This window comes from Neorhizobium sp. 2083 (assembly GCF_031455615.1).
Taxonomy (GTDB): Bacteria; Pseudomonadota; Alphaproteobacteria; order Rhizobiales; family Rhizobiaceae; genus Neorhizobium.
On the sequence record NZ_JAVDTC010000001.1, the window covers coordinates 54,017 to 111,687 of the forward strand.

Genomic DNA, 57,671 nt, shown 5'->3' on the forward strand with positions numbered 1-57,671 from the left:
GGCGAGATCGGCTCCCCTCACAGTCGAGCGGACGCGGGCCGCGAACTCCTTCAGCACCTCGTCGCCGGCATCATGACCGTAGGTATCGTTGACCGATTTGAAGCGGTCGATATCGGTGATGCAGACGGACAGCGGCCGCGAGCGTGCGGCAGCGCGGTTGAACAGCACCTTGAGGTGATTGTCGAGATAACGCCGGTTGTTGAGGCCGGTCAGGCCGTCGGTAACGGCAAGCTCGATCGTCTGGCGCACACTCATGCGCAGTCGGTCGTTGTAGCGCTTGCGCTTGATCTGGGTCAGCACGCGGGCCACCAGTTCGTTCGGGTCGATCGGCCGGACGATATAGTCGTTGACACCGAGGTCAAGCGCCCGGACGATCAGGTCGTCGGCGCCCATTTCGGTGACCAGCAGCAGCGGCAGGAAGCGGGTGCGCTCCAGCGAACGAAGCTGCGAGCACAGCCTCAACGGATCGTAGTCGTCGAAATTGGCATTGACGATCACCAGATCGACCGGGTTCTCCGCCGCTTCGAAAAGGGCCGCCTGCGGATCGGACATGGCGATGACGCCGGCGACCGGCTTCAGCGCCTTGATGATACGCTCCTGCGAGCTTGCGCGGCCATCCACGAGCAGAACCTGGGCCATCTCGTCGCGGCCGTCGGCGCCTTTCAGCATGTCTTCCAGCGCGATATTGTTGGCGGTATCGGCGCGAATGCGCAGCTCGTCGCTCAGCGTCTTCAGCCGCACCAGGCTTTTCACGCGCGAAATCAGCTGCAGGTCGTTGACCGGCTTGGTCAGGAAATCGTCGGCGCCGGCCTTCAATCCGCGGACGCGATCGGACGGCTGGTCGAGCGCGGTGACCATGACGACGGGGATATGGGCGGTGCGCGGATTGGCCTTCAGCCGCTCGCAGACTTCGAAACCGTCGATTCCGGGCATCATGATATCGAGCAGGATCAGGTCGACATGGGTGCTGTCGCAGATCGAAAGCGCCTTGTAGCCGTCGTCGGCCGTCAGGACGTCGAAATATTCGGCCAGAAGCCTGGCTTCAAGCAGCTTCACGTTTGCCGGAATATCGTCGACTACCAGTATGCGCGCCGTCATGAAGTCCGTCCCGTTCTCATGCGTCGCCGAGATATGTCTTTATCGTCTCGATGAATTTCGGCACCGAGATGGGTTTCGAGACATAGGCTTCGCAACCACCCTGGCGGATGCGCTCCTCGTCGCCCTTCATGGCAAAGGCGGTCACCGCGATCACCGGAATGACATGCAATTCATCGTCTTCCTTCAGCCATTTGGTGACTTCCAGACCCGAAACCTCGGGCAGCTGGATATCCATCAAAATCAGGTCGGGGCGATGTTTGCGTGCAAGATCAAGCGCTTCCATACCGTTGCGGGTCTGGATGGTATCGTATCCCGATGCTTCGATCAGGTCGCGGAAGAGCTTCATGTTCAGCTCGTTGTCCTCGACGATCATGACCCGTTTGGGCATGGCGATCCGTTCCTTAAATCCCGGCTTGCATGAGTGCCTTCAGTATATAAGCTCCCGGAACGGCCGATTCCACAGAGCGCCTATCAGGCACGGTAGAGCCATTTGGTTGAAAAAGAGGTAACTCGGCAGACAATGCGGCGCGATCCCGACAATACTCGAAACAGCGGAACCCAGGCGGAAGAGACGGCCGGCGCCATTCTCGGATGGCTCGCCAATGAGCCGGACATGCTTGGCCGTTTCCTCGCACTTTCGGGCGTCCAGCCCAACCAGCTGCGCAACGCGGTAAACGATCCGGGCTTTCTCGCCGGCATGATCGATTTCCTGATGGGTCATGAACCGACGCTGCTGGCCTTCTGCGAGGCGACGGGCACAAAGCCGGAAACCGTGGCGGCCGCCTGGCACCACTATTCGGGACCCGGGCCCGATTCCGGCGACTATTGAGATGACCGAGATTCTCGACCTTTCCCATGTGCGACTCGGCGACCGGCCGCTCGTCGTCTGCGACGTCGACGACGTGGTGCTGCATTTCGCGGCCCCTTTCCAGGATTTTTTGCGCGGCGAAGGCCATGAGCTGCTGCCGCGCTCCTTCCGGCTCACCGGCAATATCGTCTCCACCGAGACCCATATCGCACTCGAGCCGACGGAAGTGCGCCGGCTGATCGAGGCTTTCTTCGAGGCTCAGGAGAACTGGCAAATCCCCACCGACCTCGTCGTCCAGACACTCGAAACGCTGTCGAAGGATGCCGATGTCGTGTTCCTCACCGCCATGCCGCCGCGCTACCGGGAGCACCGCCGCCGGCTTCTCGACCGGATCGGCCTCACCTTCCCGATGATCGCCAGCGAGGAGCCGAAGGGACCGATCATGCAGCGCCTGCATGCCGGGCGCCCCCTGCCCACCGTCTTCATCGACGACATGGCGCATAACCTTCATTCGGTGCGGGATCATCTCGCCGAATGCCTCCTCCTCCACATGATGCCCGACTCGCCGCTGCATCTGCTGGCGCCGAAACCCGCCGAAGGCATCGCCCGGGCAACGGACTGGGCCCATGCCGCCGAGCTGATCCGCGGCCATATCCGGCCCGAAGCGGCCTGACATCTAAAGTTCCAGCCGCATCAGCGGCCGTCCGTCCTTGCGGCGCTCCACCACGTCGAAGCCCGCCGCATCGAAGATCGCCGTCGAGCCGATGCACAGCGTCACCGATTTCGACTGCTTCACATGATCGATCGGACAGGCATCGACGAACCGCGCTCCCATATGCCGAGCATATTCAACTGCGCCGGACAGCAGGCGGTGGCTCAGTCCCCTGCCCCTGAGCTTCGGCTTCAGGAAAAAACAGCTGACCGCCCAGACCGTGGGATCGGCCGCATCGGCCTGCTCCAAGGGGCGCGAAACGGTGCGCGGAGAGTTGAATTGTGGCACGTCGTGGCGCGGCCCGACCTGCACCCACGCGACCGGCTCGCCCTCCGAATAAGCCAGAATGCCGGGCGGCGGACCGGCGGTTATACGGCTGTGAATATGGTCCTTGCGCTCCTGCGGCAGCATCTTTGTGCGAACCGCATGCGGCAGACGCAATGCGACGCACCAACAGTGATAAAAGGCACCCTGAGGACCGAAAAGCATTTCGAAATCCTCCCAACGCTCCGCCGTCACAGGCTCGAAACGAAGATCGATATCCACGCCAAACCTCTACGCTCTCCCTTGTGACTCACGAGCTTAGGCCTTAACGTCGCCGCGTTCAATCTTTGTTCTCCGCCATGACGCCTACGCCTGACAAGACACCCGGCTTCTGTCGCGACTGCCTTGCGGAGCAGAAGGCGGAAGTGCGCCGTTGCCGCGCCTGCGGCAGCCCGCGCCTCGTCTATCACAAGGAGCTCTATGGCCTGACGCTGGCGCATATCGATTGCGACGCCTTCTATGCGACGATCGAAAAACGCGACAATCCGGATCTTGCCGCCAAGCCGGTCATCATCGGCGGCGGCAAACGCGGCGTCGTCTCGACCGCTTGTTATATCGCCCGCATCAATGGCGTGCGTTCGGCCATGCCGATGTTCAAGGCGCTCGAACTCTGCCCGGACGCGATCGTGATCCCGCCGAACATGGAGAAATATGTGGGCGTCGGGCGGCAGGTGCGCGCCATGATGCACGATCTGACGCCGCTGGTGCAGCCGCTGTCGATCGACGAGGCCTTTCTCGAACTCGCCGGCACCGAGCGGCTGCACCACGCCCCGCCGGCGCGCATCCTCGCGAAATTCGCCAAGCGAGTGCAGGACGAGATCGGCATCAGCATTTCGGTCGGCCTCTCCTATTGCAAATTCCTCGCCAAGGTCGCCTCCGACCTGCAGAAGCCGCGCGGCTTTTCGGTGATCGGGCAGGAAGAGGCGCTGGAATTCCTGGCGGCCCGGCCGGTCACCACGATCTGGGGCGTCGGCAAGGCGTTCAACGCAACGCTGGAGGCGGACGGCATCCGCACCATCGGCCAGCTCCAGACAATGCAGGAAGCCGACCTGATGCGCCGCTACGGCACGATGGGCCAGCGGCTCTATCGCCTCTCGCGCGGCATCGACGACCGCGAGGTGCATCCGAACGAGGCGGCGAAAAGCGTTTCGGCCGAGACCACCTTCTTCGACGACATTTCGCGCTATGACGACCTCGTGCCGATCCTGCGCCGGCTTTCGGAAAAGGTCTCGGCGCGGCTGAAGAAGCACGGTATTGCCGGACAGACCGTCGTCCTCAAGCTGAAGACCGCCGACTTCAAGAGCCGGACCCGCAACAAGCGGCTGGAGGACCCGACCCAGCTGGCCGACCGCATTTTCAGGACCGGCCTGTCGCTGATGGAGCGCGAGACCGACGGCACCAAATTCCGCCTGCTCGGCATCGGCGTTACCGATCTCGGCGATCCGACGCTTGCCGATCCACCCGATCTCGTTGACCACCAGGCCGGCCGCCGGGCGGCTGCGGAGGCGGCGATGGACAAGCTGCGCGACAAGTTCGGCAAGGCCGCGGTCGAGACCGGATATACTTTCGGCAGCCGCCGCCGGGATCAATGAAATGTGATCCGTTATTAACCATGACGTTAAAACTACTCGCGTCACGGATAACCTTCCTTAAACCTCATGCGCTAATATGAGCGTCTTGTATTGCGTATGGGGTCGGTCATGTTGCGTCGCCTGGTATTCGGGTTAAGTCTTTTGTCTGCGACCATGCTGTCGCCTGCGGCTTTTGCGGAAGGTGCCCGCACGCTGCAGATCATCGTTTCCAAGGACAAGCAGTCGCTCACCGTCTATGACGGCGAAACGGTCGTCACCACATCGAAGGTTTCGACCGGCAAGGAAGGCCATTCGACCCCGAGCGGCATCTTTTCGATCCTCGAAAAGCAGAAATATCACGAATCCAACCTCTATTCGAACGCGCCCATGCCGTGGATGCAGCGCCTGACCTGGTCGGGTATCGCGCTGCACGAATCCAACAGCGTGCCGAACTATCCGGCCTCGCATGGCTGCGTGCGCATGCCTGGCGCCTTCGCCAAATCGCTCTTCCAGATGACCGAGCGCGGCGCGCATGTGCTGATCACCGATGCGCCGGTCATGCCGCAGCGGATCGAGAGCGCCAGCCTGTTCCTGCCGCGAAAGCCGCTGCCGACCGGGCCGCTGCTGTCCGATGTGCAGCTCAGAACCTCGTCGATCGTCAGCAGCTCCAAGCCGGTCGAAGTGGCGATGAATGTCGTCCCGAACAATCCTTCGATCGTCCATCCGACCACCGATGCCTCGCCGACGGTGACCAAGCCGGCCGCGGCGACGGCCGAGGACGCCGCACCGCTTCGCATCCTCATCACCCGGCGCGGCGACCGCGAAACGCTGATGGATGCGCAGATTCTGCTGCAGCAGCTCGGTTTCGACACCGGCGGTGGCGACGGGTTCGCGGGCCCGATGACCCGCAGCGCGATTGCCGGCTTCAAGCGCTGGAAGAACCTTTCGCCCAAGGGCGCGCTGGTGACGCCGGAATTCCTCGAGGCGCTTTATGAGACCGCAGGCCAGCCGCGCCCGCCGATGGGCCAGATCATGGTGCGCCAGAACTTCCAGCCTATTTTCGAAGCGCCGGTCGGCATCAAGAACCCGGAAGTGGCGCTTGGCACGCATTTCTTCAGCGTCGACAAGGTCGAACGCAATGAGGAGACGGCCGAATGGCATGCCGTCACCGTGCCGAACGGGCTGAGCGCCGCGGTGAAGCAGCGGCTCGGAATCACGGTCGCCGACGACCCCTACGCGCCCGGCGCCGCCGCAAGGGCGCTTGCCCGCATCGAGATCCCGGCCGAGATTCGCGACCGGATCGAGACGCTGATCAGCGACGGCTCGTCTCTTACGATCAACGACCAGGGGATCGGCCCCGATACCGGCAACGGCACGGATTTCATCACCATCACCCAGCCTGTGCAGCGGGTCGCGGAAGCCCAGGCCTCCGTCGACAAGTCGTCGATCGTCAAGCCGCAGCCCGTCAGCCAGCGGCGGACGGACGCCAAGCCGCGCGCCTACGGTCTCTACTGAGAACCGTCAGACCAGTTCGACATCGAGAACGCCCGGCGCGGTCCTGAGCGCCGCGGCGATTTCCGGCGAGATGCGGTATTTTTCCGTCAGCTCCACCTCGATCTCCCGCTTGCCGTCATCCTTGATGACCACGAAGGAGACAAGCCCGTCTCCCCTTGCATTCAGATGCCGCGCGACCGTGCGCAGCGGGCCTGAATCGCGCACGAAGACGCGCAATGCCTTCTGCATCTGCACCGACTTTTCCTCGAGCGACTGCGCGGTCTGGATGCGCAAACCGATGCCTTCCGGCCGCTCTTCCGCCTGCACGGTGATGACCAGCGACTTGCCGGGTTCGAGCAGGTCCCGATATTGGGCCAGCCCTTCCGAGAACAGCACCGCCTCGAACTGAGCGGTCGCATCCGAGAAGGTGACGATGCCCATCTTGTTGCCGGTGCGGGTCTTGCGCTCCTGGCGGCCGGTCACCGTTCCGGCCAGCCGGCCGGCGGTGGCGCCCTGTTTCACGGCGGCGGAAAAATCCGCGAAATTCTGGACGCGCATCTTGGCGAGCACGTTCGTATAGGCGTCGAGCGGATGGGCGGAGAGATAGAAGCCGAGCACCTGGTATTCGCGCATCAGCTTTTCGGACGGCATCCACGGGGTAAACGGCGGGAAGATCAGCGTTTCCGGCCCGGAGGCCGAGGACGAGCCGAACATGTCGTGCTGGCCGCTGACCTTTTCCCCTTGCGCGCGCTGCGCATAACCGATGATGCGGTCGAGGCCGCCGCTCAGCTCGGCGCGGTCGCGGCCGAAACAATCGAAGGCGCCCGCCGAAATCAGGCTTTCCATGACGCGGCGATTGACCTGCTTGGGATCGATCCGGAGGCAGAAATCCTCGATGCTCGCGAACGGCACGTCGCCGCGCACGTCCGTGATGTGATCGACCGCCGATTCGCCGACACCCTTGATGGCGGCCAGCGCATAATAAATCTTGTTGTCGCCGGTCTCGAAATGCCGGAACGATGTCTGCACCGACGGCGGAATGACGGCGATGCCGAGCCGGCCCGCATCCTGCCGGAAATCGTTCAGCTTCTCGCTGTTCGACATATCGTAGGTCATCGACGCGGCGAGGAACTCGACCGGGTAATGCGCCTTCATGAAGGCCGTCTGGTAGGAGACGATGGCGTAGGCCGCGGCGTGCGATTTGTTGAAGCCATAATTGGCGAACTTGGCGAGCAGTTCGAAGATATTGTTGGCCTGCGGCTTGGAGACGCCGTTCTTGATGGCGCCGGAGACAAAGCGCTCGCTCTGCTGGTCCATCTCCGCCTTGATCTTCTTGCCCATGGCGCGGCGCAGCAGGTCGGCCTCGCCGAGCGAATAGCCCGAGAGCACCTGGGCGATCTGCATGACCTGCTCCTGGTAGACGATAACCCCCTGGGTTTCCTTGAGCAGATGGTCGATCATCGGATGGATCGACTCGATCTCCTCCTCGCCGTGCTTGCGGGCGTTGTAGGTCGGGATGTTCTCCATCGGGCCCGGACGATAAAGGGCGACCAGCGCGATAATGTCCTCGATGCAGTCCGGCCGCATGCCGATCAGCGCCTTGCGCATGCCGGCACTTTCCACCTGGAACACGCCGACCGTCTCGCCGCGCGAGAGCATTTCGTAGGTCTTCTGATCGTCGAGCGGGATCTTGGCCAGATCGACCTCGATGCCGCGCTTGCGGCAGAAATCGACCGCGGTCTTCAGCACCGTCAGCGTCTTCAGGCCGAGGAAGTCGAACTTCACCAGGCCCGCCTGCTCTACCCATTTCATGTTGAACTGGGTGACCGGCATGTCGGAGCGCGGGTCCCGGTACATCGGCACCAGCTTCGAGAGCGGCCGGTCGCCGATCACGATGCCGGCGGCGTGGGTCGAGGCGTGGCGGTAAAGGCCCTCGATCTTCTGGGCGATATCCAGCAGGCGGGCGACGACCGGCTCCTTGTCGGCCTCCTCCTGCAGCTTCGGTTCTTCCTCGATCGCCTTCGACAGCGGGGTCGGATTGGCCGGGTTGTTGGGCACCAGCTTGCAGATCTTGTCGACCTGGCCATAGGGCATTTCGAGCACGCGGCCGACGTCGCGCAGTGCTGCGCGCGCCTGGAGCGAACCGAAGGTGATGATCTGCGCCACCTGTTCGCGGCCGTATTTCTGCTGCACGTAGCGGATCACCTCTTCGCGGCGATCCTGGCAGAAGTCGATGTCGAAGTCGGGCATCGAGACGCGGTCAGGATTGAGGAAACGTTCGAACAGCAGCGAGAAACGCAGCGGATCGACGTCGGTAATGGTCAGCGCGTAGGCGACCAGCGAGCCCGCGCCCGAGCCACGGCCCGGGCCGACCGGGATGCCCTGCTGCTTGGCCCATTTGATGAAATCGGCAACGATCAGGAAGTAGCCCGGGAACTTCATCTTCTCGATGACGCTGAGCTCGAAATCGAGCCGCTCGCGGTAATCCTGCTCGGTATAGCCGCGCGTCATGCCGAGCGTCGCGATGCGCTCTTCGAGACCTTCGACCGATTGGCGGCGCAACTCGGCGGCCTCGGCCCGCTCCGCCTCCGCGGCGTCGTCGGTCGCGCCGGTGAAGCGCGGCAGGATCGGATTGCGGGTCTTCAGGACGAAGGAGCAGCGCCGGGCGATCTCCACCGTGTTTTCGAGCGCCTCCGGAAGATCGGAAAACAGCTTCGCCATCTCGGCCCGGCTTTTCAGATAATGGTCCGGCGTCAAGCGGAAGCGGCTGTCGTCCGAGACGATCGCGTTATGGGCTACAGCCATCAGCGCGTCATGGGCATCGTAATCCGCCTTCGACGGAAAGAACGCCTCGTTCGTCGCCACCAGCGGCAGGTCGTGGTCGTAGGCCAGCGTCACCATTTTCTGCTCGTGACGCCGGTCATAGGCGCCGTGGCGCTGCAGTTCGACATAAAGCCGGTCGCCGAAGATTTCCCTCAGCTTCAGGAGCCTTGCCTCGGCAAGCGTCGCATTGCCTTCCTTCAGGACCATGTCGACCGGACCGGTGCTCGCCCCGGTCAGCGCGATCAGGCCTTCGGTACCGCCCTCTTCCAGCCAGGAACGGCAGATATGGGTCGTCTGGTGCCCCTCTCCGCCGAGATAAGCGCGGCTTATCAGGTCCACCAGCCGTTCGTAACCGATAGCATTCGCCGCCAGCACCACGATAGCCGGCAGCTTTGCCATTTGCTGGTGATTGTTACGCCGCTCGTCGGATTGGTCTTCCATATCGATCGAGAGCTGGCAGCCGATGATCGGTTGCAGGCCGTCGCCGATCGCCTTCTGGGCGAATTCCAGCGCAACGAAGAGATTGTTGGTGTCGGTTATCGCGATCGCGGGCTGATTGTCCGCGATCGCCTTCGAGAGGATCTTCTTGAGCGGCAAAGCGCCTTCAAGAAGCGAAAAGGCGGAATGGACGCGAAGGTGAACGAATTGAGGGCTGCTCCCCAGCTCTTCCGATCCCGATTTTACGTCCACTATGTCTGCCATGCCTGCGCCTTACCCGTTTGATGAAGCGGGAACCATCTCATGAATCAGGCTATTGTCCGGCGCAGGGCCTTCAGAGTCCAGTTCGGATTTCCCTCCTCAACGCCTTTCGGCCGAGGGACTGATCCGATCCGGGATCACATGGCCATCATGATCATGGAAAGGCTCGCCACGAAGGTGGCAATCGAAGCGAATGCGGCAATGTCACGAAGCAGGTCAGTCATCGTCGTCTCCCGTGTTCTCTTATGTTTTTAGTTTGTTCTCATTTTGTTTGAGAGTCAACAAAAGAACAGACCGGAAACAAACATATCGCGATATCCTCCCTCGCCTGGTAAACAGGATGTTAATTTGGGAATTTCGACGCATGCCGACACATCCGGACTTGGATAACCAATCCGGGCTTTGCCTGTTCGGACGGGGCGCTGAAAGCTGCCTCGTAAGTTAATTTATAGGTGACACCTCTCAGCGCCCCGTTCGGCGGTTGATATCCGCGACTTCGGTCCCTCTGCCGTGGCCTTTCCGGACGGTGTTCGTATGACCCATGGCGCCCGTCCGAATCCTCGGGTTTAACCCGAGGACTTATCGGCAAGGCTTCCATGGCTCTCCGCCGGCTTCTCCGATGGGATCGGTCGGACTTATAAAAATCCGGCAAAACCATCCGGTCGACCACCCTGTGTGCCGCACAGGCACGCCCGGCGCGCTGTTTCGGGCATCAAGAGACGAAGGCTCGGTCCGTTTGCCTCCATCTCTCCCCGTGTCGCCGGAGGGAGACCATTTTCCGCGAACCCGGATCATGAGGACTTACGTCGTTTCCCCATGACCCGCGCCGGTTCCGCCTCGCCGCAACGCCTTGCGGTGTATCCGCGACGGAACGGGGGGATTATAGGCACGGGTCGGGAATGCGGGGATGAGGGAGGACGTGAATTGGGGCAAGCCGCTGAAAAGGTTGCGGGGGGCGTTTGATACCGTCCCCGCGGAAGGGCTTGCCCCTCGCCTTGGCCCCTCATCCGCCTGCCGGCACCTTCTCCCCGTTTTGACGGGGAGAAGAGAGACGCAGCGCCGGTCTGCCTCGATCACCGGCTGCGGGCGGGATATGTCCTGCTCGTCCAGAACGGGTTACGAACATCGGGAGCGAAGCGCCCGGGCCTTTACATCTCGACGACCTTGCCGCCCTCGATCGTGACGCGACGGTCCATGCGGGCGGCGAGATCGTGATTGTGGGTGGCGATCAGCGCGGCAAGGCCCGACTGACGCACCAGGGCCTCCAGCGCGTCGAACACGTAGGAGGCGGTCTTCGGGTCGAGATTGCCGGTCGGTTCGTCGGCGAGGAGGACGCGCGGGGCGTTGGCGACGGCGCGGGCGATCGCCACGCGCTGCTGCTCGCCGCCGGAGAGTTCCGAGGGGCGGTGTTCGGCGCGGTGGCCGATGCGCATATATTCCAGAAGCTGGCCGGCGCGCTCCTTCGCCTCCGCCTTGGACAGGCCGGCGATCAGCTGCGGCATCATGATGTTCTCGACCGCGGAAAACTCCGGCAGGAGATGATGGAACTGGTAGACGAAACCGATCTGATTGCGGCGCATCGCGGTCCGTTCGGAATCGGGAAGGCCGTTGCAGGCATGTCCGCTCAGAAAGACTTCGCCGGCGTCGGGATGTTCGAGCAGGCCGGCGAGATGCAGGAGGGTCGATTTGCCGGTGCCGGAGGGGGCGACCAGCGCGACGATCTCGCCGCTCCTCAACTCGAAATCGGCCCCCTTCAGGATCGAAAGCGTGGTCTCGCCCTGGCCATAGTGACGTTCGACGCCAGAGAGCTGCAAGACGGTTTTGCGTGCCATGAAGTATGCCAAGTCCTATTCGTACCGAAGGGCCTGGACAGGATCGAGCCGGGAGGCCCGCCATGCCGGGAAGATAGTCGCGATGAAGGAGAGGACGAGTGCCATCATGACCACCGAGAAGGTCTCGCCAAAGCTCATCTCCGCCGGCAGTTGGCTGAGGAAATAGAGCTCCGGATCGAAAAGGATGGTGCCCGAAACCCAGGAGAAGAACTGGCGGATCGATTCGACATTGAGACAGACAACCACGCCGAGCAGCACGCCCGCGAACGTTCCGACGATGCCGATCGCAGCCCCGGTCATGAAGAAGATGCGCATGATCGCGCCCGACCCGGCGCCCATGGTGCGCAGGATGGCGATATCGCTGCCCTTGTCCTTCACCAGCATGATCAGGCCCGAGATGATGTTGAGCGCCGCCACCAGCACGATTAGCGTCAGGATCATGAACATGACGTTGCGCTCCACCTGAAGCGCCGAGAAGAAGGTCTGGTTGCGCTGGCGCCAGTCGGTGATGAAGATCTGCCTTCCGGCCGCAGCTTCGACCTGCGGACGCAGCGCGTCGACATTGTCGGGATTGTCGATGAACAGCTCGATCGACTGGACGAGGCCTTCGGCATTGAAATAGAGCTGCGATTCCTCGAGCGGCATATAGATGATCGTCGCGTCGTATTCCGACATGCCGATCTCGAAAATCCCCGAAACGGGATAGGATTTGACGCGCGGATTGACGCCCATCGGCGTGACGTCGCCTTCCGGCGAAATCAGGGTGATCTGGTCGCCGGCGGACAGGCCGAGCTGGCCCGCGAGCCTCGAGCCGACCAGAACGCCCTGCCCCGAGGCAAAACCAACCATGTCGCCGGACTTGATGTTGCCGGCCACTTCGGACAGCTTTTCGAGGTCTTCGGGGCGTACGCCGCGCACCAGCGCGCCGGAGCCCGCACCGCCGCGGCCCGATGCCAGCGTCTGGCCCTCGACCAGCGGCAGCGCCATCTTGACGCCCGGCACGGCCGAGAATTTCTGGGTGAGCTCGGCGTAATCGGTGAGCGGCCCGTCGATCGGCTGGACGATCATGTGGCCGTTGATGCCGAGTATCCGCGAGATGAGCTCGGTGCGGAAACCGTTCATGACGGCCATGACGATAATCAGCGTCGCAACGCCGAGCATGATGCCGATGAAGGAAAACCCGGCGATGACGGAGATGAAGGCCTCGCGGCGGCGCGAGCGCAGGTAACGCCAGGCGACCATCCGCTCGAAGGCCGAGAAAGGACCGGCCGAACGGGATCCGTCCGCCTTGTCCGCTTCACCATTCGCCGCCACGCTCGCCATGCCGTTTCCTCAAACCTGCCGTCGGCGGACGAGCCGCCACTTCATCGTTCACCGGCCATGCCGGTTTATAGGCCGGCGAGCCTGTTCATGGCCGCTTCGACGGTCAGCGTTTCGCGCTCGCCGGTCTTGCGGTCCTTGACCTCCACTTCGCCTGACGCGGCGGAGCGGGGTCCGACAATCACCTGGACCGGCACGCCGATCAGGTCGGCGGTCGCGAACTTGGTGCCGGCGCGCTCGTCCGTGTCGTCGTAGAGCACGTCCTTGCCGACCGTTGCGAGACCGCCATAGAGCGTTTCGCAGATACGGTCGCAGGCTTCGTCGCCGGGCTTCATGTTGATCACCACGACGTCGAACGGCGCGACCGATGCCGGCCAGATGATTCCGTTGTCGTCATGCGATGCTTCGATGATGGCGGGAACAAGGCGTGTCGGGCCGATGCCGTAAGAACCCATGTGGACAGCGTGTTCCTTGCCGTCCGGTCCCTGCACCTTGGCGCCCATCGGCTCGGAATATTTGGTGCCGAAATAGAAGATGTGGCCGACCTCGATGCCGCGGGCGGAAAGACGATCGGTCTCGGGAATGGCGTTGAATGCGTCCTCGTCGTGCATTTCCGAGGTCGCGGCGTAGACGGAGGTCCACTTGTCGAAGACCGCCTGCATGGCCGCGACGTCATCGAAATTGGTGTCCGTGCTGGGGATGTCGAAGTTGACGAAATCCTTGTGGGAAAAAACCTCCGACTCGCCGGTATCGGCCAGGATGATGAATTCGTGGGACAGGTTGCCGCCGATCGGGCCGGTATCGGCGCGCATCGGGATGGCGCGAAGCCCGAGCCTGGAGAAGGTGCGCAGATAGGCGGTGAACATCTTGCGATAGGAATGTTCGGCCGCGTCCTTGGTCAGGTCGAAGGAATAGGCGTCCTTCATCAGGAATTCGCGCGAGCGCATGGTGCCGAAGCGCGGACGGATCTCGTCGCGGAACTTCAGTTGGATGTGATAGAGGTTGAGCGGCAGGTTCTTGTAGGATTTGACATAGGACCGGAAGATGTCCGTGATCATTTCCTCGTTGGTGGGGCCGTAGAGCATCGGCCGCTCCTGGCGGTCCTTGATGCGCAGCATTTCCTTGCCATAGGCGTCGTAGCGGCCGCTTTCCTGCCAGAGCTCGGCCGACTGCAGCGTCGGCATCAGCACCTCGATGGCGCCGGCGCGGTTCTGTTCCTCGCGGATGATCGCGTTGACCTTGTCGAGCACGCGCTTGCCAAGCGGCAGCCAGGAATAGATGCCCTGGCTCTGCTGGCGGATCATGCCGGCACGCAGCATAAGCCGGTGGGACACGATTTCCGCTTCCTTGGGGTTTTCCTTCAGGATGGGCATAAAATAGCGGGACAGGCGCATCGCGATTTCCGAGGTTGTCAGGCCTATCCGTCAGGTGAGGAATCGGCCGCTTTCTTCAACAATATTGCGAGGGTACATAGCCGTTCCGCGTTCTCAAGGGAACCCGCCCCCGCATGAATCGCAGGTTGTTCACCATTCCGCGCCGGCATTTTCAGACCCGCTAAAAGAGGGGATTTCGTGGCAAGTATGCGACATTTTTGTCAACTGAAAAATTTTATCGAAGTGTAGCAAAAATACAAAAAAAGCGGATGACAAAGCACATCCTTTGAGCTAGGTTCAGCTCACAAAAGAGGCAAGGAGTTCAAATTCTTGCCATTTCGCGGTCAAGTCTTGGGAGGATCAGATCTTAGGCGCGCTCGTCGCTGCCCCGGCAACGGTTAAGGATCACGCGAAACTAGAAAACAAGGCTTAACCGCCTTGTTTTTTTTTGCTTTCTCGGCTGAGAACGTTTGTTTTTCGCCTGCGCGAGCGGCTCTATCCGGGGGCCTTTGCCGCCGCTTCCTATGCCCGTAAATCATGACAGGGAAATGACAGGCTCCCGATGATCCTGCCCGGCCCGGCCACATCATTGCCCACTTATTCGAAGGTGGGCACGATGACCGGGATATCGGCAATGCCGACGCCGAAATAGACCGAGGCGACGTGGTAGCCCGCGTAGAGCAGGGTCGAGATCACCGTCGTCAAAAGTACGACGCGGCCGCCGCGAAACCGGGTCGGGGCGCTTTCCACCGTGCCCGTGGTCACCGCGCCATCGTCCTGCTGGCTGCGATAGCCGAGCGGAAGGACGATGAAGAGCACGGTCCACCAGATGATGAAGTAGATGGCCGCGACCGTCAAAAGAGGCATGATGTCTACTCGATTCCGGTTCGAAGAAGTGGCGCCCTTATAGGCCGAAAGGCGGACAAGCTCAAACCAAGAGGGCCCGACGTGATGTCACAGCTGTGGGAATCATAGCTGTTCAAGCTCGACGAGCGTGCCGTTAAAATCCTTGGGATGCAGGAAAAGCACAGGTTTTCCATGGGCTCCCGTCTTCGGATTGCCGTCTCCGAGCACCCGCGCGCCGGCCGCCTTCAGCGTGTCGCGGGCCGCGACGATATCGTCCACCTCGTAGCAGATATGGTGCATGCCGCCGGAAGGGTTCTTCTCGAGAAAGGCCGATATTGGCGAATCGGGGCCGAGCGGCTCGAGCAGTTCCACCTTTGTGTTGGGGAGCTCGACAAAGACCACGGTCACGCCGTGTTCCGGCAGGGCCTGGGCCTGGGAAACGCGGGCGCCGAGCGTGTCGCGATAGGTCGAGGTCGCGGCGGCAAGATCCGGCACGGCGATGGCGATGTGATTGACGCGTCCGAGCATGGTTTGGTCCTCCCGAGTGCAAGTTAGGCGGTGTTGGAGCAACTGCTTATTGAGATGCGGACGGTGCCGCGGGCTCCCTATGATCTCCCCCCTTGAGGGGGAGATGTCACCAAAGGTGACAGAGGGGGTAGCGACGGTGCGGCAGCGGAAGAATATGCCGAGAGGTTACCCCCTCTGTCCTGCCGGACATCTCTCCCTCAAGGGGGGAGATCGACTCGTGGCACCGTTCTCTTTTCACACCTTAGACTCGGCAATCACAGCCGCGTCACGAACACCGTCACGACCGGCTTCTTGCCCCAAGCCTCGTTGGCGGCGGAGCGGACGGCGCGGCGGACGGCTTCGCGGACCATATCGAGATCCTTGCGGCGGGCGCGCGGGATGCTTTCGACGGCACCGAGCACGGCGTCGTAGAGCGTGTCCTCCATGTCCTCGCCCTCGTCGTCGAATTCCGGCAGGCCGAAGGCGACAAGATCGGGATCGGTGACGAAGTCGTAGCGGCTGTCGAGCAGGACGTTGACGGAGACATGGCCGACGAAGGCAAGCTTGCGGCGGTCGCCGATGCCCATCTCCTCGAAATCGCCGATCAGCTTGCCGTCCTTGAAGATCCGGCCATGCGGCGCTTCGTCGATGACCTCGGCGGGACCGGGTGCGAGACGCAGGATATCGCCGTTACGCACCCGCGGAATGGTCTTGATGCCGGCGGCGGCGCCGAGTTCGGCCTGAGCGGTCAGGTGGGCCGCCTCGCCATGCACGGGAACCAGGATCTGCGGGCGGGTCCATTCGTACATCTGCACCAGCTCGCTGCGGCGCGGATGGCCGGAAACGTGCACCAGCGCGTCATTGTCGGTCACCACCTTGATGCCCTGCTCGATCAGGCCGTTCTTGATCTCGAGGATCGCCTTCTCGTTGCCGGGAATGGTGCGCGAGGAGAAGACGACCGTATCCCCCGAGGTCAGCGCCACGTGGCGCATCTCGTCCCGGGCGATCTTGGCAAGGGCGGCGCGGGGTTCGCCCTGGCTGCCGGTCAGGATCACCACGATCTTGTCGCGCGGGATATAACCGTATTCGTCCTCGGCGATGAAGGGCTTCAAACCTTCCATGATGCCGATATCGCGGGCGACGTTGACGACGCGCTTGAGCGAGGAACCGAGCAGCAGGACCTCGCGGCCGGCGGCGTCCGCGGCCTGGGCGATCGAGCGGATGCGGCCGACATTCGACGAGAAGGTGGTGATCGCCACCCTGCCCTCGGCGGCCTCGATGATCTTGCGCAGGCCTTCGGAGACTTCCTCCTCGGACGGCGAAACGCCCTCGCGCATGGAATTGGTCGAGTCGCACATCAGCGCCAGCACGCCCTCGTCGCCGAGCTTGCGGAAACGGGCTTCGTCGGTGAGCGGCCCGAGCGACGGCGCGTGATCGATCTTCCAGTCGCCGGTATGGACGACATTGCCGAGCGGAGTGCGGATGACCAGCGACATCGGCTCGGGGATCGAGTGGTTGACGCCGACGGCCTCGATCTCGAACGGGCCGACATTGATGCGGTCGCCCGCCTTGAAGATCGTCACCGGAATTTCGGCGCGCGAACCTTCATAGTCACGTTTGGCCTCCAGCATGCCGGCGGTGAACGGCGAGGCATAGACGGGCACGTTGAGGCCCGGCCAGAGGTCGTTCATGGCGCCGTAATGGTCCTCATGGGCGTGGGTGATGATCATCGCCTTGAGGTTGCTGCGCTGGCTGGCGAGGAAACGGATATCGGGCAGCACGAGATCGACGCCCGGCAGTTCCGGCCCCGGAAAGGTCACGCCGCAATCGACCATGATCCACTGGCGCTTCTCCGGCGTTCCATAGCCGTAGAGGGCGAGGTTCATGCCGATCTCGCCCACGCCGCCCAGCGGCAGAAACACCAGTTCTTCTTGCTTGGCCATTTTCTTTGTCTATTCCATTCCTTGAAAAAATACATCACCGGCGGCGATCGGCACAGCCAAGCCCAGGCCGGTGTCGAGCAGCAGAAATCCCTTGTCATCGATACCTGCGAATGTGCCGACAAGCGAGCGGTCCGGCAGGTTGACGGTGATTTTTTCGCCGATGCCGCAGGCGATCTCACGCCAGCGCCGGCTGATTTCAGGCGTGCCCCGACCCTCATTCCATGATTCCAGAACCACCGCCATCTCCCTGAAAAGATGCGCGAAAAGCTCGTCCGGAGAGATGTTGGCGCCGTGGTCGGCAAGCCGGGTCACCGCATAGGCTGCATTGTCGGGCATATGACGGATATTGATGCCGATGCCGATGACAAGAGCGCGCCGGCCGTCCGGCAGCCCCTCGCCCTCCAGCAGGATGCCGCAGGTCTTCTTGCGGCCGATCAATATGTCGTTCGGCCATTTCACATCGAGCGGCTCGCCGCCCGGCGGCAGGACGGACCTGATGGCAGCATGAACCGCGACAGCGACAGCGAGCGGCAAAGAGCCGATGCGCTCCGGCGGCGCGGGATCGATCAGCAGCAGGGAAGCGTAGAGATTTCCGGGTTCCGAGGTCCAGGCCCGGCCACGACGGCCACGGCCGGCAAGCTGACGTTTCGCAGTCAGCCATAACAAACCGGAATCGCCCGCGCGAGCGCGGGCGAGACATTCGCTGTTGGTGGATCCGACTTCGTCGAGCGCCTCGTGGCGAAACGCATCGAGCGAGAAGCGGCCCCTTTCCCCCGGCATCCTCAGAAGAAGGACTTCGCGGCGGCGCTCGCCGCCGTTCCGATCGGTCCGCCGATCAGCACATAGGCTACGACGAAGAGACCGGAAAGACCGAAGACGAGGCGCAGTTCGCCGGAGATGCGGGCAAACTCGCCCTTGGCTTCATCGAACCACATCAGCTTGACGATGCGCAGGTAATAGTAGGCACCGACGACCGAGGAGAGCACGCCGATGATCGCCAGCGCATAGAGCTTGGCTTCGATCGCAGCCACGAAGACGAAATACTTGGCGAAGAAGCCGGCGAGCGGCGGAATGCCGGCCATGGAGAACATCAGCGCGGTCAGGACCACCGCCATGAACGGCTTGGTCGAGGACAGGCCGGCGAGATCGTCGACATTCTCGACATTGCCGCCTTCCTTGCGGCGCATCGCCATGATGCAGGCAAAGGTGCCAAGGGTCATGACCATGTAGATGGTCATGTAGAGAACGACGCCGGAGACGCCTGTCTCGGAGCCGGCGGCAAGGCCGACCAGCGCGTAACCCATGTGGCCGATCGAGGAATAGGCCATCAGTCGCTTGATGTTGCGCTGGCCGATCGCGGCGAACGAACCGAGCAGCATCGAGGCGATCGCCACGAACACGATGATCTGGCGCCAGTCGGCGACGATCGGCAGGAAGGCGTCGGAAACGATGCGCACCAGGATCGCCATGGCGGCGACCTTCGGACCGGCCGCGAAGAAGGCGGTAACCGGGGTCGGGGCGCCTTCGTAAACGTCCGGCGTCCACATGTGGAACGGCACGGCGGAAATCTTGAAGCAGGCACCGGCGAGCACGAAGACCATGCCGAAGATCAGGCCCATGCCGCGGGTCTCGGAGGAGAGAACCTTGGCGATGCCTTCGAAGCCGGTATTGCCGGTGAAGCCATAGACCAGCGACATGCCGTAAAGCATCATGCCGGAGGAGAGCGCACCGAGTACGAAGTATTTCAGGCCGGCTTCGGTCGAACGCAGGCTGTCCCGATTGAAGGCGGCGATGACGTAGAGCGCCAGCGACATCAATTCGAGCGCCAGATAGAAGGCGATCAGGTCGTTGGCGGAGATCAGCAGCAGCATGCCGAGCGTCGAGAGCACCAGCAGGACCGGGAACTCGAAACGGTTCAGCTGATCCGACTTGGCGTGACCGACCGACATGACCATGGCGGTGATCGAGCCGATGAGCGCCAGCACCTTCATGAACCGGCCGAAGGCATCGAGCTTGAAGGCGCCGCCATAGGCCACGCCCTCGCCGGGCATGAAGATCAGCCAGAGACCGGCGACGGCCAGCAGCGCCACCGCAAGACCCGTCACCGTCGGCGCGGACTTGTCGCCGGAGAAGACGCCGATCATCAGAAGAGCGAGCGCGCCCACGGCCAGGATGATCTCCGGCATGGAGAGCTGCAGGCTTAGGGAGAGAATTTCAGCGGTCATGTCCAGTCGTGTCCCGTCTCAGTGCGCGTTCAGCGCAAGGGTTTTCGCTGCTGCCAGGGCTGCGGAATAATTGTTGACCACGAGGTCTACCGATGCTGCCGTCGCATCGAAGATCGGTGCCGGATAGAAGCCGTAGAAGATGGTGATCGCGATCAGCGGATAGAGGATCAGTTTCTCGCGGCCGGAAAGATCGAGCAGCGCCTTCAGGCTTTCCTTCTCGAGCGCCCCGAAAATCACCCGGCGGTAGAGCCAGAGTGCGTAGGAGGCCGAGAGGATGACGCCGGTCGCGGCGAAGAGCGCGACCCAGGTGTTGACGCGGAAGACGCCGATGATCGTCAGGAACTCGCCGATGAAACCCGACGTGCCCGGCAGGCCGACGTTTGCCATGGTGAAGATCATGAAGGCGACGGCATATTTCGGCATGTTGTTGACGAGGCCACCATAGGCCGCGATCTCGCGGGTATGGAGCCGGTCATAAACGACGCCGACGCAGAGGAAGAGCGCGCCGGAGACGATGCCGTGCGACAGCATCTGGAAGATCGCACCCTGCAGGCCCTGAACGTTGGCCGCAAAAATGCCCATGGTGACGTAACCCATATGGGCGACGGACGAATAGGCGATCAGCTTCTTGATGTCGTCCTGCATCATCGCCACCAGCGAGGTGTAGATGATGGCGATGACCGACAGCGAGAAGACCAGCGGCGCGAAATGTTCCGACGCGATCGGGAACATGGCGAGCGAGAAGCGGATCATCCCGTAACCGCCGAGTTTCAGCATGACGCCGGCCAGGATGACCGAGCCCGCGGTCGGGGCCTGGACGTGCGCGTCCGGAAGCCAGGTGTGGACCGGCCACATCGGCATCTTGACCGAGAAGGCGGCGAAGCAGGCGAGCCACAACCAGGTCTGCATGCCGGCCGGGAAGCCGTATTTCAGGAGTTCGGTAATGTCGGTCGTGCCGGCCTGCCAGTACATGGCCATGATGGCGAGCATCATCAGCACCGAACCGAGCAGCGTATAAAGGAAGAACTTGTAGGATGCGTAGACGCGGTCCTTGCCGCCCCACACGCCGATGATGACGAACATCGGGATGAGCGTCGCTTCGAAGAACACGTAGAAGAGCACGACGTCGAGCGAGACGAAGACGCCGGTCATCACCACTTCCAGAAGCAGGAAGGCGATCATGTACTCCTTCAGGCGCTTCTCGACCGAGGTCCAGCTGGCAAGCACGCAGAACGGCATCAGGAACGTCGTCAGGATGACGAACAGCATGGAAATGCCGTCGACACCGAGATGGTAGGAGATGCCCGTGCCGAGCCAGTTATGCTTTTCGACCATCTGGAAGCCGGCATTCGAATTGTCGAAGCCGATCCAGATGAACAGCGAAACGATGAAGGTGAAGACCGTCGTGAACAGCGAGACGTTGAGGATGTTGCGGCGCCCGTAGGGGCCGTCTTCCCGTGTCAGAAGCAGCAACAGCACGCCGACCAGCGGCAGGAAGGTGACCGTCGAGAGAATTGGCCAGTCGGTCATTAGATAGAGCTCCCGAGCATCATCCAGGTGACGAGGGCGGCGATACCGATCAGCATCGCGAACGCATAATGATAGAGGTAACCGGACTGCAGCTTGACTACCCGGTTGGTGACGTCGACCACGCGGGCGGCAACGCCGTTCGGGCCGTAGGTATCGATGACGCCGACGTCACCCTTCTTCCACAGGAACCGGCCGAGCGCCTTGGCGGAGCGGACGAAGAGGAAGTCGTAGAGTTCGTCGAAATACCACTTGTTGAGCAGGAACTCGTAGAGGACCTTCTGCGAAGCGGCCAGACGACGAGGTGTCGAGGGCGACTTGATGTAGAAGTACCAGGCCGTGACGAAACCGACCGCCATGGCGATGAACGGGCTCCAGGCAACCAGAACCGGCACGTGGTGGAACTCTTCGAGGATCTTGTTTTCCGGAAGCGTGAACAGCGCGCCCTTCCAGAACTCGGCATATTCGTGGCCGAAAAAATACCCCTCGAACAGCACGCCTGCGACAACCGCGCCGGCAGCGAGAATGTAGAGAGGCGCCAGCATGACCATCGGCGATTCATGCACATGGTGCATGACGTCGGCCGACGCGCGCGGCCTGCCGAAGAAGGTCAGGAAGGCAAGGCGCCAGGAATAGAAGCTGGTGAACAAAGCCGCGATGACCAGAAGCGTGAAGGCGAAGCCTGCCGCCGGCGAATGCGACGAGTAGGCGCTTTCGATGATCACGTCCTTGGAGAAGAAGCCCGCGAAACCGATCATCGTGCCGGGGATGCCGACGCCGGTCAGCGCCAGCGTGCCGATCGTCATCATCCAGAAGGTGACCGGGATGTGCTTCCGAAGGCCGCCCATGTAGCGCATGTCCTGCTCGCCATCGACCGCATGGATCACCGAGCCGGCGCCAAGGAACAGCAGAGCCTTGAAGAAGGCATGCGTGAAGAGGTGGAAGATCGCCGCGCCGTAAGCGCCGAGGCCGAGCGCCACGAACATGTAGCCGAGCTGCGAGCAGGTGGAATAGGCGATGACGCGCTTGATGTCGTTCTGGACGAGGCCGACGGTGGCCGCGAAGAAGGCGGTGATCGCGCCGATGATCGTCACGACCAGCAGTGCGTTGGGCGACAGTTCGAAGATCGGCGACATGCGGGCGACGAGGAAGACGCCGGCGGTGACCATGGTCGCGGCATGGATGAGCGCCGAAACCGGGGTCGGGCCTTCCATGGCGTCCGGCAGCCAGGTGTGCAGCAGGAACTGCGCCGACTTGCCCATCGCGCCCATGAACAGGAGCAGGCAGACGACGGTGACGGCATTCGCCTTGTCGAGCGACATGCCGAAGATGTTGACGACCGCCTGGGACGCTTCCGGCGAACCCGCGGCCGGCAGATAGGTGGCGGCGGCCGCAAAGATCGTCTCGAAGCTGATCGAGCCGAACAGCACGAACACGCCGGCAATGCCGAGCACGAAACCGAAGTCGCCGACGCGGTTGACGATGAAGGCCTTCATCGCGGCAGCCGATGCCGACGGCTTCTTGTACCAGAAGCCGATGAGCAGATAGGAGGCCAGACCGACGCCTTCCCAGCCGAAGAACATCTGGGCAAGGTTGTCCGAGGTGATCAGCATCAACATCGCGAAGGTGAAGAGCGACAGGTACGCGAAGAAGCGCGGCCGGTGCGGGTCGTGATGCATGTAGCCGATCGAATAGACATGCACGAGCGTCGAGACGGTGTTGACGACGACGAACATGACGGCCGTCAGCGTGTCGACGCGGAAGGCCCATTCGACGTCGATGCCGCCGGACTGGATCCAGCGCATAACCGGCACCTTGATCACCTCGCCGGCCTCGCCATGGGCGAGCGCGACGTTGAAGAAGACGATCCAGGAGAGCACGGCGGCGACGATCATCAGGCCGCTGGTGACGTATTCGGAGGCCTTTGCGCCGATCGAGCGGCCGAACAGGCCGGCGATCAGGAAGCCGATCAGGGGTAAGAAGACGATTGCCTTGTAGATCATGACCCGATCAGCCCTTCATCATATTGACGTCTTCGACGGCGATCGAACCGCGGTTGCGGTAGAAGACGACGAGAATTGCAAGACCGATGGCGGCTTCCGCTGCCGCGACGGTCAGAATGAACAACGCAAAGACCTGGCCGACGATGTCGTTCAGGAAGGAGGAGAAAGCCACCATGTTGAGGTTGACCGAGAGCAGGATGAGCTCCACCGACATCAGGATGATGATGACGTTCTTGCGGTTCAGGAAGATGCCGAAAACGCCGAGCGTGAAGAGAATGGCGCTGACCGTGAGATAATGGGAAAGACCGATTTCCATTTTTCTTTTTCCTTTTACCCGCTTCAGACGCCCTGGCCCGGCTTGACCTTGACCACTTCGACAGCGGTCGCGGGCGTACGGGCTACCTGCGCGGAAATATCCTGCCGCTTGATGTGGGTGCGGTGACGCAGCGTCAGCACGATCGCACCGATCATCGCCACCAGAAGCACGAGGCCGGCGATCTGGAAGAAGTAGACATAATTCGTATAGAGCACGTCGCCGAGGGCGGCCGTGTTGGTACGGCTCGCCGGGTTCGGGATCGGCATGGTCACCGCCTTGGCGGCTTCCGGCGTCAGCACGCTGCCGCCGATGACGACGACCAGTTCGGCTGCGACGATCAGGCCGACCAGCATGCCGATCGGTGCATATTGCAGCACGCCCGAACGCAGTTCCGCAAAGTCGATGTCGAGCATCATGACGACGAAGAGGAAGAGAACCGCGACGGCGCCGATATAGACGACCAGCAGGATCATCGCCAGGAACTCGGCGCCCGTCAGCAGGAAGAGGCCGGCTGCGTTGAAGAACACCAGAATGAGGAACAGCACAGAGTGCACCGGATTCTTGGCCGAGATGACCATGAATGCCGACGCCACCGCGATGAACGCGAAGAGATAGAAGAAGATTGCCTGCAGACCCATCGTGGTGCCTTTTCGTCCCTCAACCGGGATCGGGACAAATGCCCCTACCCGTCGAAACCCGGCCTTGTGATATGCGCCGGGCATTTCATCCAGATGTCACCGGCACACTGCCCGCTGAATGGCGGCGGCGCCGGACAAATCACCCCGCCTTAGCGGTAGGGCGAGTCGATTGCGATGTTGCGAGCGATTTCGCGCTCCCAGCGGTCACCGTTTTCCAGGAGACGCGCCTTGTCGAAATAGAGTTCTTCGCGCGTCTCGGTCGAGAATTCGAAATTCGGGCCCTCGACGATCGCATCCACGGGGCAGGCTTCCTGGCAGAAGCCGCAATAGATGCACTTCACCATGTCGATGTCGTAACGCACCGTGCGGCGGGTGCCGTCATTGCGACGCGGACCGGCCTCGATGGTGATCGCCTGGGCAGGACAGATCGCCTCGCACAGCTTGCAGGCGATGCAGCGCTCCTCGCCGTTCGGATAACGGCGCAGCGCATGCTCGCCGCGGAAACGCGGGGAAACCGGGCCCTTCTCGAACGGATAGTTGATCGTCGCCTTCTGCTTGAAGAAGTAGCGCATCGACAGGAAGAAAGCCCCGACGAACTCCTTCAGGAACAGCGAATTCACGGCCTGGCCGAGACTTGCCATGTTTATTCTCCAATGATGCCGGAAGCTTGGACGGAGATGTTCATGATCATGCCCATCCCATCAGCTTCAGCACGAAAGCGGTAATGACGACCATGGCGAGCGAGAGCGGCAGGAAGACCTTCCAGCCGAGGCGCATGAGCTGGTCGTAGCGGTAGCGCGGTACGAAGGCCTTCACCATGGCGAACATGAAGAAGACGAGCATCGACTTCAGCATGAACCAGACGATGCCCGGTACCCAGTTGAGGATCCAGATATCGACCGGCGGCAACCAGCCCCCGAGGAACAGGATGGTCGTCAGCGCGCACATCAGGCAGACTGCCGCGTATTCACCGAGCATGAACATCATGTACGGGGAAGAGCCGTACTCGACCATGAAGCCGGCGACCAGTTCCGATTCTGCTTCGGGAAGATCGAAGGGCGGACGGTTGGTTTCGGCGAGCGCCGAGATGAAGAACACCACGAACATCGGGAACAGAGCCAGCCAGTGCCAGTCGAGGAACGAGGCCGGCAGGCCCATCATCGTGCCGAGGCCGTCATGCTGGGCATTGACGATATCGGTCAGGTTCAGCGACCCGACGCAGAGGAGCACGGTGACGATGACGAAGCCGATCGAGACTTCGTAGGAAACCATCTGGGCCGCCGAGCGGAGCGCGCCGAGGAACGGATATTTCGAGTTCGAAGCCCAGCCACCCATGATGATGCCGTAGACTTCGAGTGAGGAGATGGCGAAAATATAGAGGATGCCGACATTGATATTGGCAATCACCCATCCGTCTGCGAGCGGCACCACGGCCCAGGTCGACAGGGCGAGAAGCACGGCAACCAGCGGTGCAAGCAGGAAGACCGCCTTGTTGGCGCCGGCCGGAATGATCGGCTCCTTGAAGACGAACTTCAGAAGGTCGGCGAAGGACTGGAACAGACCGAAGGGACCGACGACGTTCGGACCGCGGCGCAGCTGGACGGCTGCCCAGATCTTGCGGTCGGCGAGCAGGATATAGGCGATGAAGACGAGCAGGCACACCAGCAGCAGCAGAGACTGCGCGACCATGATGATGCCCGGCCAGACGTAGATGGAAAAGAACGAATCCATGTTCAAAATTACTCCGCCGCAGCCTGGAAATTGTTGCGGGCCAATGCCGAGCATTCAGCCATGACGGCCGAAGCGCGAGCGATCGGGTTCGTCAAATAGAAGTCTTTGATCGGCGACGCAAACCCGGACTTCGTCATCGCACCGGCTTTTTGCCCGAGTGCGGCAATTTCGTTCACGGAGCCGGCCGCGATCTCGTCGATGGCGGCGAAATGCGGGTAATCCGCATAAAGTTTCGCACGCAGGGCCTGCAGCGAATCGAAGGGCAGTTTCTTGCCGAGCACGTCGGACAGCGCGCGGATGATCGCCCAGTCCTCGCGGGCCTCGCCCGGCGCAAAGCCGGCGCGGTTGCCCATCTGGACGCGGCCTTCGGTATTGACCCAGGTGCCCGACTTTTCGGTATAGGCAGCGGCCGGCAGGATGACGTCGGCATTGTGCGCGCCGGCATCGCCATGGCTGCCGATATAGACGGTGAACTTGGCACCCTTCTTGGAGAAGTCGAGTTCGTCGGCGCCGAGCAGGAAGAGGACGTCCATGCCGGCAAGCTGGGCGTTCGCATCAGCGCCATTCGCGCCCGGCACGAAGCCGAGGTCGAGGCCGCCGACGCGGGCAGCCGCGGTGTGGAGGACGGCAAAGCCGTTCCACTCTTCGGTCAGCGCGCCGACCGAACCGGCCAGCTGGGCTGCGGCAGCAAGGATCGCCGCGCCGTCCGGCCGGGAGAGAGCCCCCTGCCCTACAATGATCATCGGGTTCTTGGCACCGCGCAGCTTGTCGGCAAATGCGTTGGCGCCCGATGCGAGCTCGGAGAGCGTGTCTGCGCCGGCACCGAGATAGTCGTAGACGTAGCGCAGCTCGCTGACTTCGCCGATCACGCCGATCGGGAAGTTGCCGCGGCGGAAGCGCTTGCGGATGCGGGCGTTGAGGACGGCAGCCTCGAGGCGCGGATTGGCGCCGATCAGAAGCAGGGCGCCGGCCTGTTCAATGCCCTCGATGGTCGGGTTGAAGAGGTAGCTTGCGCGGCCGAGTGACGGATCAAGCGCCGTCCCGTCCTGGCGACAGTCGAGGTTTTCCGATCCGAGCGAGCGGATCAGCTCCTTGAGCGCGTACATTTCCTCGACGGACGCCAGATCGCCGGCGATCGCGCCGATCTTGTCGGCCGACGTGCCGGAAACGGCAGCCTTGATGGCGCCGAAGGCTTCGCCCCAGGAGGCGGCCTGAAGACGACCGTTCTTTCGTACATAAGGCCGGTCGAGACGCTGGGTCTTCAATCCGTCCCAGATGAAGCGGGTCTTGTCGGAGATCCACTCCTCGTTCACCTCTTCGTTGACGCGCGGCATGATGCGCATCACTTCGCGGCCGCGGGTATCGACGCGGATCGCCGAGCCGACGGCGTCCATGACATCGATCGATTCGGTCTTGTTCAGTTCCCACGGACGGGCCGTGAAGGCGAAGGGGCGCGAGGTCAGCGCACCGACCGGGCAAAGGTCGATGACATTGCCCTGCAGTTCCGACGTCATCGCGTGTTCGAGATAGGTGGTGATCTCCGCGTCCTCGCCGCGGCCGATCAGGCCGAGCTCGGAAATGCCGCCGACTTCGGTGGTGAAGCGGACGCAGCGCGTGCAGTGGATGCAGCGGTTCATCACGGTCTTGACCAGCGGGCCGATATACTTGTCCTCGACGGCGCGCTTGTTTTCCGTATAGCGCGAACTGTCGATGCCGAAGGCCATCGCCTGGTCCTGCAGGTCGCATTCGCCACCCTGGTCGCAGATCGGGCAATCGAGCGGATGGTTGATCAGCAGGAATTCCATCACGCCTTCGCGGGCCTTCTTGACCATCGGCGTGTTGGTGAAGACTTCCGGAAGTTCGCCGTTCGGGCCGCCGCGGATGTCGCGCACGCCCATGGCGCAGGAGGCCGCCGGCTTCGGCGGGCCGCCCTTCACTTCGATCAGGCACATGCGGCAATTGCCGGCGACCGAAAGACGTTCGTGGAAACAAAAGCGCGGTACCTCGGCGCCGGCTTCCTCACACGCCTGCAGCAGCGTGAAATGATCCGGAACCTCGACCTCTTTGCCGTCAACCTTCAGCTTAACCATCGTCTCACTTACGTCCTTAGTTCCATCCTTTGGGTCTCCTGAGGGTCAGGCGACTCGGGGGACATATTCTTTTATTTCAACAGAGCTTTCGCCTGGCCGACCCAGTCGTCGCGGGCGATGCGTCCGTTGAGCCCCAATTCCGCGTCGAAGCGGGCAATATCGGCTTCGCTCCAGGCTGCGATCTGCGCGGGGCTCGTCACGCCCAGACCGTTCAGTACTTCCACCAGCTTCGGGCCGATGCCCGAAATCTGCTTCAGATCGCCGCCGCCGGAAGCCTTGGCCTTGCCGGTCTTCGCCCTGGGCGCCTTGGTCGCCTCGGCAACCGGCTTTGCCGGAGCCTTCGTAGCTGCGGCCTTCGCAACCTTTGCCTTGGCGACCGGCTTGGCAGCCGGTTCGGCCTTCGGCGCCGTCACGGCAGCCTTGGTCGCCGGTGCCGCCGCCTTGCGAGCCGACGTGGCAGGCTTTGCCTTCGGCTTTTCGGGGACCGGCACGGGCTTTGCGGCAGCTGCCGCAACGACCGGCGCCTGTGCTGGAGCCGGCGCATCGTTGGCCGCTGGCGCCTCGACGGGCGGCGTCTCGCCGGCAGCCTTCTGACGATTGCTTGCTTCCATCGCGCCATGCAGCGCGCCGAAGAAGGCGCCGGCCATCTGGCTGGCGATGCCGAAGCTGATCGCGGTCGCGGCAGCCATGTTCGCCATCAGCGGATTGAGCTTCATCGCCTCGGAAAAATCGGGCAGACGCGCGGGATCATGCGCCGAACGATCCGCCGCCTCCCCTTCATGCTCCTTGCCCGGTTTCGTCACGTGCTTACTCCGCAGCTTCCAGGACGGCGCCATGCGCCGTCGCGTTTCGGGTATACTGGTCGATACGTGCTTCGATCTCGGGACGGAAATGCCGGATCAGGCCCTGGACAGGCCAGGCCGCCGCATCGCCGAGCGCGCAGATGGTGTGACCTTCGATCTGCTTGGTCACCTGGAACAGCATGTCGATTTCGCGCTTCTGGGCATTGCCCTTGACCATGCGCTCCAGCACCCGCCACATCCAGCCCGTGCCTTCACGGCACGGCGTGCACTGGCCGCAGCTCTCGTGCTTGAAGAAGGCCGAGATGCGGGCGATCGCCTTGATGACGTCGGTAGACTTGTCCATGACGATGGCGCCGGCGGTGCCGAAGGACGAACCGACGGCGCGCAGGCCGTCGAAATCCATCTGGCAGTCCATGATGTCCTTGGCCGGCACGATCGGGCAGGACGCGCCGCCCGGAATGACCGCCAGCAGATTGTCCCAGCCGCCACGGATGCCGCCGGCATGCTTGTCGACCAGTTCGCGGAAGGTGATGCCCATCACTTCCTCGACGGTGCACGGCTTGTTGACGTGGCCGGAGAGCATGAACAGCTTGGTGCCGACATTGTTCGGGCGGCCCATGGACGAGAACCAGCCGGCGCCGCGGCGCAGGATGGTCGGGGCAACCGCGATCGATTCGACGTTGTTGACGGTGGTCGGGCAGCCGTAGAGGCCCATGTTCGCCGGGAACGGGGGTTTAAGGCGCGGCTGGCCCTTCTTGCCTTCGAGACTTTCGAGCAGCGCCGTCTCTTCGCCGCAGATATAGGCGCCGGCGCCGTGGTGAACGTAGATGTCGAAATCCCAGCCGAGCTTATTGTTGCCGCCCAGCAGGCCGAAATCATAACATTCGTCGATCGCCGCCTGCAGCGCTTCGCGCTCGCGCATGTATTCGCCGCGCACGTAGATATAGGCGGTGTGGGCGCCCATGGCGAAACCGGCGATCACGCAACCTTCGATCAGCGTATGCGGATCGTGGCGCATGATATCGCGGTCCTTGCAGGTGCCGGGCTCGGATTCGTCGGCATTGACCACGAGGTAATGCGGACGGCCATCCGATTCCTTCGGCATGAAGGACCACTTGAGACCGGTCGGGAAGCCTGCGCCGCCACGGCCGCGAAGGCCGGAGGCCTTCATCTCGTTGATGATCCAGTCCCGGCCTTTTTCGAGGATTTCCTTGGTGCCGTCCCAATGGCCGCGGCTCATCGCGCCCTTCAGGGACTTGTCCTTGAGGCCGTAGATATTGGTAAAGATGCGATCCTGATCTTTCAACATGATCTATTCCACAAGTCCGTAGCGGTTACGCCGGTTGTCAGTCGATATAATGCAGCCTTTTTGAAAGGCCGCACACACATTCTCTGGTCTCACGACTCACCCTCGGTCGTGGTCTTGCGCCGCGTGCGCTTCGGCTTCAGGTCACCGGAAACGGCGCCCTCTTCCGGGGGCGCGCCTTCCACGGCGCTGCCGGCCTTCGGAGCCGATTTGCTCTTGGCTGTCCCCGAGAGCGGCTGGGTTTCGGCGGCCTTGGCATTTTCGGCGGCCGCCGCCGGGGCGGTCGCGGGGGTCTTCAGCTTCGGATCCGTTTCCGGCGCCGTGTCCTTCGGGCGACCGGCGTCGGCCGGCGGAACGCTTGCCGCGGCAGCGGTCTCTTCGGCGCTCGGCTGCGGATCGAGATTGGTGCGGACCGGCTTGATCTCGTCGTTCAGCGTCTGCGGTCCGCCCTCGGGGGCCGAGAAGATACGGTCGATCTGCGGACCCGGCTTGATCTCGTCGCCCTTGCCGGCTTCGAAGGCGTCGATGATCTCTTCGAGGCGCTCGGGCGTCAGATCCTCATAGGCGTCCTTGAAGATGATAACCATCGGCGCGTTGACGCAGGCGCCCTGGCATTCGACCTCTTCCCACGAAAGCGTGCCCGCCGCATTGAGCGCGAAGGGATCGTGATGGATCTTGTGCTGACAGACCTTCATCAGGTCCTCGGCGCCGCGCAGCATGCAGGGGGTGGTGCCGCAGACCTGGATATGGGCGCGGGTACCGACCGGCTTCAGCTGGAACTGCGTGTAAAAGGTCGCCACTTCGAGGACGCGGATATAGGGCATGTCGAGCTTGTTCGCGACGAACTCGATCGCCGCGCGGGTCACCCAGCCGTCCTGTTCCTGCGCACGCATCAGAAGCGGGATGACAGCCGATTGCTGCCGGCCCGCCGGATATTTCCTGATCGTTGCCTCGGCCCAGACGGCGTTTTCGTCATTGAAGGCGAATATTGCCGGCTGCACCTGGTCTTCGGCTAATCGACGAACGGACATTCTTTTCCACGCCTTATCAGTTTATGGATCCACACCGCGATTTCGTGAGCGACACGAATTCGCAGGCATAGGCAGACTTGTCTTTCTGCATGAACACTATGAACTTTGTTCCGTTGGGAACGGAGGTTTTGATCTCATATCCCTCGGACAGGAGATCGCGCATCGACCTGGATCCGCCGCCTTGCGTCGAAATCGCGCCGTCCGTCTGCGCCTGCTGCGCGAACGCAGCCGGAGCAGCAGCCAGAAGGCCAGCGAAAACGACAGAGCGGAGCATCAGCGGTCCACCTCGCCAAAGACAATGTCGAGCGAGCCAAGCACAGCCGAAACGTCGGCCAGCTGGTGTCCCCGACAGATGAAATCCATGGCCTGGAGATGGGCATAACCCGGAGCCCGGATTTTGCAGCGATAGGGCTTGTTGGTGCCATCGGCGACGAGGAAGACGCCGAATTCGCCCTTGGGCGCCTCGACGGCGGCATAAACCTCGCCCGCCGGCACGTGATAGCCCTCGGTATAGAGCTTGAAGTGGTGGATCAGGGCTTCCATCGACCGCTTCATTTCGCCGCGCTTCGGCGGCACGACCTTGCCGTCCGTGGACGAGAAGGGGCCGGTCTTTGCATCGCCGAGCAGGCGGTTGACGCACTGCTTCATGATCTTGCAGGATTCCCGCATCTCGATCATGCGGATCAGGTAACGGTCGTAACAATCGCCGTTCTTGCCGATCGGAATGTCGAAGTCGAGTTCGGAATAGCACTCGTAGGGCTGCGAGCGGCGCAGGTCCCAGGCAGCGCCCGAACCGCGCACCATGACGCCCGAGAAACCCCAGGCCCAGGCGTCCTCGAGCTTGACGACGCCGATATCGACGTTGCGCTGCTTGAAGATGCGGTTGCCGGTCAAGAGGTCGTCGATATCGTCGAGCTTTGCCGGGAATTCGTCGCACCACTTGCCGATATCCTCGACCAGTTCCACCGGCAGATCCTGATGGACCCCACCCGGGCGGAAATAGGCGGCATGCATGCGCGAGCCGGAGGCCCGCTCGTAGAACACCATCAGCTTTTCGCGCTCTTCGAAACCCCAGAGCGGCGGCGTCAGCGCGCCGACGTCCATCGCCTGCGTCGTGACGTTCAGAAGATGCGACAGGATGCGGCCGATTTCCGAATAGAGCACGCGGATCAGCTGGCCGCGGATCGGGATCTGGATGTCCAGAAGCTTTTCCACCGCAAGCGCGAACGCATGCTCCTGGTTCATCGGGGCGACGTAGTCGAGGCGGTCAAAATAGGGAACGGCCTGCAGATAGGTCTTGGCCTCGATCAGCTTCTCGGTGCCGCGGTGAAGCAGACCGATATGCGGATCGACGCGCTCCACGATTTCGCCATCAAGCTCCAGCACAAGACGCAGAACGCCGTGCGCCGCCGGATGCTGCGGTCCGAAATTGATATTGAAATTGCGGACGTTATGTTCGGTCATTCTGCTTACTCCATGCCGGGCGGACAGGTCGCACCGGGCGGGAAAGAAGTGCGGACGGACGGCGCGGCTGCGCCGATCCTTAAGCTTTCGCCTTTTCATCTCCGGGCAGGACGTAATCTGTCCCTTCCCACGGAGAGAGGAAATCGAAACTGCGGAATTCCTGGCGCAGTTCGACGGGTTCGTAGACGACGCGCTTGGCGCTGTCATCGTAACGGACCTCGACGAAGCCGGTGGTCGGGAAATCCTTGCGCAGCGGGTGGCCTTCGAAACCATAGTCCGTCAGGATGCGGCGCAAATCCGGATGGCCGGTAAACAGGATGCCGTACATGTCCCAGGCTTCGCGCTCGAACCAGTCGGCGCCCGGATAGACGGAGCAGGCCGACGGAACCGGCTCGTCTTCGGCCGTTGCGACCTTGACGCGGATGCGCTGGTTCTGGCGGGGAGACAGAAGGTGGTAGACGACGTCGAAACGCTTCTCGCGGGCCGGATAGTCGACGCCGCAGATATCGATGAAGCTGATGAACCCGCACTGCACATCGTCGCGCAGGAAGGTGAGCAGCGGCAGCACGGTTTCCGCCGTCGCCGTCAGCGTCAATTCGCCATAGGCGACCTGCGCATCCGCCACCAGCGACGGGCGCGCCTCGCGGATGTAGGTCGAAAGCTCGTTAAGGGCTTCACTCATGATCTTGTCCTATTACCCTTGGCCTTTGGCCCTCAGCGCTCGATCGTGCCGGTCCGCCGGATCTTCTTCTGCAGCAGAAGCACGCCGTAAAGCAGCGCCTCCGCCGTGGGGGGACAGCCCGGAACATAGATATCGATCGGCACGACGCGGTCACAGCCGCGCACGACCGAATAGGAATAGTGGTAATAACCGCCGCCGTTGGCGCAGGAGCCCATGGAGATGACGTAACGCGGCTCCGGCATCTGGTCATAGACCTTGCGAAGCGCCGGCGCCATCTTGTTCGTCAGCGTGCCGGCAACGATCATCACATCCGACTGGCGCGGGCTAGCGCGCGGCGCAAAACCGAAACGCTCGACGTCGTAGCGCGGCATCGAAAGCTGCATCATCTCGACCGCGCAGCAGGCAAGGCCGAAGGTCATCCACATCAGCGAGCCCGTGCGGGCCCAGGTGATCAGCTCGTCGGTGGAGGTGACGAGAAAACCCTTGTCGGCGAGCTCGTTGTTGATCTCGCCGAAGAACGCGTCGTCGCTGCCGACCGGCTTGCCGGTATTCGGATCGATAATGCCCTTGGCCTGCGGCGCGACGAGGGTGCTGCCGTTGTCGACTACTCCCATTCGAGCGCTCCTTTCTTCCATTCATAGATGAAGCCGATCGTCAGAACGGCCAAAAACACCATCATCGACCAGAAGCCGAACCAGCCCACCGCACCGAAGGACACGGCCCAGGGAAAGAGGAAGGCCACTTCGAGGTCGAAGATGATGAAGAGGATCGAGACCAGATAGAATCGAATGTCGAACTTCATTCGGGCGTCGTCGAAGGCGTTGAAGCCGCATTCGTAGGCCGACAGCTTTTCCGAATCGGGCGCCTTGTAGGCGACGGCGAAGGGCGCAACCAGAAGCGCGATGCCGATCACCAGGGAAATGCCGATGAAAATCGCGATCGGGATGTAGGAAGTGAGGAGTTCACTCATGGTATTCGATCCCAGCTTGCCTGAAGCGTCGGGAGACGACGCCTGAATATCAATGCACAGGCAAAGCGAACGTGCATTGCAACAAGCCGTGGTTAGCGCAGGCGAAGCCCCGGCGCAAGCTTTTTGAATGTCGCATCCTGTGCCAAAATGGAGCAATTCAAACGATTACCAGTGGCTGTATCATAGCGACAACCATGGACCGGGACCATGGGGGACCGGTGACGGCCGGATCGCTTCGTGAAGTCCGCTTTTCCAGGTGGTGAATGGCGCGAGTGACGGGGCTCGAACCCGCGACCTCCGGCGTGACAGGCCGGCACTCTAACCGACTGAGCTACACCCGCGCATAATGCCGCTTGGCGGCGACCACCTTCCGCACCCGAGGGCGCAACCGGCGGAGAGTTCGAGGAGGAGAATGGCGCGAGTGACGGGGCTCGAACCCGCGACCTCCGGCGTGACAGGCCGGCACTCTAACCGACTGAGCTACACCCGCGCATTTCTCTCGAGGCCGAAACCCCGGGGCCGTGCGACCTCGATCGCTCGGTTGAGCGGCTAACTAAGAGGTTCGAGTTCGGGTGTCAAGCGCGTTTCAAGACAAAAGGATGACGCTCCGTCGCTTTGCACGCCCCTGCCCCATGCGCGAGCCTCTCCAGCCGAGGCTTCCCCAAAAATTTCAAAAAAACATCATGAAAGCTCTTGCGGTTTTTCCGCGATCCGCATAGATCACGGCCACCGACGCGGCAGGCCTTGTTGCCTGGCGACCGCGAGCGGGCGATTAGCTCAGTTGGTAGAGCGCCTCGTTTACACCGAGGATGTCGGGAGTTCGAGTCTCTCATCGCCCACCATTCCCAAATCTCCTCCCCGCTCGATTTTCGTTTCCCTGCCAAATCGCAGCACAACGCGCTTCGGTTTCGGCCGTACATGCGCGATCTCGCGCGATTCTCCTGGTCATCGCGGGGACGAACATCTGCCGGGAGCGCGAGGGTTCGCTCCGTTCCGGCCGCCTGATGACGTCGGATCCGTGAGGCATATCAGGCGTTTCGTCGCCAGTGCTGCCGCGCGGCACCGATCATTCGTCGAATCTTTTCCGCCATTTCGTCCCCGCTCCTCAACCTGTTCCTAAAATCGGGTTCTGAAACGCCCGCCTGCGGATAATCGCCTGGCGGCTCGGAGCCGAGGAGACAGGAATGGGAAAACAGAACCTCAGACGCGGAATCAGAGCGCCCGGCGCCGGACGGGCTCGAATCGGCAAAGACCGGACTGTCGGCATTCGCCGCGGGAGGGTGTGATGCTGGATCTCGGACTTTCCCTGACGGGCCCGGGCGCTTTTCCCATCGGCGGCGGTGAGCCGCCCGAAGAGGACGGGCTCATCCTCATGGATGCCGAAGGCAATGCGCTTGCGGACGCGCAAAACAATCAGCTCACGATCAGTCAACCCGCCGGCCTGGAGGACTAAACGATGCCATCGCGCCAGATTCCGAAACTCTACATTCCCTCCGATGCCACCGAGGCGGCGATCCGGGCAGCGCATGCGGCGGCGGTCGCGGCGGGCGGCGGCGGCACCATTCTGCTGCCGGATGCGGTGATTGCGCTGACGGAACCGTTGCCGGTCGCGTCCGGCATCGGTTACCAGGGGGTGCAGCCCGTGCTCGACTATCTCAACGACACCGTGCCGGACAGCGGATGGAATTTCGTCGGCGGCACCGTCCTTACCGGCAACGGATCGTTTGCGGCTTTTGCCGCCAACGATGCCGATCTCGGTTCGCCGCACGCTGACATTACCGACGATTGCATCACCGGGTGGCACTGCGAGAATATCGGCTTTACCGGGTTCACCCGGGCGATCAGCATCGGGGCGACCAACAATATCGGGCTGCAGTTTTCCACCATCCACGATCTCTTCATCCGCGACTGCGGCGACTGGGGAATGTTCCTCGCCAACTTCATGCATACCGATGTCTCGCGGATCTGGACGCATCTCTGCGGCAACGGCCAGTATTACGGCGCCCTGCTGCCGGCCTCGACGCTGATGCCCGGAAACAGCCGCTTCGATTCGCTCTTCAACATCATCCCCGCCGATGGCCGGGACAACCGGCTTTGCCGGGGCATCGTGTTCGAAGCGGGCGGCAACGGCGCACATCTCAACGAAATCTATGCCGACCGCATCCAGAACAACGCCTTCAACCGCGCCGAGCTTCGGGTCAATGCGACATTCACGAACGGCTCGGCGAACATCGCCGTTGCGGACGGGAGCAGGTTCGGACCGCGCATGCCGGTCGCCTTCACGGCCAGCAATCACGGGGTCACGGCCGGGCGGGTCTATGTCGTCCAGTCGGTGAGCGGCAACACGATCAAGATCGGAAACGCGTTCACCTCTCCGGCCCTGACCGCCTCCGGCGACGGCACGCTGACGCTTTCATCCTGGGGCATGCCCTGTTTCGAGCTGGCGTCCCGCAACGAAGGCGCCTTCGTCTCCAATTCACGATTTCTCGGCGTGGATGCGGAAGGCGGCTCCGGCGCGGGTATCTATGTCGAAAACGCGCAGGGCTGCGACTTCAACATTTCCGAAGTGCCGGGCGACCGGAATGCCGACATCGTCGGGCGTAGCGCGGGCTTCAGCCGGTTCTACAGCGGCAACACGACGATCACCGATTTCGACGCAGCCTCGGCAACCAGCCAATTCCACGGTGCTCGCGGAACCGCCCGTCAAGCAATGCTGGCGGGCTTGTGGACGGACCACACGCGCAACGGATTGGCGGCGTTCAACATCCGCGGCGACGCCTGGGAAAATCAAGGCGATCTGGAGGTCAGGGGCGGCAACAGCTTCATCTATCCCCGTTTTGGGATGGGCATGAAATCAACGCTCAAGACCGCGAACACCACGCTTCATCCGCTGGATGCCGGGCTCGTTACCTTCGAGGCCTCGTCGCCGCTCGTCTGCACTCTGCCCGGGATTACCCACGCATCGGATGCGTCCTCGCTGGTGGGGCTGCCTTTTCACATCGTCAATGCCGGATCGGCGGACCTGACCGTGAATACCAACGGCACGCAGCTCCTCAACAAGATTTCGGGCAAGACCGCCTACACGCTGAATGCTGGCGAAAGCCTGCTGGTTGTGGCTGCCGAAGGAGCCGGTTCGACACTCTTCTGGGCCGCATTTCCAAGCGTCGGCGTTGCGTAAAGCATCATGTCAACTCAACCGGGCTGTCGCTTCAGAGTGGCAGTCCGGTCAGCCGTGCCAGCGCCGCACGCTTCTCCTCAACCGTCGGGAGCAAACGGATCGACCGGTCGAATTCCAAGACCTTCGCGCCGACGAGGAAACGGTACCAGCAGCCCTGCAGGACATGGTAAACCATCCCTTCGCGGCCATCGAGGAAGCCGAGCTGGCCGATATAGCGAAACAGGAAGTAACCCAGCGCGGCGACGGGAAACGGGAGCCGGTTATACATATGGTCCTTAATGAAACGCTTGACGGAAGCATGTCGCGGCGACGCTTCTCTGGATAAATCCAAGCCTTCGCGAAACAGGCCATAACGCCGGCCGAGCACGTCCGCGGCTTCGCGGGTCGCATAGCCATTGTGCTTGGCGGTGAAGAAGCTGAGATCGTTGAGATTGTGATCGAAGAAAGGGGCATCAAAAAGCACCGTCCGACCCTGCCTTACCACGATATGCTCGTCCATCCAGCGGTCCTCGATTCGCCCCTGTCCCCGCCGCCAGATGCGGGTAAGGATCAGCGGATAGCGCCCGCCATGGCGGATCCAGCGTCCAAGAAAGATGTGGCCTCTCCTTAAGTCGACGCCTGTAATATCTGCGGCGAGACCGGGCAGCTTGCCCAGGATCTCATCAGCCAGATCCGGTTCGACCACTTCGTCGGCGTCGAGTCGCATGATCCAATCGGCGGTGATCGGAGCATTGTCCAGCCCCCACTGGAATTGCCGCGCGTGACTGACCCACGCATGGCTCAGGACGACGGCCCCAAGCGACCGGGCAATCTCAACGGTCCTGTCAGTGGAGAAACAGTCGATGACGAAGACTTCGGAGGCGAACGGCGCGACACTTTCAAGCGCCCGGGCGATATGGCGCTCTTCGTTGAAGGTGAGGATGAGGACGGCGAGGCTGACCATTCGGCAACGTCCAGCCTACAAACCTGGCCGCACCGGAAGGGCGGGCCTGTCTTGCTCGAAGCGCCGCCGCAATTTCCTCGCCGGATTGCCGGCATAGATCGTCCAGGGGTCGAGATGGCGAAACGTGACGGCGCGCGCGCCGAGCACGGCGCCCTCCCCGCCGATGACGCCCGGGCCGACGAAGGCCTCCGCCGCGATCCAGGCGTTCGTGCCGACGGTGATCGGCCTGGTGACGAGCTGGAAATCGGCATCGTCCACGTCATGCGTGCCGGTGCACAGATGCGCGCCCTGGGAGACAGTCGCCCGGGCGCCGAGTTCGATGCGGTCCATGTTGTAGCAGGTCACATCTCTTCCGAGGCAGGCATGCGCGGCCATGGCTAGGTTCGGCGGATACCAGACCTCGACGCCGGGATAGATCCGCGCCGTTGGGTCGATCCGGGCGCCGAAACAGCGCAGCAGGAACCGGCGCCACGCAAACAGCGGCACCGGCGTCCAACGGCCGAGAAGAACCCAGACGCAGGTCCAGGCGAGCCGGAACAGGCGATGCCGCAGAGGAAAACTTGGGTCGCCCAGACGCGGATTGGTTGTCTTTGCGTCAAGCGGCCTCATGAAGTCCTCGCCCGGAGATGGAGTGCAGAAGGGTGACGAGATCGCGTGCGGCTGCCTCGATGCGGAAATGCCTCTCGAAGCCGGAGCGGGCGTTTGCACGCATGGCGTTTTTGCCGTCGTCCGAAAGCGCGAGCCATGACTGGAGAAGGTTTTCGATGCCTTCCAAACTGTCCGGCGCGACGAGGCCGGCTCCGCTCGCCTTCACTTCGCGCCAGATATTGACCTTGTCGGTCATGAGAACCGGCGTTCCGCAGGCCATGGCTTCGGCGACGGCAATGCCGAAATTTTCCTGGTGCGAGGGCAGGACAAAGGCTTCCGCGGCGCGGAAGGCACCCCATTTGGCCTCCCCGACCAGCATGCCGGGCCAATGGATGCGATCGGCGACACCCGCCTTGGCGGCCCGGGCGATCAGTCTCGACGTCAGCCCGGCTTGGTCCGGTCCGGCGATTGCCAGGTGGAGGCCGGAAGCGGATGCGGCGACTTTCGCAAACGCCTCGACGAGGAGATCGCAACCCTTCTTCGCATGGATGCGGCCGAGGAACAGGAGGAAGCGCCTGTCCTTCAATACCGGCAGAAGCCGGTGGAACGCGGCGAGCTGATCCTCCGTTTGCGCCGGCGGAGCGGACGTGCCGAAGGCGACGACGCGTTCCACGTAACCGTCATCCCGGAAAACGCCCCGCGCCCGGCGGCGCTCTTCCTCGCAGGTGAAAAGAACGGCGGCGGCGTCCCGCAGGACCCTGCCCTGCCGCGCAAACCAGAACGCCTGCTTGGCGAGGTGTTTGAGCGGGTAGGTTTCGCGGAACCAGGGGTCCATCATGCCATGCGCAAAAACGACGTAGGGCAGGCCTGACCGCTGGAGAGCCGACCAGCCGCCGACCGAGGCGTGGTTCCAGAGGCCGTGTATGACCGCCGCATCGAAACGATGCGCGTTGGCGGCGATCCAGCGCGCCAAAACCGGCGTGTATCCGTATCTGCGGATCCAGTGCCCGCAGGCATGAACGGGCAAGGGAAAATCTCTCAGGTAACGCGCGGAAGGATTGTCCAGAGTAACGACTTCGATCGCATGCCCAAGACGCGCCATTTCCAGTCCGCCGAGCCTCAGCGCTTCGATCGGTCCGCCGGTTCGGGGATCGGCACTGGCGATGATGTGGAGGATTTTCATGCCAGGCCCCCGATCAGTTCTTCGAGATTTTCCCTGAAATGCCGCAGGAGATAGCGGGTCCGCACCTTTTCGGCCCCCGCCTCCCCCATCGCGAAGGCTCGGTCTGGGTCGTCGAGCAGCAGCGTCATTTTCGCGGCAAGCGCTTCGATATCGCGCGGGCCGACGGCAAAACCGTCGATTCCGTCGGTGACGATCTCCGCGGCCGCGTCCCCGGTGCCGCAGATCACCGGCAGCCCGTGCCGCCAGGCTTCGAGGAAGACGATGCCAAATCCTTCCTTGGACGACGGCATGGCGAACAGGCATGCCCTGGCATAGGCTTCGGCCAGTTCCGCATCCGATATGCGGCCAAGGAATTCGACCCTGTCTTCAACGGCGCGTTCGCGTGCCAGCGATGCGAGCTCCCCCTTGAGCGGCCCTTCGCCGACGACCTGGAGAGTGCATTCCACATTCCGGCGCTTGAGCAGGACCATCGCCTCGATCAGGGCGTCGATATTCTTGCCGCGGTCATGCAGGTCCAGCCGGGCGACGGTCAGGATATTGCGGCTCCCCTTTTTGGGATCGAGCCTCCGGTCGATGTCGTCGACGGCGTTCGGAAATATCCTGAACCGCTCTCCGGGCAGCCCGAAGGCGTGTTGCATCCGCTTTGCCGTGAAGGCGCTGACGGCGGCGATCCGGCTGAGGGCTCTTGCCATGGCCGGCTCGTAAAACCGCATCCGGCGATAGGCGGGGTCGTTCCAGACCTCGTCGCCGTGGACAAACAGCACGAGCCTGATTCGAGGCGCCAGCAACTTGCAGACGAGCGCGACCGGCAGGAGGTTGATATGCCCGAGGAACAGAATCCGGCAGCGGCGGGCGGCGGCGATCGATCGGAGGACGAAACCGAGGCGCCGAGGGCCGAAGGCGGTGATCGCAGCCGGGGCGATGTTTGGAATATCGGCCGGGCGATCGCGCATGACATGGACGATCGGGCCGCTCCAGCCGTTTTCGTCTGAGATCGCTGCGAGGGCTGCGACAAGGCGCTGGTTGAAGCGCTGGATTCCGCCGATCCGGCCATAGGTGTCCAGGGCGAGGAAAAGAACGCCGGTGCCATGTCCTGTCGCCGGCTTCATCCTGCGTTGCCTCCGGCCCGCTTGAGGACGAGGACCTGTTCAATGATCCGGCGCGCCAGGACCTGGTTATAGGTCCCGTTCGCGAATGTGCGGCGATGCCCGGCATCGGCGATCCGCCCACGCCTCCCGTCATCGGCCAGAAGCTGCCTGCAGATTTCCGCGCAGTCATCCGGCCCTTCGAAGAAAACGGCCTCCTCATCCTGCCTGTAGAGCTGGTGATGATGCGGGGTGCGCGGGGCGCACATGGCGGTGCCGATCGCGGGGATCTCCGTCGAGCGCGTGGTGTGAAGGTCCGCGTTTGCACCATTCAGCAGCACCAGGGCGATTTTCGCGCCGGCAATCGCCCGGGTGTAATCGGTGCCTTCAAGGTGATCGGAGCGAACAAACGGGTGGAGCAGCCGATATTCCGGCGCTCTTTTCCATCGGGCCCCGTGGATCGCGAGCGGCACGCCCTTTTCGATCAGCCGCGCCATGAAGGCGCCGCGCCCCGGCATCCAGGTGCCGACGAAAACGACGTCGGACGACCAGCGGCTTTTCTCCTCCTGCGTCAGCGACGGAGGGCGATGCATGATTTCGTCCGCGCATTGCCAGATCGTGTCGATCCGCCTCGCGCCTCTGCTGACCATCATCGCTTCGATGCCGTCGCGGCAAACGCCAATGGCCAGATCATAGTGCGGCAGGGCGCGGCGAAGGATATTCCAGCGGAGGCGTTCCGGGGACGGGTCCACAAACGGATTGTCCGCATTGTAGTTGACGATCACCGGCGCCGCCTTGCGGATCGCCTTCAGGGCGGCTGGCCCGACGACGTCGCCGCAATCGACCAGCGCAAAATCGAAGTGCCGTTCCCCGATCCGCCGGCCGAGCTCCTTTGCCACGAGATGGTCGATGCCGGGGCCGCCGGCGCGGTTCAGCCACAGCGCCCAATGGGGAGGGAGGCACGCATAGGGCGACAGATGCAGGACATCGGTGCCGACACGCCCGAAGGCCGCCGCGCGCTGCAGGCTGGTTCCCGAATCTGCACCGATATAGAGGAGCCTCATCGCAGCTTCACGCCCCTCGTCAGCCAGAATATCGGCACGTAAAGCAGCACCGTTTGCGGCAGCGCCCGGACGAGATTGCCGGCCTGGACCGCGACCGATTCGTCCATCAGACCGTTCATGAAGAAGCGGGTGATGGAGATGCAGGCCAGGGCCGAAAGCAGCACCCGCCCTCCCCGCATCCGGGTCAGGAGCGCATCGCCGACGATGAAACTGGCGAAGGCGAACATCGCAAAGACGGCGACGTAGAATGCGCCGAAAACGACGAAGCCGTCCGCGATCGAGGAGCCGGTGCGATAACTTCCCAGCTCATCCCCGGTGACGAGGAAATTGTAATAATCGCCCGACGAGAAGGCGCTGTTCGACTTGTCGAGTTCCGGCGCGACGACGTTCAGAACCGGTGCAGGAAGCAGCAGCAACAGCTGGTTGAGGGCGTTTTCGCGCGCCAGACCCTCCCCGGTCGGCGACAGCGAAAGCCCGAGGGCGATGTTGTGGTCGATATATTTGGTGGCGACGAAGCGCGCCAGAAGCGGGTTGTCGACATAAATCTCGTTATAGCTTCCCTCGGCCAGGATCCGGTCAATCTCTCGCCTGGACCGCAGCGCTTCGCCGTCGAAATAAGCGCGCATGGTCGAGAGGACGAGGTCTTGCGACGAGATGTCGGAGCGCTCGTCGCGGGCAATCACCATGGCGGTCGCGAGATCCGAGAGGATGCCCGCCGGGATGGGGCTGAAGAGGACGGCGACCGACATCCAGATCACACGCCGCCTCGTCAGGACGAAACGTCCGATCGCAACCGCGATCACAAGGCAGATCAGCACGGTCAGGATGTTGACCGCAAAGGCGCCCCGGCTGTTGCGCGCCAGCGCGATATAAAGCGTCAAGGTGCAATAGGCAGCCAGCGCCAGCCAATTGACCCGACGCCTGAAGTCCGGCGGATCGATGAGCCAGGCGGCAACAGGAATGAGGAAGGGCGCGACGGAGAATTGCGACAGGCCGGCGAGCAGCTTGAAGGCAATGTCGCCGAAATTGTCCTGTCCCCAGCGGTCGGCATTCGTGTACCAGGACGCAAACGAGCCCAGCAGCCCCATCCACCATAATTGCCGGTTTGTCGGAGAGCGATAGACGCCGAGCGGCGCAAATATCCTTCGGCTGATCGTGAGGGCGATCGTCCGCATCACCCTCGACCGTGTGTAGAACCAGTGCAGCGCCACCGCCCATAACTGCAGCAGGGCGAGCACAGAAAAGGTCGCGACCGGCGCTTCGAGGTTGAAGATGACCGGTTTCCACGCCAGAGCCTGAACGACAAGGGCGGCCAGGGTCGAATGGATCTGAAAGCCGAGCACCACCACCGTCGAGATCGGATAGCGCTCGATCCGTCTTGGCCTGGTGCAGTAGGCGACCACGCAAGCGCCTGCCAGTCCGGCTGACACGGCGCAGAACACGTTGGTTATGTCCGGCGATATCCCCACCTGAACTATCGCGCCGAGCAATACCGCCGCCACCAGACCCCAGCGCGCCCTGGCGACGTAACGGGAATTGCCGCTGCGTTGCCGCGGCACGGAGCGCGTGCCGAATACCGCATTGTCGCCCGCCAGACCTCCGCTCCCCATCATGGCCGATCCTCCATGAGATCGGCCGGCCGCCGGGCGAGGTTTGGAATGCGATACAGGAGCATGGTTCGCGCGTCAGCCGGCAAAGCCCTGTAGGTCGCCCAGGCCGCCGCAAAGGCGCCGATGACGGCCGGAATGGATGACCAGACGGTCGATTGAGGCCAGGCGACGGTGGCGAACAGGCCGGAGATGATCGAGATGCCGCCGCAAACGGATGCGGCGAAAGCACGGACCGGCAGGTTCGACCGCAGCATCCGGGACACGGAGCGAGCCGCTGCGGCATAGATCACGAAACCTGCAATCTCGGCCGCCAGCAACGAGAAACCGGCTCCCGCCAGCCCCCATGAAGGCAATGTCAGATAACAACCGGTTGCCGTGAGCAGCAGGGACACGCCGTTCGCGACGATCGGCGGCAGCAGGACATTGTTGCCGCGGACGATCGAAGCAACCGGCTGGGCAAGACCGTAAACGATAATGCAGGCGCAGAGCGAACTGAACAGGATGGGATCGAGGCGGAAGCTGCCGCGCGTCCACCACAGGAAAAAGCCGGGCGCCACCCATTGGAGCAGGATGCAGCCGGGGCCGACAACGGCCAGTACGAAGAGCCAGCTGAGGATGACGGTGGTTTCCGCAGCCTCGTGCCTCCCTTCCCTCAAATAACGCATAAGCTCCGGCTCGATGGGGCCGGCCAATGCGTTGATGCCCTGCATGGCGATATTCGACAATGTCCGGGTCGCCGTGAACGCGCCGAGAAGGCCAACGCCGGCAACCGGCGCGATCAGCAGCCGGATGCCCTGCTGGCTTGCGACGGCGATCAGTTCGCGGAGCGATACGAGCAGGCTGCTGGTGAGATTGGAACGGCTTCTGCGCAGGTTCGGCATGGCGAAGCCGATCTTCTCGCGCCGCCAGAGACGATAACAATCGAGATGCACGCCGATATTGATGACGACATTGGCGACCGACGAAGTGATGACGGCGTCGAGGACATTGCCGCCGGCGACGACAGCCATCAGGGCCGCAAGGTTCACGCCGGCCAGCAGCGCAAACCGCCACCACGCCATTCTCGCGTAGTAGCCGAAGGGGATGAGTGCGCGACCAAGGATGCCGCCTATCGAGCCGGTGAGCAGCCAGGCAAGGGCGTAAACGATCATCGCGCTCGTGAGTTCGCCGATCAGTTCGGCGGAGACGAAACCGCCGAACAGCGCGTCGGCCCATCCGAAGGTCGCGACGGCCGTCCAGAAGCAGAGCAATGACGCTGCGAGGAAAATGGCGGCGGGCACGGAGGAGAAGAAGTCGAGCCTGACGGTCTCACTAGTGCCGAGGCGCTGGAACTCGTAACCGAGATAGGTCTGATGGCCAAGGTCGAAGGCGATGGACAGGGAATAGAGCGCCTGCAGCAGCACCCAGAGCCCGAACTGCTGCGCCGACCAACTGCCCAGCATGATCGGCACGCTGATCGTCTGGACCAGGATATTGCCGCCAAGCAACGCCCCGTTGGCGATCGAACCCGAGATAAGCCGTACTGACACACTCATCGAAAACGCGACCTACGGCTACACGGTTGACCTTTTCAATATTTTCCGCGCGACGATGCGGACGTCCGTCGCACGGTCGCGAAGCATGTTTTCCAGAAAGTCCACGAAGCCCAGCGGCGCTGTTTCCTGGCTCGGGTGCATGAATGACGAGGCGAAGGCGGGCTGCCTGCCGGGAAACCGGATCGCCTTTGGCCAAAACAGCGGGGTGACGGGATGAAGATAGGAATGGCCGGGCGTCCATCCGAGCCATTTCAGCCGAAACCACTTTTGCGCATTCACCTGGTGCGCATGTCCCCAGCTGGTGACCTTCTCCCACATCTCGGCATCGCTCAAAACGTATCCGTAGTGGTAGCAGGGTTCGTCGACGAGGATGGTCGGCGCGGCGGTGGTCCTGCGCGCCGTCTCGAAGCGGACGCCGCTTGCGCAGCGGATCGCAAAACCCGCATTGACATCGCGGATCGAGCCCCGGCCATTGGTCAGGACCAGCTCGGGCGTCTTCCAGAAATTATGCCATGGCGTCAGAATGCGATCATGGCCGCGGTCGAGCGCCATGAATTCGAGCAGCCTTTCCCAGGAAAGGTCGGAATAGAATTCGTCGGCGTCCTGGATGACCAGCCAGTCGAAACCTTCGCCGACGGCCCTGTCGAGGCAGTCGTTGCGGGTATCCTCCTCCGTCTCGAAGTCGCTGGAAATCACCTCGATCTCGCAATTCACCCCTTTCAGGCGGGCGGCGGCGATCGCCTCCTCCACCTTCTCCCGGGTGGTCGGGTTCCTCCTCGAGGCGCGCGAACCAGGCGCATAAGCCCAGGGACGCTCGGGGCGGACGATAAAAACCTTGTCGACGAAACGGCCGCAGTTCTCGACAACGTGCGGCAGAAAGCGATCGACGTTGTAGGCGAGGATGTGGCCGGCGATCCTCATGGCCCACCGCCGTCGATCAGCTGCCGGATGGCGATGATGGCCGGCCGTTTCGAAAGGCTCTGGACCAGAGCCATCCGAGCATGCGGCAGCAATTCGTCCCGCTCGGACCTTGCGCGGAGAATGCAGGCCGCAAGGCTTTCCGGGTCGTTGGGCGGCGTCAGGTAGACGGCCTCCTCGACAAATTGCGCCAGTTCGGTGCCTTCGTCGGCGGTGACCAGGACGGGTTTTCCGGAGGCCAGCATGCCGCCGAGCTTGGAGGGAAGCGCCAGGTCGGCGGTGCTCCTGTCCTGCGGCAGGACATGCAGGTCGGGCATGTTGAGGAGAGCGTTCAGCCGCGCATAGGGCTGGAAGGGAAGGAAACGGACATTGGCAAGATGGCCGTAACGAGCCTCGAGCTCCGGTTTCTGCGGCCCATCCCCGGCGACCACGAAATGGATATGCCGCTCGTCCTCAAGATGTTCGGCCGCGTCGAGAAGAACGTTCAGGCCCTGTTTGGCGCCGATACTGCCCGAATAAAGGACGACGAAATCCTCGGGCCCGAAGCCGAGTTCCGCCCGATAGGGACTGATATCCTCCATCGGATGGAATTGCCCGAGATCCACCCAGTTGCGGACCACGGACACTTTTGCGTCCGGCACGCCTTTCAGGACGAGGCCCTCGGCCATGCGGTTGGAAATGGTGATCAGCCGGTCGAACCTGCCGAGCACGCCGCGCTCGAAAACATGGCCGAGCGCCTTCAGCCAGGGCCTTGAGTTCAGATGCCCGACGGCGAATGCGGCATCGACTTCCATGTCATGGACATGCAGCACGGTGCGCGCGCCGATCAACCTCGCGGCAAGCTGGGCCACGGGGGCCGCAAACAGCGTCGGCTCGACGCAGAAGACCGTTGCCGGGCGGCGACGCAGGATCTGCCAGAAGACGACCGGTGCCGAGGTGAGCGCAAAGGACAGCGGCGCCAGCAGACGCCAGATGCCCCGCATCTTCCGCCGCAGCATCAGCGGTGCCCGCAGCACCGTGATGCGTCCTTCGGCTGTTGCGGAAAAACCATTCCTGTATCCGGGCTGGACCGCCCAGCCAGGATAATGCGGCGGCGTCGTCACCACCGTGACGTCCATGCCCTCGGCGGCCAGGTATTCGGCGATCTCGCCGGTATATTTGCCCACGCCGGCGGTTTCCGGCGCGTAGTTCATCGCATAGACGACCACGCTCTTGCGTGGCGATGTGGCAGCTACCGTGGCCAGCCCCGGTGCGGCGTCGAACGTTTGTTCGCATTCGTCGCTGAGGGGCTGGGCGGCGGCTGTCATCAGGCAGCATCTCCGCGTTTGCGTTCGAGATACTCGCCCTTGAGGAAGGCCCGGTAGGCATCGGTTATGCCCTCTTCCAGCCCGATCCGCGGCGACCAGCCGAGCGCCCTGAGCTTGTCGGCACTCATCAGCTTGCGCGGCGTGCCGTCGGGCTTTGTCAGGTCATGGGCGATATTTCCCTGGAAGCCGACGACCTTGGAGACCAGCTGGGCGAGCTCCAGAATGGTCACGTCCTCGCCGGATCCGACATTGACATGGGTTTCGGCCGAATAGGTCTTCATCAGGTGGACGCAGGCATCGGCGCAATCGTCGACATGCAGGAATTCGCGGCGCGGCGTGCCCGTACCCCACACCGTGATGTCCGCGAGGTGCCCGGTTTTCGCCTCATGCGCCTTGCGGATCAGCGCCGGCATGACATGGCTGGACTTCAGGTCGAAATTGTCGCCGGGGCCATAGAGATTGGTCGGCATGGCCGAAATGAAGTCATGGCCGTGCTGCTTGCGATAGGCCTGGCAGAGCTTGATGCCGGCGATCTTGGCGATCGCATACCATTCGTTGGTCGATTCCAGCGGGCCGGTCAGAAGCGATTCCTCGACGATCGGCTGGTCGGCGAATTTCGGATAGATGCAGGAGGAGCCGAGGAACATCAGCTTCTCGACGCCGACCCTGTGGGCGGCCTCGATGATATTCGCCTCGAGGATGAGGTTGTCGTAGAGGAAATCGGCCGGATAGGTGTCGTTGGCGAGGATGCCGCCGACCTTGGCGGCCGCCAGGAACACGGCATCCGGGCGGTTCTTCTCCATCCAGGCCTCGACGTCAACCTGACGCGTCAGATCGGCGTCGCCGCGCGTCGCCGTCAGGATCTCGCAACCTTCCGAGGCCAGACGGCGGACGATCGCCGAGCCGACCATGCCGCGATGCCCCGCGACATAGACCTTCTTTCCCGCAAGGCTGTAGATCGTCTCAGGCATGGGAGAGCCCCTTGTTGCCGCCCGAGGTCGGAACATTGCGCGCCATGACCTTAAGGTCTTCCCGGACCATTTCGGCGACGAGCTGATCGAGATTGGTCTCGTGCTTCCAGCCGAGCTTCCGGTGCGCCTTGGTGGGGTCGCCGATCAGAAGGTCGACTTCCGTCGGGCGGAAATAGCGCGGATCGATCGCCACGACACATTCGCCGGATGTCGTGTCGTAGCCCTTTTCGTCGACGCCCTCGCCGCGCCATTCGATCGGCATGCCGACCTTGGCGAAGGCTTTTTCGACGAAGGAGCGTACCGTATGGGTCTCGCCGGTTGCGAGCACATAGTCGTCCGGCTGGTCCTGCTGGGTCATCAGCCACATGCCGCGCACATATTCGCGGGCATGGCCCCAGTCGCGCTTGGCATCGAGATTGCCGAGGAAGAGGCGTTCCTGCAGGCCGAGATGGATGGCGGCGGCGGCGCGGGTGATCTTGCGGGTGACGAAGGTCTCGCCGCGGATCGGGCTTTCGTGGTTGAACAGGATGCCGTTCGAGGCATGCAGGCCATAGGCCTCGCGATAGTTCACGACGATCCAGTAGGCATAGAGCTTGGCAGCGGCATAGGGCGAGCGCGGGTAGAAGGGGGTCGTCTCGCTCTGGGGAACTTCCTGCACCTTGCCGTAAAGCTCGGAAGTGGAAGCCTGGTAGAAACGGGTCTTCTTGGAAAGGCCGAGCAGGCGGATCGCTTCGAGCAGCCGCAGCGTGCCGGTGCCGTCGGCATTGGCGGTATATTCGGGCGTCTCGAACGAGACCTGCACGTGGCTCTGGGCCGCCAGATTGTAGATCTCGTCCGGCTGGGTTTCCTGCACCACTCGGATGAGATTGGTGGAATCCGTCATGTCGCCGAAATGCAGCATGAAGCGCGGATCCTCGACATGCGGATCTTCGTAGAGGTGCTCGATGCGGTTGGTGTTGAACGAGGAGGAGCGCCGTTTGATACCATGGACCGTATAGCCCTTCGCCAGCAGCAGTTCAGCAAGATACGCGCCGTCCTGGCCCGTCACCCCGGTGATCAATGCTACCTTGCCGTTGCTCTTCACATTTCCAGTCATGATATCCCCCTAACGGAACCCGTCAGTCTTTAAGTGAAACGTGCGCGTCAAAGCGCGCAATGTGCCAGTCGCGAGTGCTGGGAACACCGTTGTGATGCCCCCCGGAATGCGGCGAATCCGAGACATACAGTGATTCGTACCATTCGGGGCTTATGCCAAACATTGCAGCCAAGCGCTTCAGAAAAGATCATCGGCAGTCGTCGGGGTCCTTCCTTCTCGTTTCCGTTCTGGTTGGGATGGAGTGCCGGCCCTACGCGGGCCTTTGACCCGGCATCGATAGAACCGGCGCCGGATCAGGACGTGTCTTCGTGGTAATAACGCGCATAGCGGGATGCGTAATAATCCGGTGATCCATATCCCTCGTACAGTTTCATCCTGCTGCCATCGACCTTGTTGAGCATCACGCCGAGGCACCGGCCGGCGATCTGCGGTTCGGCATTCAAGGTGTCCTTGACCGCCTTTCGGGATGTCCCGCCCCATTCGACGACCATGACGAAGCCGTCGACGCGTGACGCGACCGCCCTCGCATCGACGACCGGACCGAGCGGCGGCAGGTCGAGAACGATATAGTCGAACTCGGCGCCAAGCTGTGCCAGCAGCCTCGCCATCGCGGACGACGCCAGAAGTTCGGACGAATGCGGCATCCGCCGCGTCACCACGGCCGGCAGAAATTGCAGGCCGGTATCGGGATCCGCCAACATCACGGAAGCCGGCACCCGGGCCTCCAGCAGGACTTCGAGCAGTCCCTCTTCCGCATGCGAACCGAGCGCCCGTGTCACGCCCGGATTGCGCAGGTCCGCATCGATCAGCAGGACCCTCGCGCTTCTGGCGAGCGCCTGGGCGAAATTCATGGCGATCGTCGATTTCCCCTCGCCGGGCAGGACAGAGACGATACCGACGACCTTGCAAGGTTTGTCGATATGGACATCCGCGGCGATCCGTGCGCTGCGCAGCGTTTCGGCAAAGGCGGAGGACGGATGCTCGGTTGCAAAACCGGACATTTCAGTTGTCCGCCAGACCTCCCCTCTTGCCGGCCCGGCGGGCGGCCTCCTGCCCGGCGGCAGCTCCACCAGCGGTACGGAACCGAGATATTCGAGGCCCAGAACATCTCTCACCTGTTCGCCGGTACGGAAGAACCGGTCCCGGAATTCTCGAAAAGCCCCGGCCACGCCGCCGGCGGCGCAACCCAGCGCGAGGCAGATCGCCAGCACCAGCGACAGCCGCGGCTCGCTCGCACCCGCCGGCGGCACGGCACGGGAAATGACGCGTGCTTCGGTGACGGGGAAGGACTGCTGCTGCACGGCCTCCTGATAACGCTGCAGGAAGGTCTGGTAGAGGTTGCGGTAGGTTTCGGCGGAACGTTCGAGTTCCCGCAACTGCACCTGCGTTTCGCCCGCGGCGACGCTGACATCGGTGGCGTTGCGGACCCCTTGGTTGATCTGGCGCTCGCGGGATCGCGCGACTTCGAGTTCGCTTTGATAGCTCCGGGCGATCCGCCGCAGTTCGTCGAACATCAGCCGGTTATATTCCGTCATTTCCTGACGCAGGCGGACGGCCTGCACATGGTCCTGCCCCAGCCGCCTGGAGATCTCGGCCTCCCGCCTCGACGATTCCAGATATTTTTCGCGCAGCGAGCCGATCACGGAACTCTCCAGCGCATCGGTCACGACCGCATCCGTGTCGCCGCTCGCGATGATCGCCTCGATGCGGTCGGAGCGGGCCCGGGCTCTGGCGGTGTCGGCCCGTGCCACGATCAGCGCGCTGTTCAGTTCGGCAAGCTGCTGGTCGGAGACGAGCTTGTCATTGGCGGTGACGAGGCCGTTGGCGGCGCGAAACCGCTGGACCGCCAGATCCGATTCCAGCGAGCGCTGCCGCAATTCCTCGATGCGCCGCTGCAGCCAGTCGCCGGCCCGCCGCGTGGCATCGTATTTGGCATCCAGCTTGTCGGTCAGATAGGCATCGGCGATCGCGTTGGCGACCGCGGCGGCAAGCTGCGGCGATGTGGCGGTGTAGGAGATTTCGAGGACATAGGAACGCCCGACGCGCGCTACCTTGAGATTGTCGAGAAGTTTCGCGAGCGCCTGACGGCGTTTCGCCTCGATCTGGTCGAGACGCGACTGGCCGTCGCCTCCCAGCCATTGCCTGAGGTCGAATATCGACCGCATGGCGGATGCCGCCGCAAGCACCAGGTTCCGGCGGCCCGCCATGAAGTCCGGATCATCCTGCAGCTTCAAGCTGTCGATCGCCGACACGCCGATCGTCTCGGACCGCAGCAGTTCGACCTGGCTGAGGACCGATGCCTCGTCGTCCAGGACCCCGCCGATCGTCGACAGCTGTTCGACGACCTGCCGGTTGCCGCGGTCGATCAGCACGCTGGTTTTCGCCGCATATCGGGGCGTGGCGGTCAGCATGTAGCCGATGCCGAGTGCCACGAAGACCGCGACGCACAGGCCGGCCACCCGCCACTGCCGCCGGACGCTGGCGATCAGGCCATCCAGATCCAGTTCGGGAACCTCTTCCTCAAGGGGGTCCTGCCGGTGGCGCGTCAGAAAAACAGGCCGCTGGTTCATCGCGTTGCCCCATCGAGGCCCGCGTTGCGGAGAACCGATCCCGAGCGGCCGCAAGCGGCCTGAATGTCAGTCGCGCCAGGCATCATGGCTGCTCGCAATATCCCGGGTGGAAGCGGTGACCGAATTGAGAATGGTGAGGAATTTCACGAGCTCGACCGCATCGGCCGTCGATACATAGAGTACGTCCTTGTCCTGCATGGGGAACTGCTGGACGGCGAAGAAGGCGGCCGGATCGCGCAGATTGGCGCGAAAGATCACCGGCACCTCGCGGCCCTTGAAGCGACTGACGTCGACGCCGATATCGCGGAGAAGATCGCGATCCGCGACGCGGTAAAGAAGGACCGATCGCGGTTCGGCCTTGTCGTCGATCAGGCCGCCGGCCTTGGCCAAGGCTTCGCCGAGCGAAAGGTCGGAGTCCTCGAAATCAAATCGTCCGCTTTCGCCGGTCAGGCCGAAGGCGAGGAAGGTCCGGCGATTGCGACCGACGAAGATCGTATCGCCCGGATAGACGTAGATATTCTCCTGCGGACGATCGCTCAGCGTCCGATACGCGACGGTGACGTTGCGGCCGCGACGCTGGAGCGAGACGGTCGCCTCCCCGGCGGGCACGCTCAGGCCGCCGGCCTCGGAAATCACGTCGACGATACGCTCGCCGGCGGGGCTGAGCTCGATCTTCTTCGCCTGCTTGACGTCGCCCAGGACGGACGCGCCCATCGACCGGCTCGCCACTGTCGAGATCACAACCTGCGGCTCGATGGCGCGATTGGCCAGCCGTTCGGCGATATCGAGCTCTACCGCATCGACCGGGTGTCCTGCCGCCCTCACCTTGTTCGCGTATGGAACGCTCAGCATGCCATCGCGACCGATCGTCTGGTTGGGCAGGGTGATGTAATTGCCCGGGCGGGCACCCGCATCCGCGGGGATGAACAGACCGCCGCTTTGCGCCTCGAACACCGAGACCTGAACGACATCGCCGATGCCGAGGGTCAGCGGCGGGGGTGCAGCACCGCCGACGCCGAAACCGGCGCTCAGGCTCGGCATCGCGGATTTCGGCAGATGGGCCAGGACATTGCGATTGATATCGACAAGCGCGTAGTCGATACCGGCCTTGTTGCCGGTTGTTGCAAAAGCCTTCACGGTTGCATTGGCTTCAACGGCGCGTGGATCCGGGCCGGACCGCGGAATCCCTGTGCAGCCGGACAGAAACGCAACAGTAGCAAGCGCTAGAACCACACTCAAAGAACTCAACATACGCCCCGCCACACAACCCAAAGTATGGTATCGGTTTAGCCGGCAAGCGAACCCGGTGATTCTCGGGGGTAAATACGCGACGAATCAAAATTCGCGATAGTGTGGCAAATCAACCACATGGATGGTTAATCAATTTTCGTCCACAGAATACATGCGGGACGGCGCTGCAGCTGTCGCACGGTCTTGTTCAATTCCGAAACCCTCTCACATATGGCCCCGGCGATCCCGTTCAAAAATCCGGAGGCTTCGGACGTTGTTAACACTCCATCGGTCATCCACTTCTCATTGTCGGCGGGATCGTCCATAGCAGGCGGATGGCGGGAAGCATGCGAAATTTGAAGGACTGGTTTTCGAGGCGCCGCCGGGCCGAACCGGTCAGGCCTCGCCGCCGCCGGATCGACCTCGGCCAGAACCCGCCGCCCTATCCGATCTATGCGATCGGCGACGTGCATGGCTGCCTCGACGAACTCAGGGATGCCGAGGCGCGCATCGCCCATGACATGGCGGTGAACCATCGTCCCGGAATGGTGGTCCTGCTCGGCGACTATGTCGACCGGGGCCCCGCTTCGGCCCATGTCCTCGAGCACCTGATCAGACCCAGCCAACACGGCCTGAGGCGGATTCCGCTCTGCGGCAACCATGACGACATTTTTTCGAAGTTCGTGGACGACCCGGAACGTTATTCGGAATGGCTGGGAATGGGCGGCGAACAGACGCTGCTTTCCTATGGCCTGGACCCGTATGGTCTGGGCACCCGCGGCAAGAGGCAACGCGCCAAGCTAGGCGATCTGCTGCTGGAAACCGTGCCGGTGCCGCACCGGAAGTTCCTCGCCAATCTTCCCGTCAGCCTCACGGTCGGCAAACTCGTTTTCGTCCATGCGGGCCTGAGACCGGGCATCCCGCTGCTGCAGCAGAGCGATGAGGACATGCTGTGGATTCGTGAGGCGTTTCTCGCCACGGGACCGCAACTGCCGCTTCTGGTCGTCCACGGCCATACGCCACACCCGGAGCCTGACCTCGGGCCCGGCCGGATCGGCATAGACACGGGAGCTTATTATTCCGGCCGGCTGACGGTCCTCAAGATCGACGGCGGGCGATTCTCGTTCCTGTAAGAGACCGAGGATTTCAGAACCGGCGCCGGTACCACCAGAACAACAACGGCTTGATCGACGAGCCGAAAAGCCCGAGCCCCGTGATCGAAAAGCCGAAATAAACCCGTGGCCTGCCGCCATCGATCGCGCGGACGATCCGTTCCGCCACCGCCGTCGCGGTCCAGGGCAGGACCGTTCCCATGACGATTTTCGCTTCCCGTGGCCGGGTCAGCAATTCCCTCTCGAACTGCGGCGTGATCGTATCCGGTGGGTAACAGATCGAAATGTGGACGCCGGAGCCTGCAGCCTCCATGCCAAGCGCTTCGGCAAACCCCGTCAACGCCGATTTGGAAGCGCAATAGGCGGCATAACCATAGATACCGATCAGGGCCGCGCCTGACGACACCATCATGATCCGGCCTTCTCCGCGCGATTTCATACCCTTGTAGACGGCGCGGACGGCATTGGCGGTACCCATGAAGTTGGTTGTCACCTGCGCGGCAAACGCCTCGCTCGACAGCGTTTCGAAGCTGCCGGGCTCGACGATGCCTGCGCACGTCACCAGCACGTCGCAGGGTCCGAGCACCGCTTCCGCTGCGGCGACGGCTGCCGACAGATCGGCCTCGTGGCCGACGTCGACCGCTGCAATATGAATGTCGGCGTCCGAAATCTGCGCCGCCGACAGAAGTTCCTCGCGGGCTTTTTCAAGCCTTGGGGCATCGCGGGCGATCAGCGTCAGCCGCGCGCCACGCGCGGCATAGAGCCTTGCGACCTCCAGGCCGATACCGCTCGATCCGCCGGTGACGATGACATGCATGATCTCGTCCGTCCCGACCTGGCTCGCGGCTCAGAGCTTGCCTGTTGCCTGCAGCAGCGGCTGCAGCTGCAGGACCTTTTCCATGTCGAGCGAGGCTAGGCCGAAATTGCGCTCCTGTAAATCTTTCAACTTGTGGGCGGTAATCTCGACCGAATGGCGGATCTGTTCCTCCGTATGGTCGCAGGTGATGAAGAACCGAAGCCGGGCCATGCCTTCCGGTACCGCGGGGTGGATGATCGGCAGGACATTGACCCCTTCTTCCAACAGATCGTTGGAAAGCTGCACGGCGCGAAGAGAATCGCCGACAATGACCGGCACCACCGAAAAGCCGACGCTCAAGCCCGTATCGAGGCCGGCGGCCCTGGCGCATTCAAGGAAAAGCGCACCGTTTTTATGCAGCCTTTCGGTCCGTTCCGGTTCGGTACGCAGGATATGCAGCCCGCAACGCGCCGCCGCCGCGAGAACCGGCGCGAGACCGACGCTGTAGACAAACCCGCCGGCTTCCGCCTTAAGGATATCGACGAGCGCCTGCGAACCGGCGATATAACCGCCGCAGCTCGACGTGGTCTTGGAGAGGGTTCCCATCCAGATATCGACATCGCGCGGGTCGAGCCCGAAATGTTCGAACGTGCCGCGGCCGCTCTTGCCCAGCACGCCGAGCGCATGGGCCTCGTCCACCATCAGCCAGAAACCGTAGCGCGAGCGCAGTTCGATCAGCGCCGGCAGGTCGGCGATGTCGCCGTCCATAGAATAGACGCCCTCGACGATGACGAGGATGCGCCGGAATTCGGCCGACAGCGTTCTGAGCACGGATTCCAGGTTTTCGATATCGTTGTGCCGGAACAGGCGTCGCGTCGCGCCCGACTGCTTGATGCCGGCGAGCGCGCTGTTGTGGATGAACTCGTCATGGATGACGAGATCCTGCGGCCCCATCAGGCAGCTGATCGCCGCGACATTAGTCAGGTATCCGCTGACGAAACAGACCGAGGCATCGACCCCATAAACCGAGGCAAGATCCGCTTCGAGGTCCGTGTGCACCGGCCGTTCGCCGGCGACGAGGCGGCTTGCCGAGGCGGAGATGCCGAACCGGTCGATCGCGGCTTTCGCCTTTTCCACCGTCTGCGGATCGGTATTGGTGGCGAGATAGTCGTAGGAGGCGAAATTGATCAGTTCGCGCCCGCCCATCGCGGTCGTCGCACCGGCGGCGCGGTCGTGGGAGCGGTAGAACGGATTGGCGACGCCGATCATCTCGCCCGCCATGCGCTGAAGCTGGACACGCTGATATTCCGGCAGCTCATCGAAGCGCAGCGCCTGACGGGCCGGCGCCGGCGGTTGGCGGTTCAGCCGCGCGGCGCGATTGCGGCCGGAGGCTTCGCTCGTCCGGCGCATCTTGTCCAGCAAACCACGCTTTCCCTCGGTGCCCAGCCCCGAGGTTGTTTCGTCATCCGGACCTTTGTTCATCAATGCGCTGCCGCTTTCTGCTGCTTTGCGACGGAATGGCTCTTCACGAGCTTGTCGACAACGCCGTTCTCGGCCGGCGTCGCCTCTTCCGTCTCATCACTATGCGTCGATACGCGCTCGCGCAAGCGCGTGACGACGTCGCCGACGGTGGTATCGTCGCCGACACCGCTCAAGGGGATGTCGAATCCCGTCTTCTGCTGGAAGCCCATGCCGAGCTCCATCGCCATCAGGCTGTCAAGACCGATCTCCTTCAGGATCTTGTCCGGGGTGATCGTATCCTCGGTGACGCGCAGGATCGCGGCGATCTCGCCGGCAACCAGCGTATGTAGGATCTGCTGCGCCTCTTCCGCCGACTTGCCGCGGATCAGCTCTTCCAGATCGATCGTATCGCCTTCGGCCGCCGCATTGCCGGTACCGGCATGGCGCAGCGCCGTCTCGAACAGCGCACCCCGGGAAATCGGCAGCATCCGCACCGCATTCCAATCGACTTCCGCGATCATCACCGCGGCCGCATCGACGCTGCCGGTATCGGCAACCATGTAGCGCTCGACCTGTTCAAGCGCTTCGCGCGCCTTCATTGCCGTCTTGCCGATGCGCTTAGACAGAAGCTCGTTGACCTCGGTGTTGCGGGCCAGGAAACCGGTGTCGGCGATTGCGCCGAAACCGACGGCCAGGGCGGCAAGACCCGCAGCACGGCGGGCGCGGGCCAGGCCCTCGAGATAACCGTTGGCGATGACGTAATTCGACTGGCCAGGATTGCCGATCATCGTCGTTGCCGAGGAGAAGAGCAGGAACAGCTCGAGATCGTCCTTCAAGGTCAGGCGGTGGAGGACTTCGGCGCCCCTCACCTTCACGTCGACGACCGGC

Annotated in this window: 50 protein-coding genes and 3 tRNA genes (2 of these 53 running past the window's edge); 8 read left to right on the plus strand and 45 right to left on the minus strand. The window is 62.7% G+C overall.

What is annotated here, in order from left to right; all coding sequences use genetic code 11:
- Positions 1-1,098: the 5' portion of a PleD family two-component system response regulator gene (locus J2X76_RS00300; protein ID WP_113130370.1), read on the minus strand. The gene continues 273 nt to the left of window position 1, outside the view; the window shows 1,098 of its 1,371 coding nt (coding positions 1-1,098); the start codon lies at positions 1,096-1,098; its stop codon lies off the left edge, out of view.
- 16 nt (positions 1,099-1,114) lie between these two features.
- Complete coding sequence (locus J2X76_RS00305) at positions 1,115-1,486, minus strand: response regulator (RefSeq protein WP_007765577.1); 372 nt, start codon at positions 1,484-1,486, stop codon at positions 1,115-1,117.
- Between the two features lie 132 nt (positions 1,487-1,618).
- Here J2X76_RS00305 and J2X76_RS00310 point away from each other — a divergent pair, with 132 nt between their 5' ends.
- Both J2X76_RS00310 and J2X76_RS00315 read left to right on the plus strand, forming a co-directional pair.
- Positions 1,619-1,927, plus strand: coding sequence for a DUF3572 domain-containing protein (locus tag J2X76_RS00310; protein WP_310211854.1), 309 nt, complete (start codon positions 1,619-1,621; stop codon positions 1,925-1,927).
- Position 1,928: 1 nt separating this feature from the next.
- A complete protein-coding gene (locus tag J2X76_RS00315) occupies positions 1,929-2,579 on the plus strand; it encodes a hypothetical protein (RefSeq protein ID WP_310211857.1) in 651 nt (216 codons plus the stop codon).
- Between the two features lie 3 nt (positions 2,580-2,582).
- Here the strand turns inward: J2X76_RS00315 and J2X76_RS00320 are convergent, their stop codons facing one another.
- The gene (locus J2X76_RS00320; RefSeq protein ID WP_310211860.1) at positions 2,583-3,164 is read right to left on the minus strand and encodes a GNAT family N-acetyltransferase; all 582 of its coding nucleotides are present in this window, start codon (positions 3,162-3,164) and stop codon (positions 2,583-2,585) included.
- A 77-nt stretch (positions 3,165-3,241) separates the two neighbouring features.
- Here J2X76_RS00320 and J2X76_RS00325 point away from each other — a divergent pair, with 77 nt between their 5' ends.
- The gene (locus J2X76_RS00325) at positions 3,242-4,534 is read left to right on the plus strand and encodes a DNA polymerase IV (protein WP_310211864.1); all 1,293 of its coding nucleotides are present in this window, start codon (positions 3,242-3,244) and stop codon (positions 4,532-4,534) included.
- 108 nt (positions 4,535-4,642) lie between these two features.
- On the plus strand, positions 4,643-6,028 hold the full coding sequence (locus J2X76_RS00330) for a L,D-transpeptidase (RefSeq protein ID WP_310211866.1): 1,386 nt from the start codon (positions 4,643-4,645) through the stop codon (positions 6,026-6,028).
- Positions 6,029-6,034: 6 nt separating this feature from the next.
- On the opposite strand, the gene dnaE is transcribed toward J2X76_RS00330, so the two are convergent.
- The 26 genes from dnaE to J2X76_RS00460 form a co-directional block, all read right to left on the minus strand.
- The gene (gene dnaE / locus J2X76_RS00335; RefSeq protein ID WP_310211869.1) at positions 6,035-9,532 is read right to left on the minus strand and encodes a DNA polymerase III subunit alpha; all 3,498 of its coding nucleotides are present in this window, start codon (positions 9,530-9,532) and stop codon (positions 6,035-6,037) included.
- A 1,145-nt stretch (positions 9,533-10,677) separates the two neighbouring features.
- Entirely contained in the window at positions 10,678-11,361 is a 684-nt protein-coding gene (locus J2X76_RS00340; RefSeq protein ID WP_113131568.1) for an ABC transporter ATP-binding protein, read from the minus strand.
- 15 nt (positions 11,362-11,376) lie between these two features.
- Positions 11,377-12,684 (minus strand): lipoprotein-releasing ABC transporter permease subunit, encoded by a 1,308-nt coding sequence (locus J2X76_RS00345; RefSeq protein WP_113285866.1) that lies wholly within the window; start codon positions 12,682-12,684, stop codon positions 11,377-11,379.
- Positions 12,685-12,749: 65 nt separating this feature from the next.
- Positions 12,750-14,075, minus strand: a complete 1,326-nt coding sequence (gene proS / locus J2X76_RS00350) for a proline--tRNA ligase (protein ID WP_310211873.1) — start codon at positions 14,073-14,075, stop codon at positions 12,750-12,752.
- A gap of 576 nt (positions 14,076-14,651) precedes the next feature.
- Positions 14,652-14,921 (minus strand): DUF1467 family protein, encoded by a 270-nt coding sequence (locus J2X76_RS00355; RefSeq protein WP_113131571.1) that lies wholly within the window; start codon positions 14,919-14,921, stop codon positions 14,652-14,654.
- Between the two features lie 102 nt (positions 14,922-15,023).
- On the minus strand, positions 15,024-15,428 hold the full coding sequence (gene mce, locus J2X76_RS00360; RefSeq protein ID WP_113131572.1) for a methylmalonyl-CoA epimerase: 405 nt from the start codon (positions 15,426-15,428) through the stop codon (positions 15,024-15,026).
- A 254-nt stretch (positions 15,429-15,682) separates the two neighbouring features.
- Positions 15,683-17,350, minus strand: coding sequence for a ribonuclease J (locus J2X76_RS00365; protein WP_113131573.1), 1,668 nt, complete (start codon positions 17,348-17,350; stop codon positions 15,683-15,685).
- A gap of 9 nt (positions 17,351-17,359) precedes the next feature.
- Positions 17,360-18,130 carry a biotin--[acetyl-CoA-carboxylase] ligase gene (locus tag J2X76_RS00370; RefSeq protein ID WP_405029958.1) on the minus strand — a complete coding sequence of 257 codons (771 nt, stop codon included), beginning with the start codon at positions 18,128-18,130 and terminating at the stop codon, positions 17,360-17,362.
- Between the two features lie 2 nt (positions 18,131-18,132).
- Positions 18,133-19,575: an NADH-quinone oxidoreductase subunit NuoN gene (gene nuoN, locus J2X76_RS00375; RefSeq protein ID WP_113131575.1), complete on the minus strand. Its 1,443-nt coding sequence runs from the start codon at positions 19,573-19,575 to the stop codon at positions 18,133-18,135.
- Between the two features lie 18 nt (positions 19,576-19,593).
- Positions 19,594-21,105, minus strand: coding sequence for an NADH-quinone oxidoreductase subunit M (locus J2X76_RS00380; protein WP_113131576.1), 1,512 nt, complete (start codon positions 21,103-21,105; stop codon positions 19,594-19,596).
- Positions 21,105-23,105, minus strand: a complete 2,001-nt coding sequence (gene nuoL, locus J2X76_RS00385; RefSeq protein WP_113131577.1) for an NADH-quinone oxidoreductase subunit L — start codon at positions 23,103-23,105, stop codon at positions 21,105-21,107. The genes J2X76_RS00380 and nuoL overlap by 1 nt, the downstream gene beginning before the upstream one ends.
- 7 nt (positions 23,106-23,112) lie before the next feature.
- The gene (gene nuoK, locus J2X76_RS00390) at positions 23,113-23,421 is read right to left on the minus strand and encodes an NADH-quinone oxidoreductase subunit NuoK (RefSeq protein WP_007772674.1); all 309 of its coding nucleotides are present in this window, start codon (positions 23,419-23,421) and stop codon (positions 23,113-23,115) included.
- 23 nt (positions 23,422-23,444) lie between these two features.
- Positions 23,445-24,059 carry an NADH-quinone oxidoreductase subunit J gene (locus J2X76_RS00395; RefSeq protein WP_113131578.1) on the minus strand — a complete coding sequence of 205 codons (615 nt, stop codon included), beginning with the start codon at positions 24,057-24,059 and terminating at the stop codon, positions 23,445-23,447.
- A gap of 149 nt (positions 24,060-24,208) precedes the next feature.
- The gene (gene nuoI, locus J2X76_RS00400) at positions 24,209-24,700 is read right to left on the minus strand and encodes an NADH-quinone oxidoreductase subunit NuoI (protein ID WP_113131579.1); all 492 of its coding nucleotides are present in this window, start codon (positions 24,698-24,700) and stop codon (positions 24,209-24,211) included.
- A gap of 46 nt (positions 24,701-24,746) precedes the next feature.
- Positions 24,747-25,790 (minus strand): NADH-quinone oxidoreductase subunit NuoH, encoded by a 1,044-nt coding sequence (gene nuoH / locus J2X76_RS00405; RefSeq protein WP_113131597.1) that lies wholly within the window; start codon positions 25,788-25,790, stop codon positions 24,747-24,749.
- A gap of 8 nt (positions 25,791-25,798) precedes the next feature.
- Entirely contained in the window at positions 25,799-27,880 is a 2,082-nt protein-coding gene (gene nuoG / locus J2X76_RS00410) for an NADH-quinone oxidoreductase subunit NuoG (protein WP_310211886.1), read from the minus strand.
- A gap of 71 nt (positions 27,881-27,951) precedes the next feature.
- Positions 27,952-28,683 carry a hypothetical protein gene (locus J2X76_RS00415; protein ID WP_162736376.1) on the minus strand — a complete coding sequence of 244 codons (732 nt, stop codon included), beginning with the start codon at positions 28,681-28,683 and terminating at the stop codon, positions 27,952-27,954.
- A 4-nt stretch (positions 28,684-28,687) separates the two neighbouring features.
- The gene (gene nuoF / locus J2X76_RS00420; RefSeq protein ID WP_113131581.1) at positions 28,688-29,992 is read right to left on the minus strand and encodes an NADH-quinone oxidoreductase subunit NuoF; all 1,305 of its coding nucleotides are present in this window, start codon (positions 29,990-29,992) and stop codon (positions 28,688-28,690) included.
- Positions 29,993-30,081: 89 nt separating this feature from the next.
- Positions 30,082-31,020, minus strand: coding sequence for an NADH-quinone oxidoreductase subunit NuoE (gene nuoE, locus J2X76_RS00425; RefSeq protein WP_310211891.1), 939 nt, complete (start codon positions 31,018-31,020; stop codon positions 30,082-30,084).
- Between the two features lie 16 nt (positions 31,021-31,036).
- Entirely contained in the window at positions 31,037-31,297 is a 261-nt protein-coding gene (locus J2X76_RS00430; protein ID WP_405029993.1) for a hypothetical protein, read from the minus strand.
- On the minus strand, positions 31,294-32,484 hold the full coding sequence (locus J2X76_RS00435) for an NADH-quinone oxidoreductase subunit D (RefSeq protein ID WP_113131583.1): 1,191 nt from the start codon (positions 32,482-32,484) through the stop codon (positions 31,294-31,296). The genes J2X76_RS00430 and J2X76_RS00435 overlap by 4 nt, the downstream gene beginning before the upstream one ends.
- A gap of 79 nt (positions 32,485-32,563) precedes the next feature.
- Positions 32,564-33,166: an NADH-quinone oxidoreductase subunit C gene (locus tag J2X76_RS00440; protein ID WP_113285861.1), complete on the minus strand. Its 603-nt coding sequence runs from the start codon at positions 33,164-33,166 to the stop codon at positions 32,564-32,566.
- A gap of 32 nt (positions 33,167-33,198) precedes the next feature.
- Positions 33,199-33,780, minus strand: coding sequence for an NADH-quinone oxidoreductase subunit B family protein (locus tag J2X76_RS00445; RefSeq protein ID WP_113131585.1), 582 nt, complete (start codon positions 33,778-33,780; stop codon positions 33,199-33,201).
- Positions 33,771-34,136: an NADH-quinone oxidoreductase subunit A gene (locus J2X76_RS00450; RefSeq protein ID WP_007754643.1), complete on the minus strand. Its 366-nt coding sequence runs from the start codon at positions 34,134-34,136 to the stop codon at positions 33,771-33,773. The genes J2X76_RS00445 and J2X76_RS00450 overlap by 10 nt, the downstream gene beginning before the upstream one ends.
- 264 nt (positions 34,137-34,400) lie before the next feature.
- A tRNA-Asp gene (locus J2X76_RS00455) sits at positions 34,401-34,477 on the minus strand.
- Between the two features lie 72 nt (positions 34,478-34,549).
- Positions 34,550-34,626, minus strand: a tRNA-Asp gene (locus J2X76_RS00460).
- Between the two features lie 276 nt (positions 34,627-34,902).
- Here J2X76_RS00460 and J2X76_RS00465 point away from each other — a divergent pair.
- The 3 genes from J2X76_RS00465 to J2X76_RS00475 all read left to right on the plus strand — a co-directional run bounded on the left by J2X76_RS00465 (position 34,903) and on the right by J2X76_RS00475 (position 37,314).
- A tRNA-Val gene (locus J2X76_RS00465) sits at positions 34,903-34,978 on the plus strand.
- A gap of 443 nt (positions 34,979-35,421) precedes the next feature.
- Complete coding sequence (locus J2X76_RS00470) at positions 35,422-35,589, plus strand: hypothetical protein (protein WP_162732393.1); 168 nt, start codon at positions 35,422-35,424, stop codon at positions 35,587-35,589.
- 3 nt (positions 35,590-35,592) lie between these two features.
- Entirely contained in the window at positions 35,593-37,314 is a 1,722-nt protein-coding gene (locus J2X76_RS00475; protein ID WP_310211905.1) for a hypothetical protein, read from the plus strand.
- 31 nt (positions 37,315-37,345) lie between these two features.
- On the opposite strand, the gene J2X76_RS00480 is transcribed toward J2X76_RS00475, so the two are convergent.
- The 13 genes from J2X76_RS00480 to J2X76_RS00540 form a co-directional block, all read right to left on the minus strand.
- Entirely contained in the window at positions 37,346-38,257 is a 912-nt protein-coding gene (locus J2X76_RS00480; RefSeq protein ID WP_310211907.1) for a glycosyltransferase family 2 protein, read from the minus strand.
- A gap of 15 nt (positions 38,258-38,272) precedes the next feature.
- On the minus strand, positions 38,273-38,866 hold the full coding sequence (locus J2X76_RS00485; protein ID WP_310211909.1) for a putative colanic acid biosynthesis acetyltransferase: 594 nt from the start codon (positions 38,864-38,866) through the stop codon (positions 38,273-38,275).
- On the minus strand, positions 38,853-40,028 hold the full coding sequence (locus tag J2X76_RS00490; protein ID WP_310211911.1) for a glycosyltransferase: 1,176 nt from the start codon (positions 40,026-40,028) through the stop codon (positions 38,853-38,855). The genes J2X76_RS00485 and J2X76_RS00490 overlap by 14 nt, the downstream gene beginning before the upstream one ends.
- Positions 40,025-41,137, minus strand: a complete 1,113-nt coding sequence (locus J2X76_RS00495) for a glycosyltransferase family 4 protein (RefSeq protein WP_310211914.1) — start codon at positions 41,135-41,137, stop codon at positions 40,025-40,027. The genes J2X76_RS00490 and J2X76_RS00495 overlap by 4 nt, the downstream gene beginning before the upstream one ends.
- Positions 41,134-42,177, minus strand: a complete 1,044-nt coding sequence (locus J2X76_RS00500; RefSeq protein ID WP_310211917.1) for a glycosyltransferase — start codon at positions 42,175-42,177, stop codon at positions 41,134-41,136. Before J2X76_RS00500 ends, J2X76_RS00495 begins: the two co-directional genes overlap by 4 nt.
- A complete protein-coding gene (locus J2X76_RS00505; protein ID WP_310211920.1) occupies positions 42,174-43,790 on the minus strand; it encodes a hypothetical protein in 1,617 nt (538 codons plus the stop codon). Before J2X76_RS00505 ends, J2X76_RS00500 begins: the two co-directional genes overlap by 4 nt.
- Positions 43,787-45,322: a hypothetical protein gene (locus tag J2X76_RS00510; protein ID WP_310211923.1), complete on the minus strand. Its 1,536-nt coding sequence runs from the start codon at positions 45,320-45,322 to the stop codon at positions 43,787-43,789. The genes J2X76_RS00505 and J2X76_RS00510 overlap by 4 nt, the downstream gene beginning before the upstream one ends.
- An 18-nt stretch (positions 45,323-45,340) precedes the next feature.
- Positions 45,341-46,243, minus strand: a complete 903-nt coding sequence (locus J2X76_RS00515) for a hypothetical protein (protein ID WP_310211926.1) — start codon at positions 46,241-46,243, stop codon at positions 45,341-45,343.
- The gene (locus J2X76_RS00520) at positions 46,240-47,547 is read right to left on the minus strand and encodes a WcaI family glycosyltransferase (protein ID WP_310211928.1); all 1,308 of its coding nucleotides are present in this window, start codon (positions 47,545-47,547) and stop codon (positions 46,240-46,242) included. Before J2X76_RS00520 ends, J2X76_RS00515 begins: the two co-directional genes overlap by 4 nt.
- Complete coding sequence (locus J2X76_RS00525) at positions 47,547-48,518, minus strand: GDP-L-fucose synthase (protein WP_113130283.1); 972 nt, start codon at positions 48,516-48,518, stop codon at positions 47,547-47,549. The genes J2X76_RS00520 and J2X76_RS00525 overlap by 1 nt, the downstream gene beginning before the upstream one ends.
- Entirely contained in the window at positions 48,511-49,614 is a 1,104-nt protein-coding gene (gene gmd / locus J2X76_RS00530; RefSeq protein ID WP_113130284.1) for a GDP-mannose 4,6-dehydratase, read from the minus strand. The genes J2X76_RS00525 and gmd overlap by 8 nt, the downstream gene beginning before the upstream one ends.
- A 293-nt stretch (positions 49,615-49,907) precedes the next feature.
- A complete protein-coding gene (locus J2X76_RS00535) occupies positions 49,908-52,184 on the minus strand; it encodes a polysaccharide biosynthesis tyrosine autokinase (RefSeq protein WP_310211936.1) in 2,277 nt (758 codons plus the stop codon).
- 66 nt (positions 52,185-52,250) lie between these two features.
- Positions 52,251-53,432, minus strand: a complete 1,182-nt coding sequence (locus tag J2X76_RS00540) for a polysaccharide biosynthesis/export family protein (RefSeq protein ID WP_405029959.1) — start codon at positions 53,430-53,432, stop codon at positions 52,251-52,253.
- 329 nt (positions 53,433-53,761) lie between these two features.
- Between J2X76_RS00540 and J2X76_RS00545 the strand changes: the two genes are divergently transcribed.
- On the plus strand, positions 53,762-54,547 hold the full coding sequence (locus tag J2X76_RS00545; RefSeq protein WP_113130287.1) for a metallophosphoesterase: 786 nt from the start codon (positions 53,762-53,764) through the stop codon (positions 54,545-54,547).
- Positions 54,548-54,560: 13 nt separating this feature from the next.
- Here the strand turns inward: J2X76_RS00545 and J2X76_RS00550 are convergent, their stop codons facing one another.
- The 3 genes in view from J2X76_RS00550 to J2X76_RS00560 are tightly spaced (at most 27 nt apart) and all read right to left on the minus strand, a layout consistent with a single transcriptional unit that may run on beyond the window.
- Positions 54,561-55,346, minus strand: coding sequence for an SDR family oxidoreductase (locus J2X76_RS00550; RefSeq protein WP_310214646.1), 786 nt, complete (start codon positions 55,344-55,346; stop codon positions 54,561-54,563).
- 27 nt (positions 55,347-55,373) lie between these two features.
- On the minus strand, positions 55,374-56,804 hold the full coding sequence (locus tag J2X76_RS00555; RefSeq protein WP_310211945.1) for an aminotransferase class I/II-fold pyridoxal phosphate-dependent enzyme: 1,431 nt from the start codon (positions 56,802-56,804) through the stop codon (positions 55,374-55,376).
- Positions 56,804-57,671: the final stretch of a type I polyketide synthase gene (locus tag J2X76_RS00560; protein ID WP_310211948.1), read on the minus strand. It continues 6,584 nt past the right edge of the window; only the last 868 of its 7,452 coding nucleotides appear in the window; the start codon falls outside the window, past its right edge — the gene reads right to left on this strand; the stop codon is at positions 56,804-56,806. The genes J2X76_RS00555 and J2X76_RS00560 overlap by 1 nt, the downstream gene beginning before the upstream one ends.

Coding starts and splice junctions, on each gene's coding strand:
- J2X76_RS00305 (WP_007765577.1), bottom strand. CDS start 1,486: ATGCCCAAACGGGTCATGATCGTCGAGGACAACGAGCTGAACATGAAG.
- J2X76_RS00310 (WP_310211854.1), top strand. CDS start 1,619: ATGCGGCGCGATCCCGACAATACTCGAAACAGCGGAACCCAGGCGGAA.
- J2X76_RS00315 (WP_310211857.1), top strand. CDS start 1,929: ATGACCGAGATTCTCGACCTTTCCCATGTGCGACTCGGCGACCGGCCG.
- J2X76_RS00325 (WP_310211864.1), top strand. CDS start 3,242: ATGACGCCTACGCCTGACAAGACACCCGGCTTCTGTCGCGACTGCCTT.
- J2X76_RS00330 (WP_310211866.1), top strand. CDS start 4,643: ATGTTGCGTCGCCTGGTATTCGGGTTAAGTCTTTTGTCTGCGACCATG.
- dnaE (WP_310211869.1), bottom strand. CDS start 9,532: ATGGCAGACATAGTGGACGTAAAATCGGGATCGGAAGAGCTGGGGAGC.
- J2X76_RS00340 (WP_113131568.1), bottom strand. CDS start 11,361: ATGGCACGCAAAACCGTCTTGCAGCTCTCTGGCGTCGAACGTCACTAT.
- J2X76_RS00345 (WP_113285866.1), bottom strand. CDS start 12,684: ATGGCGAGCGTGGCGGCGAATGGTGAAGCGGACAAGGCGGACGGATCC.
- proS (WP_310211873.1), bottom strand. CDS start 14,075: ATGCGCCTGTCCCGCTATTTTATGCCCATCCTGAAGGAAAACCCCAAG.
- J2X76_RS00355 (WP_113131571.1), bottom strand. CDS start 14,921: ATGCCTCTTTTGACGGTCGCGGCCATCTACTTCATCATCTGGTGGACC.
- mce (WP_113131572.1), bottom strand. CDS start 15,428: ATGCTCGGACGCGTCAATCACATCGCCATCGCCGTGCCGGATCTTGCC.
- J2X76_RS00365 (WP_113131573.1), bottom strand. CDS start 17,350: ATGGCCAAGCAAGAAGAACTGGTGTTTCTGCCGCTGGGCGGCGTGGGC.
- J2X76_RS00370 (WP_405029958.1), bottom strand. CDS start 18,130: ATGCCGGGGGAAAGGGGCCGCTTCTCGCTCGATGCGTTTCGCCACGAG.
- nuoN (WP_113131575.1), bottom strand. CDS start 19,575: ATGACCGCTGAAATTCTCTCCCTAAGCCTGCAGCTCTCCATGCCGGAG.
- J2X76_RS00380 (WP_113131576.1), bottom strand. CDS start 21,105: ATGACCGACTGGCCAATTCTCTCGACGGTCACCTTCCTGCCGCTGGTC.
- nuoL (WP_113131577.1), bottom strand. CDS start 23,105: ATGATCTACAAGGCAATCGTCTTCTTACCCCTGATCGGCTTCCTGATC.
- nuoK (WP_007772674.1), bottom strand. CDS start 23,421: ATGGAAATCGGTCTTTCCCATTATCTCACGGTCAGCGCCATTCTCTTC.
- J2X76_RS00395 (WP_113131578.1), bottom strand. CDS start 24,059: ATGGGTCTGCAGGCAATCTTCTTCTATCTCTTCGCGTTCATCGCGGTG.
- nuoI (WP_113131579.1), bottom strand. CDS start 24,700: ATGGCAAGTCTCGGCCAGGCCGTGAATTCGCTGTTCCTGAAGGAGTTC.
- nuoH (WP_113131597.1), bottom strand. CDS start 25,790: ATGGATTCGTTCTTTTCCATCTACGTCTGGCCGGGCATCATCATGGTC.
- nuoG (WP_310211886.1), bottom strand. CDS start 27,880: ATGGTTAAGCTGAAGGTTGACGGCAAAGAGGTCGAGGTTCCGGATCAT.
- nuoF (WP_113131581.1), bottom strand. CDS start 29,992: ATGTTGAAAGATCAGGATCGCATCTTTACCAATATCTACGGCCTCAAG.
- nuoE (WP_310211891.1), bottom strand. CDS start 31,020: ATGTCCGTTCGTCGATTAGCCGAAGACCAGGTGCAGCCGGCAATATTC.
- J2X76_RS00435 (WP_113131583.1), bottom strand. CDS start 32,484: ATGACCGAACATAACGTCCGCAATTTCAATATCAATTTCGGACCGCAG.
- J2X76_RS00440 (WP_113285861.1), bottom strand. CDS start 33,166: ATGAGTGAAGCCCTTAACGAGCTTTCGACCTACATCCGCGAGGCGCGC.
- J2X76_RS00445 (WP_113131585.1), bottom strand. CDS start 33,780: ATGGGAGTAGTCGACAACGGCAGCACCCTCGTCGCGCCGCAGGCCAAG.
- J2X76_RS00450 (WP_007754643.1), bottom strand. CDS start 34,136: ATGAGTGAACTCCTCACTTCCTACATCCCGATCGCGATTTTCATCGGC.
- J2X76_RS00470 (WP_162732393.1), top strand. CDS start 35,422: ATGCTGGATCTCGGACTTTCCCTGACGGGCCCGGGCGCTTTTCCCATC.
- J2X76_RS00475 (WP_310211905.1), top strand. CDS start 35,593: ATGCCATCGCGCCAGATTCCGAAACTCTACATTCCCTCCGATGCCACC.
- J2X76_RS00480 (WP_310211907.1), bottom strand. CDS start 38,257: ATGGTCAGCCTCGCCGTCCTCATCCTCACCTTCAACGAAGAGCGCCAT.
- J2X76_RS00485 (WP_310211909.1), bottom strand. CDS start 38,866: ATGAGGCCGCTTGACGCAAAGACAACCAATCCGCGTCTGGGCGACCCA.
- J2X76_RS00490 (WP_310211911.1), bottom strand. CDS start 40,028: ATGAAAATCCTCCACATCATCGCCAGTGCCGATCCCCGAACCGGCGGA.
- J2X76_RS00495 (WP_310211914.1), bottom strand. CDS start 41,137: ATGAAGCCGGCGACAGGACATGGCACCGGCGTTCTTTTCCTCGCCCTG.
- J2X76_RS00500 (WP_310211917.1), bottom strand. CDS start 42,177: ATGAGGCTCCTCTATATCGGTGCAGATTCGGGAACCAGCCTGCAGCGC.
- J2X76_RS00505 (WP_310211920.1), bottom strand. CDS start 43,790: ATGATGGGGAGCGGAGGTCTGGCGGGCGACAATGCGGTATTCGGCACG.
- J2X76_RS00510 (WP_310211923.1), bottom strand. CDS start 45,322: ATGAGTGTGTCAGTACGGCTTATCTCGGGTTCGATCGCCAACGGGGCG.
- J2X76_RS00515 (WP_310211926.1), bottom strand. CDS start 46,243: ATGAGGATCGCCGGCCACATCCTCGCCTACAACGTCGATCGCTTTCTG.
- J2X76_RS00520 (WP_310211928.1), bottom strand. CDS start 47,547: ATGACAGCCGCCGCCCAGCCCCTCAGCGACGAATGCGAACAAACGTTC.
- J2X76_RS00525 (WP_113130283.1), bottom strand. CDS start 48,518: ATGCCTGAGACGATCTACAGCCTTGCGGGAAAGAAGGTCTATGTCGCG.
- gmd (WP_113130284.1), bottom strand. CDS start 49,614: ATGACTGGAAATGTGAAGAGCAACGGCAAGGTAGCATTGATCACCGGG.
- J2X76_RS00535 (WP_310211936.1), bottom strand. CDS start 52,184: ATGAACCAGCGGCCTGTTTTTCTGACGCGCCACCGGCAGGACCCCCTT.
- J2X76_RS00545 (WP_113130287.1), top strand. CDS start 53,762: ATGCGAAATTTGAAGGACTGGTTTTCGAGGCGCCGCCGGGCCGAACCG.
- J2X76_RS00555 (WP_310211945.1), bottom strand. CDS start 56,804: ATGAACAAAGGTCCGGATGACGAAACAACCTCGGGGCTGGGCACCGAG.